The organism is Burkholderia sp. BCC1996, assembly GCF_905339955.1.
Taxonomy (GTDB): domain Bacteria; phylum Pseudomonadota; class Gammaproteobacteria; order Burkholderiales; family Burkholderiaceae; genus Burkholderia.
The window spans coordinates 57672-114809 of record NZ_CAJPHM010000013.1 but is presented as its reverse complement, the minus strand read 5'-3'; the positions used below and the strand labels follow the sequence as shown (position 1 = coordinate 114809).

The following is a 57138-nucleotide window of genomic DNA, read 5'->3' as shown; positions in this document are numbered from 1 at the left end:
AATGCCCATGCTGACCGCAAGCGCCTCTTCGTGATGGGCCTCAATCCACTGCACCCAGTCATTGATGTCGCTTGCCATCCAGCGGATTAACTCAAGCACTAGCCAGAGCGTGGCAAAACGCCACGACCAGGAGAAGAGAGGAATGCGCACCTTGCTCGCGGTGTACATACGGTAGATATGCCACACCATTTCAAGCAAGATCATAATCGTACCGGCGCGTTCCGCGACGCGATAAACCGTTGCACTCGGCCCGGCCAGCAGGTCCGCGGACGGTACGTTCGACGAAAGAACACCGGCAACGATCGCCAATGCGATGATCGCCGCGACCACTGAGACTATCGAATGCTCTCTCCAGTCGCATAGCCACTTTCTGACGGCACCGAGACGGACCCGATAGCGCGTCACCACATTTTGTAGAAGTACTTGAGGTTCGATTCTCATGAAGATCTGGTGCTCACGTTTTACTGGGATCGGCCGTTGCCTCACGACATCCCAGAAAGCAATCAATGACTATCCATCGACCAACAGGCACCGGGGGTCATGAGCGCTACGGCGCTGCACCAGTGAACCGACGCCAAACCAGAATTCCCTGCGCGGTTACGGCCACCGGAATCGACAGCATGAGGAGATAGAAAAGGACCGATCCGTAGACGTACCACATGAGGGCCATTACCAGTAGGGCGATTGCGACAACGAGACGCAGGACCTTGTCGACGCGTGACTCGTCGGTCAAAAGCAGTGCGATGTCGCCGATGGCCAAGAGAGCCAACGTGACGGTATAGATAATGTGGAAATTCACGACAGCCTCTTCGTCAAGAACTTATGGGTATCCGGTTTACGCGGTTGATGACTCGTTTTCATGCTGCTTTGCACCCCCACTTAACTCGATATTCAAAATGGAATCCGCCGCCGTCGTGGCTGACATATTTGCATTCAATGCCACGCTTTTCTGCCTGCTGGCTCGACAAGCTGGCGTGTGCGTAGCGGCCTAGAAGATCCACCCAGTCCTGTGGAAGAAGTCGTCTTACTTCAAGCTCAGTAAGCACGGATGCGCCTTGTGAAAAAAACGTTGCAGCGATGACGTCAGCAAATTCTTTGCTCATCGCTAAGCTGGCCTGAGCTGATTCAACTGGAGTCAAGCCTGGATATGACCAGAGATGGGGAACGAGCTTAGGTGCAGGCATCGCATAATTGAACTGGATGTTTTGTTGCATCGCATCACCTCAAATCAACCGCAAAATACGGATACCCGAACTTATTTGGTAAGGATGATGCTGATGATGCTGACGTCGTCAATATCAGCACCCAACTGGCGAGCCAACTGCATTTCCAATCCGCCAAGTCCAGCGGGTGTATCGTAGGTACCTGGCACGCACGACAAATTGACAGCCGCGATCGTAGCCGCCGACCCTCCCCTCACTTGCCGATTAACAGCAAAGGTCACGTGCGCCTTGCTCGGCCCTCGTGGGCAAACCTTGTTGACATCAACGCTCACAGTGAAGGCATGAGCAGGAGCGCTGATCAGCACGGTCGTGATTGCGATCAAACATGCGATAAAGCAAGCGACCGCTCGCACGCCGATGGGAGACGAGGCCGCTGAACGACCGCAAATTCGATGCATGAATGGCAGATGGTGTGTCATGGCGTGATAGTCGGGTGGGCCTGAACAAACGCGTATTTCACGCGAGGTATTCGCGCATTGCAGGGCACTTCGAGCACCTGTCGACGTTGAGGAACACATTGTGGCTTGGATGCCTGATTTGGGGCTGCCAGTCGTGCTCGCATTCGATATTGCTACCGCCGGTACCGAACGCCGACAGCAGAATCTTCAGGGCGATCGAGCTGAGCACGGGGATGAGGACGACAGCGGTCAACATCACTGCGCCCAGAAGAGTCGAATTTTCGGTCTGGAGATCCATGTCATCAGCTCCATTGTTCACTCTGGCTGGGAAATTCGAAGCGGCACCATTGCTCTAGAAAAGCACCTGCTGCCCGGCAGCTTCCAGCAACGCCTGCAGGTTCGGTTCCTGCATGCCCTTACTCATCAGCTTCCGGCCATCGGCGGGCCCTCCTGATGGTCCTTCTGACGCTCCACTGCCAGCAACATTCTGAGGACCTCGAGCGCTGCCCACATACACCGTTCCACCGCTCTTGAGGTGGGCAACCAGCGCCTCGATCGCATCGAGTGCGCTGGCAAAGGCCACTTGGTTACCCGGGACAAACCACCCGCTGTTGTGAGGAATCGCTTCGTTGTAGTGGCAGCCGAGCCGGCGTGCGAGCAAACCGTATGCAGCCTCGACATCATCCGGCACAACATGCGTGGGCGGGGCCGCCAGCGCTGGTTTGCGCTCGGGCACCGCGGCCGCGACGACAGGCGGAGGGGCCGGCGTAGGCGTTGAAGCAAGTGTCGCACCCGTCGTCTCGCCTTGGTTCGACTCAACATCCGGATCGGTACCCGAGCCGGTCGGCGGCTCAAATGCCATCAGCCGCTTCATGTCATCCGAACTCATGTAGCGCGTTCCGCTCGAATCTACGACAGCTCGCCACTGCGAGATCTTCTGCGTCATCACAAAGCCCGTGATCTCGTATCCACCGGGATGAAAGAGCCGCTGAGCGCGCGCCCGCACGTTGTCGGAGACAGCTTGCTGCGGAAAATCACTGCAAACGTCGGCGTCGGTTACTGCGTCATGGCTAGTCATGAGATGTTTCCTCCTCGCCGTGATTGAATCCTGCGGCCTCACCCTTTGCTTCGGTGAGGACCGCCTTCATGAGCTTGTGGGTGTTCGGTGCAGATTTCTGGCCCATCTCAGCCCGCAGGGACGTCATCAACTCCGGCCAATGCGCTACGAGCGCCGACCACTCGGGAGACACATCGACCATAAGCGGCACCTTGTCGTGCGAATCGGTGGCATCGAGAAATAGCATGCATCGACGAAGATCCGACGGGTCCCAGGGATTGGCGTTCTCGTGCGTCGCGCTCCGCGGCACTCCAAAAAACACTCTGCACATCACCTCGGATGAAAGGCCCCGTTCGCCCACGGCCAACCATTTCGCGACAGCGGCGTTCCCGGTCTGACGTGCCTGACTCGATTCGGCCTGACGGGCAGCCGAGATCGGCAGATCCATCGTCCGCAGGACTTCGAGATCGGCCGGTTCGCCAATCACAAACGTCGCGCCGATTCGCGTCGAGATATCAACATCGCACAAGGCCTTCTTGCTGAAGCCGCAGCTGATCATCTCGATGTCGCTGGCGGGCATCGCGCCGAAAATGATGCGGCAGCCCATCACGCTAATGACCATGAAGCCGCGCGCCCGTCCGACCTCGGCAATGGTCTCGGGCGACGGCCATTCGATGCGTGCGGCGCCGCCCTCCCGGCTGGGACGCATGGCGAATCTGGTGTTCGAACTCATGTGGTTCTCCATGAATGTGCGCTGAGATAGTCTTTATGAGGCGTGCTCCGAGGCCTACCTGTCACAGAACATCCAGATTCAAGTGAAATCCTTCGCAGTTCGTGAATCGTTCTGCCCCGCCACGCGGATAGTCGAAGACAATGTCGGTCCCGATCCAAGGACGCCCTTCCAGCTCGCAAGCGAGGCCCGTTGTGAACGATCCGCTGCATGGGTCGACGACAAGCTGACCGACGTCGCTCATGAAGCGCACGAGCTTGCGCGCGAGCGCAAGCGGCATCGGCGCGCCGTGGGGCACGAGGCCCAGTTCCCTTGCTCGCTGCTTATAGGCGCGCTGGTCCGCGCAATGGTTCGAGACCTGCAGCACGTTGCGTGGAATGCGCCCCGCTGTGGGATTGCCGAACGAACCTCGCCGGAGACGATAAGCACCGTCGCCATTCACACGCGCTTTTTGCACGCCCCCGCGTGCAATCAACTTCTTATGCGCCTCGGTGTGCGGTTCGAGCACGCGGCGGTTATCCGCAATGCACATGTGTGGATCGTTACAAAACCACAGGACGAATTCGTAGCCCCCATTCAACTGCATGCGTTGCTTGCTCGCGTACTGCACCGGGCCCGGCGGTTTGTTCGACGCCCAGATGAGGCGATCCATCAGGCTCAGACCGAATCGTTTGCACAATGTCAGCGTCAGTTCCTCGAGGTACGTCGACCGGGCGGGCGACTTCGACTCGAAGACGTCGTTGCCGATGACGATCGCAAGGTTCGCCCCCGGCGCCATGTGGCGCACAATCGGCTCGACGATCGGACACAGGAAATCGACGTAGTCCGTCGTCGACGGATTGCCGTACGCGCGCGGCTCGGCCAGCGCATACGGCGGAGAGAACAGCCCCAAGCAGATCGGCTCCCCATCCAGTCGCTCAAACACGTGCTTGGCGTCGCCCCAGATCGCGAGGCCCAGGTTCGTGCTGAATGCGAGGACCGCGACACCATCCTTCACCTTGCGCAAGCGCGTCCGCCCTGTCTCCGTCAATTCCCACACGCCACGTTCGCCGTCGACACGCTGAATCAAGCCGAGCCGGCGAAGAGTTTGGCAATGCCAACGAATTTTTCTTTTCACCACGCTGCGCTTGACACCAGCGCGTCCGACCGGGATTGTCTCGTTAAGCGTGGCCGCGTCGACACCCGCGCGACCTGCGGCGATCCGATACAGCTCATCGTTCGTGAGCCGTCCGGATGCGGGCTGTGCGAATGCTCCACCGACATGCTCGAAGAGATCGATCTGATTTTCGTTCGGTAAGAGCTTCACGATGCGCCCCCCTGACGCCATTGCAGATAGTGCTCGACGCGGAAAAATCCTGCCGCCGCGGCGTTGCGCTCGAGGCTCCACCATGTTTCCCCGGGCAACACCAACGCGCAATGTTCATTGTCGAGTCGATTCATCAGGTCGTCGTTTTCCCGTTCAGTGGCTCGCTGTTCTTCTTCCCACTCCTCGAGTGTGGGCATATCGTCATACTGTGAATCCGGAAAAGCACTTTGCTCGACACTTTGCTCCCACGGTTTGCTCGACCATAATTCCTTGATGTACTCTTCGTGCTCGTCCCAGAGCCACCCCCACGCCTGTTTCGGAATCTCGTCCGCTTCGACGCCGAGCAGACGGGCGATGCGAGCATATTCGTCGCGCTCATATTCCGCATGTTGCCTGGCGCACTCTTCTCGCTCGCCCATCTCAGAACGCCAGTTCTCGGCAAGGCGCTGCTGTGCCTCCCTCGCGCGCCGACGGACCTCCTCCCAATCCGGAGGGGGCGGGCATACACCCTTGTCGATGAGCCCGGCGTTGATGTATGCGATCAGGCTCGGATCTTCGGGCTGGACAGTCGCAGTGACTGTCGGATCTGCGGAAAGGTCCTCGATTGCGGCCGTCAGGCCACGCTTCTCGCGGCCCTTGTTCGCACGTTCGATCAGGTGTTGCTCGGACCAGATCCGACTGCGATCTCGCTGCCCCTCTCCTTCCATGCTGTAGGTGTATTTCTGCATGAAGAGGTGGAGGTAGCGCTGACGCTCCGACGCCATGCTGATGGAGATTTCGTGGTAGCGCTGATAGAAGGCCTCATCGTGTCCGCAATCGATACTGTCGCCCTGATGGGCGACCTCGTGCTCCGTCAGGCCAAACAGGTGGGCGGCTGTCTTGATCGGGTCCGCGCGCAGGCGCTTCACGACATCGACGTTGAACGCAATGTACGTTTCCCCATCGGTCCATGCTTGCATCGTGTTCGATTCACCAAGCAAAATGTGTTTGCGTGGCTCATCCCACGCAAGTCGGCGATGCCGCCCCCTGCGCATAACCCTGCCACCTGAACATAACCCTGCGTACTCCTGGATACACCAGCGCAACGCAGTCCACAAACGGCGCGTCTCACGATCGAGGGCATCCTTTTCCGTCACCATCACGGTGCGCTCGATATATGCTTCACGCAACGTGCCAAACTCAATGAATTCGGGAACGCTCGTCTCCTCGACCCGCCACATCCGAAATCGATATCGATCCTGTTGACTCAGGTCGGACCACCGCGCTTGCACGACCGGCAGGATACGATCGATCACGTCACGAAAGTCTTCAGTGTTATGGCAGCCAAACCGAGCAAGCGTGCACGGGTGCACGACCAGTGCGATCCCCTCGCGAGCGATCGCCTCGCCCTTGGGCACGTCGAAGGCGTTTTCCGCGACGGTCACGGTCGCCTTACCCTTGTAGTTTCGGCTCGCCGCACTCAAAAACGCGTACATGGAAAGTTGCCGCTTGCCCGGCAACACAGTTACGACATCTTCGCTCTCGAAGATCTTGAGGACATTCTCGTCGCCGGCCAACAAGTCATGCGCCGCCTTCTCGCGCCGGGCCTCGGTTTTTCGGTGTTCGCCAAGGCGAGCGGAAATTTCGCGCGCCATCGCACCGAACTGCTTGGCTATTGGCTTCCATATCTGACAGGTCTTGCGCAGGATCTCCGTACGCGAGACGTTCAGTGCGATCGCCTTCTTCGACACGATCAGGCCGCCTGCGCCCCACTGTTGCGCTGCATCGTGGCGCACAAGCACGCCCTGGTTGTAAATCGATACTGCGCCTTCAACCTTCACGCGATACCACGCATATTCATCCTCGTGATCCCACCTCTCCGCGCGCGGATCACGCGTGATGATTCGACCGTTAAGGTCAACCGCAACGGGCGTGTAACGCACGAGGTCGCGGATCTCCTGCGTCGCTGACAGCAGCTCGGTGTCGGTCAACTGCTCGTACCACTGCCCGACAATTTCGCATCCGAGCACGCGCACATCGTCACCTAGATCGTCGAGGTCATAGCCATATCCCATCGTGCGGGTATCGACGGTCATCTGCCAATCGCGCGAGCGCCAGACAGTGCTCGCGTGGGCCATGATCTGCCCGCGCCCGAGCCTGAAACGCCCGTAGGTCGCATCACCCTCCTCGTGCGGCGTGCCGAATCGGCCGAAGTAGCGCAACACATCTCCACGCGTCGCGAACCCCGCGCCGTCGTCGCGACATCTGAAGCCTTCCTTCGTCATCGAGAGGGTGACGGTCTTCGCGTTTGCGTCGACCGAGTTCATGATCAGCTCGATGACCGCCTTGCCGATCGATCCGGCCTGCGAATAAATAATGTGATGGATGATCGCCGGGTCAAGTTCGAAGGGCAGTCGCATGTAGCACCGGAATATTCGAAGTGGTTAGCCGTTCAGGTTGAACGGGATGGGGTTCACGTCATATCCAACGTACAGCGGATGTTTTGGAAATCCGTCTTTCGTCGTCACAAGGCACATCGGCTGGATACCGGCCGAGCGAAGCAGCCGAGTCACGTCGATGTCGCGACGCGAACCGGTCGGCAGCTTCGTGCCCCAGCCACAGATCACGGCTCCATCGGCCGCCTGGCGCGCGGCGTCGAGGATGTGGAAATCGTTATCCGCGCCAACCGGCTCCACGACCGTGGAGAGCACGGCCGGGTCAGTGGAGACCCACGCGTAGAGGTTGACGATAACGATGCCGCCGTACCCCCTCTGCGCCATGCGGCGCATACAGCGCGTGACGGTCGGATCCGGATCGCTCTCGTTCGCGATCGACGGATTGAGCATTACGAATACTGCGAGCGGCCGCGACGCGTCCCAGATTCGCCACAGTCGATAACGATATCGACGGCACGGCGAAAACACGGCGCCGAACTCGCCAAGCAGGCTGGTCGTCACGTCACGGCTTACCGTTGCGACGATGTCGCTACCAGACTCGAAACCAGCAATCTCGTTGTGCATGGCACCGGCGCAGGCAATGTATATACGCCATCATATTTACATTGCACGCTCGCACGCAACATTTCTGCCCACTATCTATCCAGCCAACGGGAGAATTTGTACGTGCAAACGGTAAAAATTCAGTTGAGGGCGGAAACATTGCGTTACAAAGAAATTCGCTCGTTCTAGCCGAAACGAGGATTTGCTCGTGCGAATTTCGAGGTCTCCAGATGCCAAGCATGGGAGATTTCGCGCTTAGGGGCCCCGTTTGCACGTGCAAACGTTAAGACGCCTCGATCAGGAGCGCGGAAACTCTATAACTGAGCTAACTGAGCGAACCGGGCGTCGAGAGGGGTGTAAGAGGGGTGCGAGGGGTGGGGAAGATGCAGGGGGTCAAGCACCCGTGTCAGGCGATAACTCGTGACACCGGTGCTTGACGTGGCGCGGCAGTGCGCCGGCGCTAGCTCAGACGGAACGGAAGGTCTTTCGGGACGCTGGTCGACGGCTCGACCTCGATTCCGGCCGTCGCCCCTAATTCAGAGGCGAAATCGACGTCGTATGACCCTCGCGGATCGCGCGCGACATTCTGCAGAATCTGCGAATAGCCCGACAGGATCATTAGCGCGCGCTGGTATTCGGGGGTCAGCGCCATCCGCGCTTGGCGCGCGCGACTCAGGCATGCCGAAAACTCGTTCGCGATGTCCCTGTTCAGCTTCGATGCCGCCGAATACGAATCGTAAGCGGCTCGCAGTTCCGGAGTTTTGAGCTTGTCAGCAGCGATACCATTCTGATCCAGGAAACGTTGCGCGGCAATCTGGTCAACACCGAACTGCTCGGCGATCGCAGGCACGAGTTGGTTGCGACAGTGCGCAATAACAGGGTCATTCTCGCGTGCATGCTCGATGAGCGCAGCAGTGCGCACCGCCAAGTAATCGTAGGCAAGCTGCTCCTTCTGCTGGAACAGTGCGATCTCGGCCGGTGCTTCGATCGACATCGACCACCAGTAAAGGTAGCCGCCCTTGGGATCGAAGTTCTTGAACTGGGTCGCGCCGATGGCCGCCGCCTCCTTGGCTCGTTGCACCGAGAAATCCGACGGTCCCTCGAATATTGCGATATAGCTTGAGCCGCTAGTGTCTTCCTGAATTGTTAACTTCACACCGTACAGCGTACCCAGGCGGCGCAAAAAACTTTGCAGCGCACTCCACACCGTATAGCCGAGATCCGCCGGATTTAATGCAGCCCATTCCAGGGCCTTGTTGAAGATCCGGTCGCTCCAGCGCGTCTGATCCATGGTGCCGGCACCGGCGCTATCCGGTAGCCGGGCAATCAAAGTGCGCTGGTCCCGGTAGTACGTCAGCCACGACTCACGGTGCGTCTCCAACACGGCGTGCACCACCGAGCCTAGGTCGATCGTTGCCTTTTTAAGTTCCATCATATTGTTTCAACCGGAAGAACGGCTCGCAAGAACCTTAGCTTCGCGCTCGTTCACCTCGGCCACTACGTCCATCCTGTAGCACATGGCACCCGATCGCCCGTTATCGTTTTGTCTGATCAGCCATCACGCAGGGCACTTGCGTCGCGAGACGCATCATGCCTCCCCTTGCCTGATGCCGACGTGAATCATAACGCTTCGACACCGTTAACGACTATTAATATTACATATTCTTTACATTTCTTCGGTACCTTCTAACCCGATTTTAGTTCATCTCCGGGCCATCCGGATCACCGTCTCGTAATATACCGGGTGAGGGACCACAAAACATCGCGCAACAAAAATACTCTACTCTCGGTTATATTTCACGCATTAGCGTCCGAGGGATTCGCCATGCGCAACGCATTTCCTTTGCCCCCCCTGAACTCGCCGTCAGTGTTCCGGCGCATCCGCTGGGCCACGATGCTGTGCGGACTCAGCGCAGGCCTCGGCTTGCTCTTGCTGGCCGGATCGCCAACCACTGCCTTTGCTGCCAGCTCACTCGACCCGTCGTCGATCATGAGTGCGACACCGTCAACGGACCAGTCGATCAAGATGCTGAACTATGTGTTCGGCAGCTTTTCGCAGAACCCCTTCACGCTGAGCGGATCGCCTACAACACTCCTCGGCAAGATCTTTCTGTACTTGAACACCTTCATCTTCTTCATGGCAGCGCTGTGGAGCACCTATACGATCACCGGTGGTGTCGTGGGGACTGCACATGAAGGCGAATTCCTCGGCAAACGCTACTCGACCGTCTGGTACCCGATCCGTCTGGTCTGGGGTGCCGCGACGCTCGTGCCGATCTTCGGGGGCTTCTCGCTGGGGCAGGCCATCTACATGTTCTTCGTCCTGCTTTCGATCGGCGCGGCCAACGGCATCACCTCCGTCGGCATCGATTCGATGAACGATTTCACATCGATGGTGAGTGCGCCGTCCAGCGTCCCGGCCAGTTCGAAACTCGACAGCGATCTGGCCGACGTCCTGTTTCGCAACTACGTTTGCGCAAATGCCATTGCATCCGAGTCGGGTTCGGCACCCATTCAGCCGGCGTCGCAGATGAAATCCATGCCGATCGGCAGTGGCGGATCGTCGTCCGCCTCGGCATCAGGCGGCCTGGTCAATACGATCGGACTCCAGCTCGGAACGGATTCGGATCCGACGATGTGCGGCACCGTCAGCGTATCGGCAAACAGCGGCCAAACTTCGTCCACGACGCTGGGCTTCTCAGTAAATTCTGTGAACTATCAAGGCATCACGAGCGCGCTGCATAGCGCTGTCCTGTCGGCTCACCAGACGGCACTGAACGCCCTTTCGCAAACCATCTCCCAAGCAGCCTCGACCTGGTACACACAGTTCGTGCAGAACAAGACGTCAGGTACCCAGATCACTCCGTACCCGACGGCGCAGCTCCAGCAAGCCCGTCAGGCATACAACACCACGGTGCAGCAAGCATTGACTCAAGCACTGCAGAGCTCGCAGACTCAAGCGTTCACATCGCAAGCCATCCAGAACATGAAGAGCACTGGCTGGGCCGGACTTGGATCGTGGTACGAAACGTTCGCCGAGGCCAATTCGGCCATGGCCGATGCCACCAAGGTTGAGTTCAGTGCAGCGGAACCGACTGCGCCGGATTCCGCCTGGGCGGACGCCGTCGCCGGAATCGAACGGGCCAAGACATCGCAACTCGGCGCGAGTGGCGGTGCCGGCAGCGACAAGGAACAAGGCGTCATGGCCAAGGTCATGAGCTACCTCACGGACAAGCTCTGTGGCGGGATGGCGTCTGGCACGTTCACCAACTCAACGGGCAATGTGTCTCTCGGGCAGTGTCTGCTTGGTGGGACCACCTCGCTGATCTTCCGCAATTCCGGCGGGAACCAGCTCGTCGACCCCATCATTGCCAGCAAGAACCTTGGCGACTACCTGATGGTGTCCGGCGAGATTCTGTGGGCCGTCGGCGAGATCGGCGCCACGCTGACGCAGTCCGGCGGCGACAATAGCGAAGGGTTCTTTACCAAAATGCTGAGCAACGCCCCGGTCGTGGGTACTGGCGTCAAGCTGGCGAGCCTGATCGGCGCGATTGGGGCAGCGGTCGCTCGCGTTGCCTTGACGCTGTCCGGACCGATCCTCGTGATCGGCATGGTGATGTCGATCTACATCCCGTTGATCCCGTTCATCACGTGGTTCTCGGGCTTGCTGACGTGGCTCGCGGTGATTGTGGAATCGATCATCGCGTCGCCGATCTGGTCGATGGCACACGCTGAGGGGGACGGTGAAGGGATGGGCCGACGCTCGGAGCACGGCTACCTGTTCCTGTTGAACGTGATGTTCCGCGCCCCACTGATGGTGGTAGCGTTCTTCGTGGCCGCGGCGTCGACCGTCATCATGGGCACCGTGCTGTTCATGTTCTTCGGGCCCGCTATCGCGAATGCCGCAGGTAATTCAGTCGTCGGCCTGCTCTCGATCATCGGCTATCTGATCATCCTGTGCGGGACGATGATCCTGATCGTTCAGACGAGCTTCAACCTGATCCACCTCATTCCCGACCAGGTGCTGGGCTGGATCGGTGGAAACCTCGGAGCGCACCTCGGTCGAGAACTCGAGGGTCGTACGCATACCGTGGTGGTCGCCGGCGTACGGTCGGTGCAGAGCGGTTTGATGAAGCCGGGAGGCCTTGGCAAGCTGAAGCCAGCTGCGCCGTCCGCTGCGCCCGCAGGCATCAAAACGGGTGCGGGAGAAAGTTAAAGGGCAAAGGGGATCAGGTTGCGACACCTGGTCCCCTTCAAACTCGTAGCTTGCCTGCCGAGACGACGTCTGCATCCGTGACGCTCTTCCGGCCCATCGTCACGAATTCCTTGACCCCAGCCCGGCCGATCGCAACGCGCAGATCCTTGTTCAGCAGCCGATTGCTCGGGTCGACACGCCGCAGTTCATTGAGCAGCGCGTCACGAATGGCGCTCTGCCGCGCTGCCTCGTCAGCCATCTCGAAACCCGAGACCCCTTCCTCGAACCGCTCGCGCTGTACGCGTGCATCCTGCCGTGCGGCCTCGGCATTCGCCGCACGGCGCGCGAGCACGCCGTCGGCCCAGGCGCCGCTTGCTTGCAGCAGGCCATCCCATTCCGATTGCAGTTGCGACATGATGCCCCCCCTCTGTGGTTGCGTTCCTGACTGGCCCTGATGCGAAACGGCACCCCAGTCATTTCGTAAGCGTATCGAAGTGGTGAGCGAAGGCACATCGAAAGCTTCGATCCTGATACCAGATTACCGAAGTCGGGCGGGGGCGTGCAACATGTCCAGCCAGCACGACAAACATGCTCCTTCCACAACCTTTTCATGTGGCAGGCAACCGGTCCATCATGCTAAGTTCCTGAAAATCGGACAAGAATTGAACAAACACCAAGTGCACCATGCGCCAAATCGCCCTCGATACCGAAACAACTGGCATGAATCCGGAGAGCGGCCACCGCGTCATTGAAATTACCCGCGTCGAATTGCTGAAGATGGGGGGACGCCACACGCTTGACTCGTTCTGCCACCGCGTCGGCGTCAATCGCTCACATCGCACGCTTTGCGGCGCGCGGTTCGATGCCGACATTTTGGCGGAGGCGTACCTGCCCATGACAAGGGTCCGGGAAACGGCATGAGCGACGTCCAGATCACCTTCGGGGCCTCACAATTGCCCGACATCTCGACATCCCCGGCTGCCTCCCAGATCCGCTCGCTAATCATCCTGTCGGTCGTCACTTGCGTTTACCTCGTCCTCGAGGTCGCATACAACGCAAGCGTCGTGCGCGTGCTGTCCTCCGTCTCGGCCGATAAGCCGACGATCGAGGGTATGGAGACGATCGGCAAGGTCATGGCGAGCATAGGCATCACGCTCTTTCTGAGCCGTCTGATTGGCCTTCGGCGCGCGCTGAGCTTCGTAGGCGTCGCCGGCTTCCTGTACTTGACGATCAGCGCCGCGGTGTCCTACTACCTGGACACCTTACCTGCCCAGGCGCGCATCGACGGACACTGGCTCGGCATATACCGTCTGGGCGTGATACACGGCGAGATCGCCGCGCCGGACATGCTCAATGCGAGGCGCGGCGCGCCTGGGGCAGGTCCGGCGCAATCCAGCTTGCCCAATTCACCGCTAACCACCGCGCAGCGCCTGGCGCTGGCCAACGTGGCGCTGCTGACCTTCCACGATCAGCCTTCGGTTACTGCCGATGCCCAGCGCTATTTGAAGGGTTCCGTAGCCACCGCAGCGGCGAGGTTTGACGCCCGGACTATCGATCGCATGCTCGATCGATTCTGGCCCGTCTATGCGCGCGCCTCGGCACAACTCAAGCCGGGCTACGCGATCGCGCAACGATTCTTCGGGCGCATGACGCCCCAAACCTACATCACGCGCCTAAAAGGCGGGCAGTACATCACGCCGGGCACGTCGGCGGCCTCGCGCCTGCGCGAATACTGCTCCATCCTGCTCTACGCTGGGGATCCAAATAACGGGCTCGGCCCCGTTAGCGCTTGCGACCTGCCTCCGTTCTTTTCACGCGCGGCTCTGTGCAATGAGATCGAGCACCGCATAGGCGCCGCCAAGAGTCAGGTGGTCAACTACTACTGGCCTTCGGCGGACGGGCCTGTCTCGGCGGTTTCGCACGATCTGTCGTCGACGGCCTTCGTCCCGCCGATCTCCATGACCCTGAGCCTCCTGTCGCTTACCTTCAGCCTGGCATCGTTGGCCGGCTACGCGGCCCTATTCATCGTCTATGTGTGCTGGCCGAGTGTGTCAGCACGCGCCCGCGCGAGCCTACAGTTTGGAGTCACGATGGTGGTGGCGGCCGCAATCGCCACCTGCATGAACGGCGGCAGCCCGTTCCCCGAAAGTAATCGATTCCATCAGGGCGAAATGGCCGCGCGCGACCACGGAATTGCCACGCGTGTCTGGGCTTTCGCACTGGACCGCGAATTGGCCGTGCTCCAGCGAGTCGAATCCGTCCCGCAGCTTGTTCAGCTCGCCGACAGCCTGCCAGCGGCCGGGCACTGGGTCAGCTGGGACCACTGGAAGGATCATTTCACGAAGCGGTAACTGCCACGCAATGAGGCTGCGCTATATGGGTTCTTGTATCGAGCGCAATATCCGGCAGCCTGGCAATGCAATCGGGTAAGCTGCTCATCCTGCGGCAGTGACCGGGTATTCATCCGGAAAGGGCTGATTGCGCTGAATTCGGGGAGAAACTGACTGTGATGCCCACCACTTCTATTGGGTCCGCGCCGGCGAAGTCGCGGGATGGGCGAGTTAAAGACGCAGTGTTCGCGCATAGCGCATCGGGCGTGCTTGTGCATGTTTCCGAGGTTCCACGCGGCAAGGCATGCAATTGCTATTGCGCAGCCTGCGGTTCGCTCGTGATCGCCAAAAAGGGAAATCAAACCGTATGGCACTTTGCGCACCTATCCAAGGCGGACTGCCTGCACGCAGCCGAGACCGCACTGCACAAGGCGGTCAAACAAGTCATCCTTGAAGGAGATTCGATTGGCCTCCCCGACCTAGCTATCGAAGCGCGAGCGAGCGTTGGCCGTCATGTTGGCCATGCAAAACGTTGGGTGAAGGGCCGTCCGATCCCTTATCTTGAGCCGAGACTCGAGGTTCGTATCGGTGAAATCGTGGCCGACGCAGTCATCACTGCTCAAGACCGCGAGTTAATCGTCGAGGTCGCTGTCACTCACAAAGTCGACGACGAGAAGCTCCGAAAATTTGCTCGCATGCAGACTCCAGCAATTGAACTGGAAGCCTGGAAGTTGGACCGCGCAGTGGACTGGTCCTCAATCCGGTTATTCGTTAGCAAGTCTGTCGAATCGCGAAAGTGGCTATTCAATCCCCGCCGCGAGCATCTTTTGAAAGAAGCACAAACCGAAGCTCAGGCGCAGGCCCAGGCTCTGGCGGACACCGCGCATATGCAGGACGCCAGGAAATATGTAGCGCTCCCCATGGCGGCGACTCGGGTCGCCGGCGATTGGCAGATCGCTGCGACGACAAAGTTGAAGCGGCTATGGCTGAAATACCGTAGTGACCGTCTACTCACGGTGACGCCCTCTTTCGCTGCAGCCGACATGATAATGCGCTGGGACGAGAGGGATGCGCATGACGGCGACGAGGAATCACACTTCGAGAGTCTGCTTACCGTGTTGGCGGCCACTGCACACATTACGTATCGGGACGAGAACGGCGTCGTTGCCGAATTTCGGCAAGACCATTAGTTGCTTTGAACCACAGGAGAGGGGGAAGTCATGGGATTCCTGAACTCACTTTTCGGTAGCAAAAAGACGGGGAAACAAGAAACACCGCAAATTCCCTCGATCGAGAACATGTCCCTCGAGCAAATCGTAGCCTTCACGCAAGAGCATCTCCGTACGCAAGGAATGTCGGCATCGTTGGGGATCGATCTCGTACAGAGGCTCTACACGATCGCGCTTTACGACCATCACATTGACTCCACGCAGAGGGAGCACGCGGCCCGAATGCTCGCGGCGTTGAAACAGGATCTTGAGTCTGCTCACGCGAACGACCCAAACTTTCTAGAGGCCTTTCACCGGGCAAACGAAATGATGGAACAAGACGCTAGATTCCGTGGAATCGGCTCACTCGCCTGGCTGATAGAGGAAGAGAACGTCTCGAATTCGGAGACGGTGCCTTTCATCATGCGTCCAGAACACGGACATCTGCTAGGTGACTTCCTGTCACTGCTACCTCCCGAAACAATCTCGCAAACCAGATTGCACCTCGTTCGGCAGTTGATACTTTCCCGTCGGTACAGTACTTGCACCAATGCCGTCTTGACCCTGCATGGCCTCGTTGCAAAAGGTGATAGCGCGACACTCGCAGTGTTCACCACCGCAGAACTTCTGGCTTTGCTTCGTGTACCCGATAGCTATGCGACCGGCCGTGACGTCTTGGTTCAACTGGGCCTGCTGCCAGTGGAAAGCAACGCACGTCCCTTCGTGACAAGTCTGGACCAGTCCTCCCTGATGTTCTTAATGGTGCGGATGTGCATCGACCGCGACAAGGAAGCGAAGGTCGACGCGCGACTGACCGCGCTACCGGAAGAACACAGGACACTGGTGCTTCTCGCTCTTGCCGTTCTTCGCATTCACCTGATTCGGCGTACGGTGCAGCAGGTGCATGGCGAGAATGCTGCTTCAGCCTTCCTCAGTATCTACTCCGAGGAGGTCGGAAACGTGATTGGACGATTCGAAGAAATTCTCGCAAAGCTGGAAACGTTACCCCCGGGAACCCCCATAGATTTCGCGCTTCTCGACCAATTCTTAGAGATGACGGGCGATTCGCCAAAATCGGAAGAAGAATTTGAGCGCAACCGGGAATGGATCGAGATGGCGACAGCCTGGTTGAACTACGAGCGTGTGTGCGTCCAAGAGTACGCGCGGTATTTGCTGCGATTGAATCCCGATGTCGCTCCGCCAGAAGTCCGGTCCGGTGCCGACGCAGCCATCGTCAAATTTGTCCTTGAAACCTATCTGAAGGAGGGCTCCAGAGCCGGTTTAGCCGAGCACATCAGGCCGGATCTGGAGGACTGGATCGGAGAGGCGACGTGATCTCTTGCCATCACCCAAACCCACACAACACGGCTCCGCGCCAGCGGCTATCCAACGATCGATCCAATGCGAGGGTGCCTGATGGATCCCATTCCTGATGGTGCGGCGAGGGGATGTGGTCCATACTCCCTCACTGGCATCGGCTGGTGATCATGGTAGGAGTCACACTTGGCCCGATGGGCAATCCCCTCAGGGCGAAGGCGATCTCCACCAGCAACATGGGGGGCGAGGTAACATGACGGAAATGATCACGGTCGCGATCGTCGCGGCAATCGGTGGGTATGCAGGGAGCGTCTATGCGTTCTCGCGAATTCATCCGCGCGCGCCGGACGCCACTGCGCAGGCGTATCGCGATCTGCTCGCCGCGCTCAGCGAGCTTCTGAGCACTTTTGTCGACATGAGTACTGCGCGAGCGGGTGGCCAGCAACCGACTGATGCAATGCGGCACGCTATGAATGATGCGGGAAAGCGCGTCAGCAGTATCAGCAACAGTGCCTCGTTTCTTCTCGCGGAGACCGACCTGGACCTGATTGATTCGATCTCCCAGATCTATACGATGGATCCGGACAAGCGCATCGAGCAGCTCGACAAGGTGATCAATGCGGTGCGGCAATCTGCGTACCAGACCTACCGTCGCCGGTCGTGATGGTCCAGCGCAAGGGGCTTGATTTCATCACGCCGCAGATGGATGCTCAGCCCAAATGACCGAGGCGCCCGATCACAATGCGCCGCACGATCCAGACGTTCAAAAGGAAATCGAGCGCCAGGCCGGCGAAGCCACCCAGACCCTTTCCTCCCGTAACGCTCTCGCTGATGCCCGCGCAGGCGAGCGGGAGCATGAAGCCGATGATTGCAACAGCGGCGGCCACGATGAGCCAGAAGATATCCTTCACCGCCTGGTTACTGCGCATGACGATCAGGGTAAGCACGCGAATCAACATGATTGCGCCGATGAGTGCCCCGAATAACGGAATCGTGAGCCCGGCCGCGGCAAGCACAATGGCCGCGAAAGTAGCCCGCCTTGCCTGCCCTTCTTCGGACAGGAGTTTTCCAGTGGCCTGATTCGATTCACTCACTCACCACCTCCCCCCGCCATGACCTGGAACTACTGCAGTTCGGCCCAGAGACTTCTCTCAGCCACGCGGCGCGTATGCGGCGTCGGGCGCAGTCTCTGACCAGTCAACTTCGTCTCCAGCTACACCAGCATCATCCCGATTTTCTTGCGGCGTGCTTCGTCGGTCGATAGTCTCCGCATGCTGGTGAGCAGCTCGGACATCACGATGTCGGTCCCTGACGATTGGGGCGTCACCACCTGCTTGTCGGCAGGCGTCGATTGAGAGTCCTGGCCGCCTTGATTCAAGGTGTTCGGCGAGTCGTTGCTTGATACGCTCATGATTTCCCTCTGATTCCAAAATCGACAGGGCATCCCAGCCCTTGAATTCCTGCGGATCGCCAAAACTACGGCGATCCACCACACGCAGTTCAACAGCATCGCCGAACTGGTCTCGTACGGCGGCCAACCCCGCAGGCAGGCCGCCCTGAATCCGGGCCATCGTGCCAATACTAGCACCCCGGCCCACTTCCTCGAAACGCTGCAGGGTGTTGTCGAGCGCCTGCTCAGGCGTCGGATGAACCGCCACGATCATAAGCCGGAAGCCGGCATCGAGGACCTGCCGCACTTTAGCCACGGCGTTCTCGGGATCCGACATTTGCCCTTCGTAGATAGCATGCGTTCCCGTCAGCATGCGGCCGTTCTCGAGCACAGACGATGTCTTTCCTGCGCCGGGCACGCCGGTCAGCAAGACGACAATATCCCGCCCTGGCTCCGGCGTCTCACTCAGGATCCGACGCAGCTGCTCGCTCGCCAGCACGGCTGCCGAGTTATGGATCGGCGAGTTGTAGATGTTCCGGGCCTCGTTGGATTCACGATACTGATCGAACGTTTCCTTGAACGTGTCCGCGCTGATGAAACGGCCGTTCAAAGACTGCGGCAAGGCCTTGAAGCGGTCGATGAATCGCTCCGGATCAGTCTCCACTGCTCGCGCGACCGCTTCCTGCACCTCGTTGCGTCCCGCCCCTTCGTAATTGTTCCGCCGAATCGCTTCGAGCACCGGGTGACTCCGCGAAACAACCTGCTCGATTCCTCGCTCGACGTCACGTACATTCCGCGTCCAAACAGGCAGCCTTTGCTGAATGGGATGTCCCTGTGGGCACTCCGCATCGAAATACAGCGGGCGGCCAAGCAGGCCGGCTCGCTCGACTTTGATCCAGTGCGCTTCGCGATTCCCCGAGGATAGATCTCCCCTGTCATCCGGAATCCATGCGTGGTGCTGGGCATCAATTCCCACGTCTCGAAGACGGGACACGACGTCGCGCGCAAAGGCCTCGGGACAGATCGCATTGATCTCCTGATCCCGTTCGACGTGCCCCTCTTCGACATACCGCCGAGAAACCTCACGGATGATAGTCGACACACGCTTGCGCTGTTCGCGCACCTCTCCATCTGTCATGGCCAATCGATCCTCCCTTTCCCCCTCACACTTTCGGAACAGGTGGCTCGATCTTGGGCGTCGACCGACGTTCGCCCTGAAACCCACCCAACATACAGAGTCGCGGGGATTGCATGCAACATCTCGTGTACGGCTGTACGTGCGGACTATGCGCGTGTCGAGAACGACTGCCCATCCGGCTGCTCGGCCTGGTCTGGCTCGAGCACCGGCACGCCGGCCGCTTCGGCCAGGAATTTCCACGTGCGGTGGAACGGGCTCGTCTGCTCATCGAAGCGGCTGTAGATCAACTCCTCCGTCCGGTAGTAGGTGCGTATGCGATCCGGATCTGCCTGGACCGCGTGCAGCAGTGTGTCCCGGCCTTCGCTCGTCAGGTAATGCCAGCCCTTGGCACCATCAAACCGATAGAACTCCGTATTCATCGGGCGACCGGTGCGTGGTGTGTTGTGCCCCTCGACCCAAAGCAAATCCGCCAAGTCCGGCGAGAATTCTCCATGGACGCGCTCGAGCGCGTGCGCAACCGCGGCGCTACGCGTCGCGTACAGCGACTCGATGAATTCCGGATCAATCGGATCCTTCGGATCCGGCCACGCCTTGGGGACGACGTTGATGCCCAGCCACACGAGATTGATGCCAGTCAGTTCGTCGAGCTGCTCCTCGCCCTTCCTAACAACCTCCTGAATGCGATCGATGTCGGTCCGATCGATTCCGTATTCAGGGCCGCGAGGTGCATCCGGCAGCGCGCCCGCAATCTGCTCGATCGCCTGGTACAGCGTCCATTTAGCCATGAGTGACCTCCCCGTCGTTAGCACGCGGATAGTTCATTGCAATCTGGTGCTGCACGCAAAGATGAAGCATCTCGCGAGTGTGAGTCGGCACCGTCGGCAACTCCTGGTTGGCGACCGTCAGGATGGCGGCTGCGGCCTCCAAGGCATCGTCAAGAGCGACTGAGACACGCTGAGGCGTCACGCCCCATGCCTCGAACTCGCTCGCATCGACAAAGAATGGCTCTTCGGGATTGTCACCGACGTCATCCGCAAGCCAGAAGCGCAGCGCTCCGACGTCCTCGCCGGCGATGTTCGAGTCACCCGACAGCATCTCCGGGAAATGCGTGACAAAGCGTGCCCAGAACGCGTCCGCCGCGTCGTGTGAGACGCGATCGAAGTCCAACCAAAGCCAATCGCGTTCGAAACGGTTCAATTGCGGCGGGTTAACGAGCTTCTCCGGGTAGCAACTGCTCATCGTCTTGCCATCGCCGTCGTACAGCGTCAGGATCGCGCGGTTGGACCCGTCGTTCACCAGGGCGTAGCGAACGGCGCCCGGGAAATCCCGCTCGATAACGGCGCCATCTTCGCGCAACGTCAGCCTGATGCCCACGATGCCTGAGTTGGTCGCGGTCGTCGTCGAGTCCTTGGAATGCTCCGTCATGGTCGGTCTCCTTTCTTTCAGCCAAGCATGCCAGGTGCGTCCCCTGACGAATCACCCGTTTCGCGCTCTTGGGATACCTCCACGGCAAATCCCCCGTCGAGCTGAGTCTCAGCAAACTGGATCAGTGCGTCGCGCGTGACCATGTCGCCGTGAGCTTCATGCGTCAGATCGAACACCCCCTCGACCACGAGGTGCGCTGTGCCCTCGCCCGGATCGACGTCCGCAAAGCGTGACAGGATCTGCTCATCGCTCGGTTCGTCGACTTGGAAAAACGCGACTGTCCGGGTGCCCGGCACCATCTCATGTCCGACCATGGCCACCCACAAGCGCGGCGCACCGTCGATATTTCGCGGTGGAATCAGGGCTGCGGGATGCAGGCCTGTGGTCAGCACTGCCTGTACCCTCTCCTGAATCGCGGCCCATGCACGCGACGAGAGATCGTCCGCGGAGACGTCATCTTCGTCGCTGGCGGATGTTTCAAGTCCATACTCGATGGCGCGCATGACCGAACCGGTCATCGCAGGTGATGTCTGTGCCTGCAGCGCCGCGGCCAGGCCAGCCTGGCGCTCGTGCAATTGCCGATTTTCCATCTGAAGCCGCATGATCAGTCCATCAGCCTCTTCAGCGATCGACGGCACGGCGGCGTCCCCGTCGAAAGTCGTGGAATCAGTCAGGCGTTCACGAATCGAAGCAATGTCGTCAGCGCTGACAGCAGGAACCTCAGGCAGAATGCGGCGCGGCAAATCCTCGCCGGAACGAGAAGATTGCGTCATGGCTTTCTCCTTCAATTCGCGTTGGGCGCTTCGCCCTCGGCCGGCTTGATGTCGACATACGTCAGCCAGCGCTCGGAGGACGGCATCTTCTCGAGGACCTCGAGAATCCTGGAATACCCACCCGATTCATGATCGATGTGTGTGCCATTGAGAATGGCAGCCTGCAGGTAAAGCAGATCCACCAGCACATCAGTGCCATAGTGATCGCCGATCTGACCGAAACCATCGAAGCTGTCGTACAGCTCGCTCGCGAATACACGAGCGGCTTCCGGGCCATCGGCACGCCGCGCTTCATTCTGGTCGCGTCTCGCCACTTCCGTTTCGACTTCCCGCGCGCCCTCGCGCGAGGCGTAGGCCAGCAGATCCACGGCCAGCCCTTTGCGAATTGCGTTGTGCAGTGCCACCTCGCCTTCCTTTAGCGCATCGCCGACAGGCTCGAAGACACGATCCAAGGCCGCATTCAGCATCACCAGCACTTGAGCATCGACATCCGTCAGGCCGTACTCGATCGGCGTGGCGCTGAATCGCCCGCAGGCGCTCATATACGGATCGACGATGACCGTGTCCTGCGACGTCACCGCGAATCGCACGGCGGCTTCAGCGTCTTCGACGATGTGGAGACGCGCAGCAAGGCCCGCCGACACTGGCGGCAGGTCCTGCGGCCCCCGGGGACTCTTCAGATCACGGAACGCCGCAACCACCGCTTCATCCGCCTTCAGACGATCATCAAACGTAACGAGATGATCGCGCACGATACCTTGCAACTTGTCGACGGCACCGACCAGTGCGTCCCGCCATCCGGGCAGTACGGACCGAATGAACGTGGCTGTCGACGGCATTGTCTCCAGGTAATGCCCGCTTCGGAAATTCTTGTTGTCGACCAGCAAATTTTCGAGCGTCAACTTCAGTCGCTCGAATTCACTGTCGATCGCTTCGGGGAGCGTAACCTCGCGACGCTCACGGTGTGTCGGGTCGGTGCTGTTGGCGCGCTCGCCGCTGATTTCGCTCATGGTGTACTCCTGGCGGATTGGGTGTCTGGCTGCGGGTCTTTAACCATCGCCCTTATGGCCGCGGTGCCGAGACCGCATCGTCGTCAGCCGAGTCGTCTGCGTCGCCAGATGCGTCCGGCCCCGCACGCCGGACCACACCGTTGATCTCAACCTGACGAATCCCTTCGAGACCATCGATCAATCCCGCTCGGATAATCTGGGACTCGCGCTCCCGCCCGACGATCGTTCCGTAGAGTTTGAAGGTCAGTGCATCCGCGATTCCCTTCAAATGGGCTTCTCGGAGCACCTCGGGCAACGGGATGACGCGCGAAAGTGGCGTTTCGGCGTGCGCTTGATGAAGCGCGTTTGGCGAGACCGTCACGAGTTCCTCGAGAGCGAATCTGTGCCGGACGACGAGGCGCGACGCACTCCGCAGCTCCACGTCGTCGCCGGGCGCCATGACGACGTTGGCGAAATCGCCGCGACCGCGGATCACCGAATTGAATTGGTCGGCCACTTCGGCCAAGCCAGACGCGACACGATGGCCATTGACCCAGATGGTGTTCGGCGCGTCCGGCGCGAACGAGAAGCGAGCCTTCGCATGCTCTGCTACCGCGTCGAGCTGCGCGTCCGTCATCGTGATACCGAGGATCAGTGCCGAGGCGCGCACGTGCCGCATGGCATTGTCACCGTCGATACGGTAGCCCAGCGCATCTGCGCGCTTGATGGCGTCCGACAAGACCTTGAAGCTGCGATGCGCTGTCACGGCGTCATGCACATCCCACCCGAACCTCCCACCGAGTTCATTCGCATACTGCATGGCCAGCGCGAAGGAACCATGCTGCCCAACCACGTATTCGATCTCTTCGCCCTCACCATCTTCAGCGAGTCGCTTTCCTCGTACCACGACCGTGAATGCATCGGGTTCACGCAAGGCATCCCACTCGCGAGCCGATTGAATCTCGACGGTCTCGAACCGATCGGGGCGCGCGCCTACGACTTCTTCGGCGAAACGCGAATCGAGGTTCGCCAGAAACGCGGCGCGTGACTGCAGTTCTTCAAGGGTTGGCATGGTCGTGTTTTCCTATGTGCAGGCGCGCTCAGGCGGATGTTGTCCGGACCGCCACCGGCGCAGGCTTAATGCTGCGCACGCGGGCCGTCACTCACGCTCCGATCGGCAGGCTCGGATTCAGCAGGTGAACTCGGGGCGTCGTCGAAGGCGCAGGTCTGCGCGATCTGATTCATGAGCGCCTGCCGCTCGCTGTTGCCGAATGACTGCAGGTAGGCTGCGTGACGCTCGGGCGTCCAGCTATCTGGCCGCCGACGGCCGGCATAGAAATCGACGGCGAAGCGCAGCTTCGCGCCAATGTCGGGAAATTCCTTTGACTCGCTCCAATTATGGAGGTCATGGCGATAGGCATAGGAGAGCCCGTTGGCCCATTCGACCACGACGTTGACCTTCTCGTAGCTGCCCGGCGCCGGGCCGCCGCGGCCCCCGATATAGGTCTCCCCCTGACGGGCCCACGTATACAGCACGTGATTCGCGCTTTTGAAGGAGCGCGACTCCCAACGACCAAGCATCTCTCCTTCTCGCTGAAGCAAAATCTTGACGACCGGTGAGACGTCGAGAGGGTTCGTTTCCCCTGCGCCGGCACCGGCGCCAGAACTGTCCGGCATTGCATTCGAATGGAGCGCGTGCATGGGGGGCCTCCGACGGCCATCCGGGAATTACGCAATATTAAATCACATAGTATTTTATATTGCACGAGAACGGTGAGCGCATGAACTTCTGGGCCCCTATCACGTGACAGTGACGCTTTGGATGGCCGCTGGCGCGCGGCTGTGTTGGGTGGACTGGGATGATGGAGAGGGGTTGCTAACCACCCTGCCCACGCCGAACGTCGAACGTACCAGTTGGCACTTGGAACAGCGCCTTCATCCTCTCTGTCACTGGGCTGCTCTCGGAAGCCGGCAACTGCTCGAGCAGGGCGCGCTCACGCGCAACGGCCGCCTGGTTCTGCGCGCACGCTGGAGTAGCTAAGGCATCCTCGGCGTGATTTCGTGTGGAACCGCCAGGCACCGCAGCGTTCGCCGGAAGCGCTGAAACGGCTGCGAGCACCGCACTGAGCAGCATCCTGCAGGCCAGATGCCTGCTGTTTGAAGCGACCGAACGAACCCATGCCCAGCAAGGGTTTCGCCCCTCACTATTCACAGAAAATGTGGATAACTTTTTCGTTGCGTCCGCCAAATGTACGCAGCAAAGCGCGCGCCTCATCCTTTGAGCAGAAATGGTTGGCACTTACGCCGCTCCCGCGATGGGACCGGGATCCGACACGGTGTTGCCGGCGGGCAACTTCGCCGGCCGCGGTTTTCCGCCCTTTAGCAGCCCGGGCTTTCTACCCGGTTTGCGTCGCGCGCCCGACCCGGGCAGCGCGCGCTCACGCGCTTGCGCACGTATTTCGCGCTGCTGTTCAAGCGGCATCAGGTCGAAGGTCATGCGCGCCTCCTTCCACTTATTGAACTTGTCGCGCGGCCATCGCAAGGATCGCCCGGCACGATAGGCCGGCGGCACAGAGGTTAGCCCGCTCAGGTAATCCGCCTCAGTCAACTCTTGGCGTCGATAGCGCCAGAGTGCGTTGCGTATCGAATAGGTTGACATGCCGAGGAACTCGGCAATCTCCTCGATCGTATAGTCGAGCACCGGACTCTTCTTACTCTTGGCCTTGGGCATCTCCGCCACTCCCGATTTGTGTGGTGCCGCTTGTTTGCACGCGTTATCTTCTCCGTCGAGATGTCAGTCCGACGGCATCAGCACGATCGTCCGCAGATTGGTCACGATCTGGTGCTTGGCCGGATCGACCCTCAACAGCGTCTCGCCCGACGGGAATTTCGCGCCAACGGAAATCGTCAGCCCGCTTTGCATTCTCACGGCCCCGCGCGACAGGTCGGCAACCTGTGCCTGCCGTTGAGAAACCGCCTCCACATGGGAAGAATCCGCGTCGCGTGTCGGTTGCGGAACCCGCGCGACAGTGGCTGCCGTCGGCGGTGTTGGCGCACGATCCCGCGCGCGTGCCGGTGCGTTCGCGTTCGCGTTCGCGGGATCGTGGCGAGTTTCGATCTCGCCTTCGGCCGTCGCCGAAACCGCTTCCCTGGTCACCGGCTTTGCAGTCGGCGCAAGCAATGGCCGCGCTTTCACAACACGCTGTTTGTCGGCCTTTTCAGCGGCCTCTACCGGCGCCACCGCCACCCGCCCCGACGCTACGGATTTTGGTCCGGAGACTGGAGCAACAACGGACGTGGCACGTGTGATAGCGAGTGCAACAGCCGGAGTAACAACACGTGCGACTGGGGTCGGGGCGATCACTACTCCCGTCAACGACGGTGCAACTGGCGGCGAGATATGCGCTTGAGCGGGCGGCATCGGCTGATCCGGCCGGGAGACAGGGGCAGGCGGCAATGGCGGCGTCACCGACGGCTTCACTGGTAACGATTTGAACGCCAAGCGCTGCGCGTCGAGCGCGGCGCGCTCGACATTCAGCTGTGCGCTGAGTGACATTTGAAGGGCAACCAGAGCACGATCATGCCGCGCGATCAGCGCTCGACCAAGGCCCAAACCCGCAAGGCCGAGTCCCACAACAAGCGCGAGTCCGCGCACGATGCGCGCGCGCGTCTGCCTCGCCGTGGGACGGAGGCGTCCGCCTCCGTTGCCTGCACGGTAGGCAGGCGAAGTAGATGCCGAGGGTACGGCAAAGTCGATGGCCATGGTCGCGCTAAGCCGGCATCGTCGTCAAAGGTCCGACTGCACGAACCCGTCGATTCGGGCACCCCGGCCTGAGGTAAAGGTTTCGCAGATCATCTGCCCGCAAACAACCCCGTTATCAGTGATCACCAGATCCCGCGCAATGATGGCCGGACGCTCACCGCCGGACATCTGGCCAATCTCGCCATCGACAATCAGACGACGCGCCGTAATGTTGCCTTTCACGACCCCGCCTCGCCCGACGATGAAAGTCCCGGCCACCTCGATATCGCCTTTCCATTCGCCATAGAACACCAGGCCGCCTTGGTCGATCTTCAGCGTTCCCATGCCGCGCATTCCCGCGGGGATGACCGCACGCACGCCTTCCTTGACGAGATCGAGCGCAACCTGTTCCTTGCCATCCGGATAGCCCTGTACCGCGGCCGCAGCCGACCGGGCTGGCGGTGCTGAGGTGGGGACTGCGGCGGGGGCGGCGGCACCCGCCGCTGATGCCGGTTGATAGGCGGCCGCTCGTGGTTGAGCGACCGTGTGACCTGCAGGCTGCGTCGCAGCAGCAACAGGACCTGTCGGTGATGATGGAACGAGGCGCTGGCGAGCCGCTGCGACCTTCGTCGCCCAGGTTGCGTCCGGATCCCGAGTGGCAAGCAACTCATGAGAGGAAGAAGCCAGGACCCCATGGGACATGCCGGCCCCGACGTCGTCGGGCGCCTTCGACTCGCCCGGCTGAGGAAACACACGATGCAACATCGACATGACGCGCGCGGGCTGTCGCGGCAACTCCTCGGAATCTTCCATGATCCCCGATCCCAAGTTCGAATGTTTCGCGCTCCCCAATCCGCTCATGACCTACCTCCAAATGAAGGCGACAACAGCCGCCCCGCTGCCGAAGCCTACGACGCCCCAAACCGCGTGCCGCAGCAGGCGAAGCAGACGCACGCGCCGCAACTCCTGCTTGGTCGTCCAGATCCGGCCATCGGACGCGAGTCGCCCCCGGACAATCGATGCGTCCGGCAAGGCCATGTCGACCGATGTCTGGTTCGCGGGCGCGACCCAGGCTTGCGCATCACCATGAATCAGCACGGCCATTTCTTCGGGGCTCATCGAAAATCTCGCGTAATCGCTGTCGTTCGCCTGTTCGACAAATAGGCAAGCACACTTGAACCGAATTCACCATGCATCATAACGCATCACAATGCATATGTTGCTCGCAATGTCTCATTACGTTGCATTTCACCCGACGTCAAACTGGCGTTCGTCCCGCGTCCCGATCGGCGTACGCTCACCCTCGCCAGAACCGCAGCGCCCCCTTCGAATTGAGCAGCCCTCCCGAATCGAGGTGCGTGAAATGCTTGGCCTGGTAGAAGCCCACACCGCCCCCGCCGAGCCACAGACCGAAGCGGGAGACCGCCTCAGCCGACACCCCTTCGATCCGGATATCGGCCGCCCGCCCATGGGTGTGAAAGCTGTTTCGCACCGCCCCCTCGGTACGCCGATTGATCTCGGGCGTGCGATAGCCGCTGTCAAGTATCAACGGACGCGGGATACCAAAGCCCTCCAGCCAACCTTGTGCACCCCTAAGGATGTCAAACAGGACGAGATCCATCTGTACGGCCTGCGTGACGGGATTGGCAGGCCGGTCACAGAAAAATCGGCACAACCTCACGTAGCCGTCAACGTGCAGCCGGCCGTCGTACCAGTAGACCTCCCGTATCGTCTCACCAGTGCGATTTCGCTCAAGGGTCAGTTCACGCGGCAGGCTCCAGAAATCCGTCGACTGCGTGCGACCGAGGCGCGCCGTAAGCAACACCGGCAACACCGCCCCCGCCTTCAGCAAGCGACGACGGCCGGCATCGACCGTCGCCTGAACATCCATGACTGCCGGATTTCCCAGTAACGCGGACAGCCTGTCCATCAAGCCGCCCCCGCCGTCCGCGATACCGAGAAGTCGAATGACACGGTGCTCGCGCCGGCGCCGGCCAGTCCTTGCAGACGCGCGGCACGACCAATGCCGAGCGTCTGGATCAGCATCAGGGGTTCCGACTCGGTTTCACGCGGGACGTCGTACGGATGCGCGATCGTGACGGCGAGGGCCGCTGCCTCGATCCAGCGGACCTGCTCATGCGCCTTGATCACGTCCAGATAGGCGTGCTCCGTCCGAGTGTGTGCACCGGCCGCATCGCCGCCGCTCCAGGTCCAGCGTGCCTCCGAATTCAGCGCACCGCGCACTGCCGCGCGCCACGCCTCACTGCCAAACAGCGGCAAGCAGCGAGCCTCGACGACGTCGCGATGCGCGAGTGCGTCCGCATGCATGCGACGCAGGTTTTGCCAGACCGTCGTAGCGTACGCGCGCCGCAGCGCGCGCCACGCCCGCAGAAAGCGACTGCACGGATCGACGTCAACGGACGCAGTATTCCCGATCATGTTCCGCGCTTCCTGACCGGCGGTCAGACACCGGGTCATCAGGTCGGAGCCGAACAAGACCTGCTGCAACCACGCCATTCCCTGGGAAATACTCTCCTGCCACACCTTGACGCGCGCCTCGCCGGCGGCCAGCAAGGCGGCATCATCGATCTCCACGCGAAAAACTGCATCAGTTCCGCGCGCCTCGACACTCAGCATCAGTCCATCCGCACGCAGGACCGATTCGGCGGCCGAGGCGTAACTCGCAGTCATCGCCTCGAGCCATGCCTCGACCCGAACTGCAGGATGGTCTGCGTCCTCGCCGGCGTCGCGCCATTCAGCCGTCGTGTAAGGCGCAAGGCCCGCACGCCAGCGCAAACGGGTTTCGTTTAGCGATTGCGTCGAGATGGTGTGGGTCATGATGTCTTCCTTCGTCGCTTGTCGTGAGTGCGAGTGGTTGCGAATGTTCGCGTGGTCTACCCGTGCTGAGCATCCTCGGTCAGCGGCCCATATCGATCGGCGGGCGCAACCATCGCCGCTTCTGCTCGGCCAGTTTCGCAAGCAGGCGCGCGAGTGAGCGGTCGAACGGGCCAGTCGCTTCCACGATCATCCACGTCAGCGTGACGACAGTGAGATACAGCAACCACAGCAGCCCAGCCGCCCGATGTGCCATCTCGTCGATCGACGCATGCGTCCAACCCATCAACTTGCAAGGCGCAGACGCACGCGGCAGTGCTCCAGCGCCGTCAGATGCAGCCGATTCGGATGCTGCATCCATGCAGGTATAGACGGACAGCGTTCCCGCCGGCGCGGGCCGTTGAGACGCATCCGCGGCAAGCTCAAGTACTTGAGTGGGAATCGTCTGAAACGAAAATCCGCTGTACACGGCCAATGCGAGGCAACAGACCACGCTCGGCACAACGAAGGCGACGATGAATACCCACTTCACCCAGAACTCGACGTGACATACGAATTGCCAGGCCAACCACACCTTCTCGCGTTGGTGACGAATGCGTGACCAGCGAGATCCTAGGCGAGACGCCCTGGATGCCTCACCAGATTGAGACGCTTGACGAACGTGCAAGCGCTTCAGGACCCATTCCTTGAACCGGGCGCGATCGATTATCATTTTCCTTCCTCGCATGTCCGCCTCACTCATCCCCGCATATCTTCAGCGAGGTCGGTGAACCACTTCATCACATCGTCCTCGGTCATCTTTTGCGATGCGTCGTCCTGCACGGCCGTCTGCGGTGGCGTTACCTGAATGGCAATCTCGGCCTCAAGTGTGGCCAACGACACATCCGGCTCTGCCTGGTTCATCAGGTCATCCAGACGACGGACACGATCCACAACCGCATCACTCATGCCGATCATGCGCCCCTGATCGTCGACCGGAATATCGACTTTGCCCTCGGCATTGACCGGAATCTCTATTGGTTCGCGACGCTCGGCCGGCACAGGACCCGGTACGGTCGGCAACGCCTTTGTCGCAGTTGCTGCAGTTGCTTTTTCGGCCTCGCCCTGCGTGCCGGCGCCTGCCGGCGCAGGCGCCGGGCCGAGCAGGCGCTTGAAGGCCCAGCCGAGTGCATCATTCCACTCGGGGCTCATCGATGTGCTGCCCGCGCTGGTCGTACTGCCAGCCGCATCGCGCAGCGGCGCCGGTGATGCTGGCTCGGCCGAATCAGTCACCGCCGCCGTGGGCGACGGGTTGACGAATGGCAGCCCGATTTCCGGGAGATCCATCTCCGGCAGACGCAACGGAGCGTGGCTGTGGCTTGCCACGCCGTCGATACTCGGTTCGGCAGTCGACTGCCTGGTGGACGGATCATCGGCGCTGCGTTTGCCCACCGCACCCGGGGCCGCTGGCGCAAACACAGGAGGCTGTGCCGCTGTCGTCGGACTCACGTCGAAAGCGCCGAAACCTGGAAATGGGTTGAATCCAGACGCTGGCTCGCTGGCGCCCCCCGCCGGTTCGAGGTCGAACCCGGCAATTCCCGATCCGCGCGACTCCCCGTCCTTGCTCGTCGGCGATTCTGTTGACGCGTCCTTTGCTGGGGAACTCGAGGACTCGGCCGCCTTGGGCTCTACCGCAACTGGCACAACATCCGGTAGATGGAACGGCAAGGCGGCGGACGGCGCATCTTCCGCTTCCAATCGAGCCTCCACCTTCGCCGCCCCGACATCCGGAGCCGATTCATCAACCGGTTCAGGCCCAGCGATGCGCGCCTCGGCTTCTTGCGTGGCGCGGCCGAACGGCAAGTCATCCCAGACCGCCGGTTGCTCGTCAGCCTTCGCGCCGATCTTTTCCGGCACGGCCGGCACACCCAGATTTAGCCCCGGCAGCAAGTCCAGACTGTCGAGCAAGCTGCCCGAACGCGGCGCAGCCGTCGCCGCGCCATGTGCGATCTCCTGCTCGAGAATATCGACAATCGGCTTTGCGTCCTTACGCTGAAACGGCAGGGCATCGCCGCCGGCCCCTACGCCCGTGGCGGCTTCGATTGGATCAACAACGCCGTCCACGATCCCGCCGGCGGTCTCCACAACGACGTCGGACTGGTCCTCAGGCTTTTCCGTGCCCGGATCGCGCGCGGACGCCTGTCGTTTCTTCATGATTTCCGCTCGCGCGACCATGTAGAGCACGATGCCGCGCTCTTCGGCCGACATGCCGGAAGGCAGCGTGTGGGCCACGTTGCCGAGGTGATTCAACAACGCGTCCGGCTGCGACGGATAGTCGACCGAGGTCTCGCCGCGCAACATGGCCATCAGCCGCTTGCCCTTCTCGACCGGGTCCGCCGCGACGTCGAGCGGATCGGAATAACGGTCGATAGCTTCTTGCGAAGGGGGGGGAACCTGAAGGAAACGATTGAGACGAAACGTCTTGTTCTTCGCGAGTGCATCCCCGATGTAGAGGCTTCTCAGATGGATACGCTCACCCGCCGAACTCAGGATACCTTCGCCAGCGGTCATGCGCTGCAGATCCTGCAGCTGTACCGGCTCGACGAACTCGATCGCGGCCTCTTCGGTTCGCTCCCATCCACCGCCCTTCTTCATGAATGAACGAACGACGGCAACTGGCACGCGGCCGAGCACTTCCTTCACCAGATTCCATGTCTTCTGCGCATCGTCGATGCGCATGAAGAACTTCGAGACCTGGTTACCCATCATCGCGCCGGCCTCCGCCGCGCGTGAACCTTCTGTTAGTTTTTCGAGATCCTGGGCAAGCGCAATCATCGAAAAACCCAAACTTCTGGCTTGCGCGAACATGACCGCGATGCCATCGGCAAAATAATACCCAAGCTCGTCCAGCGCAACGAGATAGGGGTATGGCGCGGCTGTTGCCTTGCTGTCGATCAATTCCTCCCGAGACCCTTCGATATCCGTGCCGAGATTGCGCGCCATCATCACGCGCAGGCAGGCGATCGCCAACTTGCCCAGGTTCTCAGCTTCCTGAGATGACTTTTCCAGCGGGGGGATCAGTGTCACCAGGATCCGGTCGTTCAGCACCACGTCGACCATGTCGATCTCGGGGTAGCGGTGCTTGAAAATGTGCCCGTAGGTATTGGCCAGCAGGCCCAGCGCAGGCTGCATCTGGTTCGCGCGGTAACCGTGCTGCTCGAAAGTCTGCGCGCCCTGATCGTTGCTGGCCGGCGGGCGTCCCATCTGCGGAGCAGCAGGCGCGGAGGGCGCGACCTTGTTGTACTTGCGCAGCAACTTGTCGACTGCATAGCCCGGCAGGCCAGACTCAAGATATGCCTTGATCCCGTCGAAGCCATACGGCCATGCACCCGTCTTCGGATCGCGGCGGTCGTAACCTTCGATATACAGTTGCTCGACCTTGTCGAGTGCGAGGTACTCTAGGAAGGTGTCGATCGACAATTCATAGCTGTCGTGGTCGCGCTTGTAGCACAGCGCGTTCACGATGGCTCGCCAGAAGGCAAGTGCTTTTTCCTGCCACTGCTTGCCTTCCCCCTCCACCTTCGGCATCAGGTTTGCGCCCATCTGGATGATGGTGTCGGCATCCGACGTGCGGAAAGGGTTTAGCGAATTGCTGCGCTTTCGGCGCGAATTCGCGACTTCCTGCGGCGTGCTGCCGCCAAGCAGGAAGTTCAGACACAGAAAGTTGTTCTCAACGCCGAACCGGCGAGCAAGCGTATTTGCGTCGGTCGCCAGTTTGTTATCGGCTTTGCCGTCCGCGATAAAGAACCCGGAGGACCAGCACAGCGCGTTGTAGCAGATCGACTTGAGCGTCTCACTCTTGCCACTGCCGGTTGCACCGAGTACGAGGACGTGCTTGCGCAGGTCGTCATCCGCCAGCCAGATCTCGCGACCCTTGGCCGCAATCGACGAGGACTCCTGATTCCCGAGCAACATGATCCCAGTCGCCTCGACCGGCTTGTTTTCCTTGTCCTTCAACCCGGGCACCATACGCTTGCCCTTGTTCGCCTTGTCCGGTGCGAAGGACCCAGCCGGATAACGCAGAGGCATCACGGCGCGCGTGCGACGATTGATGATGGTTGCCGTCAAGATCGTCACCGCGGTGAGCGGGGTCACGAGCGGCACGACGACGCTGATGAGGCAGGCCACTCCCACGAGGAATACGAAGTTTTCCCGGAATGCCAGCCATTCGGCCAGCTTGACCGTCCACGGGCGCACGTCAAGTATCCGACGTTCAGCCGGTATCTCATGCAGATCTCGTTCGACGACACGGGCTGGCATGGCTTAACGCTCCCGCGAATCCCGAGCTTCCATGCCCGCCGCGGCGGTGGCGCCGTGCCAACCTTGCTCCTCCAGGCAGACGATCGGCTCTAGCGCAAACGGCAACAATGCGAGGCCGGTATAGCGCACAGCCTCAGGATCAACACCGATGCGGCGACTCGCTGCGTGAATCATCTCGGTCAACTCAAGCCAGTCTCCGTGGGGAGCGGTTCGCAGGCCCACCGGTATTTCGCCTGTGTGGATCCACGATCGCACGGAATCCTTCAGTACCCGACCGTCGATCCGGACACCTTGGCACTCACGCAACCAGATGAAGGGAACCAAGATGGCCGAGAGCAAGTTCTCGACGCGCGCACGCGACTTCTCGACGTCCTCCGGCGTGAACACCGCGTTCTTGACCGAGGCCCCTTTCGCCAACGATGGCAAGGGGGCCATGTTCAAGCCAGGCTCGATCAGGCTGAAAAGCAGGCCCGCCAGTTCACGCGGATCGCACTCCGTGTCCAACGCTTGGCGTATGCGGTTCACGCTCCCGGGATTCGGGAGTCCATCTGCGAGACGCGGGGCATTGGCGGTCCGATAGGTCTTTGCAAACGCATCGAATTGCGCAACGTATTGAGAGTCAGCCTGACCGACCTCAACCTTCGGAGAGCTGCGGGACGTATCCATCTTTATGACGTTCTCAGTTGAACAGCGCGCGCAGCGAACCAGCGGTCGCCTCGCCAATGGCAATGCGACCGTTATCAGCCACAAAGGTGGGGGTGTACTGGAATCCCACGCTGCTGAAAAGCTTGGTGTTCTCGCTCACGAGTTGCTTTCCGCTGTCGCAGAGTGCGACCGGCGCCCCGCGCTCTCCCTGAGTCGGAGGCAAGCCTGCGGTCACCTGCTTCCAGGCGGCCGTCTTGTCCTTGGCGCACATGGCTGTCGCGGCCGAAATGTCGGAACCGGGCAGAAACGCCACAGGAATGACAACAGCCGTGACATCCGGCCCAAGCTGCTCGACAGCCTTCTCGACCACACGACAATGCGGGCAATTGGGATCGGAGAAAACGTAGAGCACACGCGCGTGGTCGCTGCCGGCGCCGACCTGGATGCCGTGCGTGACGCGATATTTCTTGAGAAGCGCCAGGCCCTCAGCATCCACCGTCATTTTTTCCATGGCCGCGACCGGATCGATCGGTGCCGCGGCCTGCGACGGTTGGGACGTAGTCGAGCCCGGACTGGAGCCGAGCCCGCCAATCGCCGCATACGACGAACTGTTTCCGGAACCTTGCTGATTCACGCTCGCCACCTGTGCGCCTATCGCCGGCATGGCCGGCGTGGCACTTGAGTGCTGCACGCCGATCGCGCCGACAACTACAAACGTCAGCGTGACGCCAGCAATGACACCCAAGACACCCCAGAAGCGTCCACCACGGTGCCGGCTCCCGGACACGTTGGGCGCGAATCGCTGCGCAACGCGCCGGGGTTCGGCCAAGTCAAGCATGATTCGGCCGACTGCGTCCTGTGCGGCCGATTCACTTTGCAGCGTCACGCGATGCATCTTGTCGGCGTGTTCCAGCACGATCGAATTGCGCGGCGAACCTTCGGGTGCACCCTCCGCGACATCGGTTTTCACATTGAGCGGGTCGCGTTGCACATCTGCAGGGATATGCCACAGCACGGGTCCAGCATCGGTGACCGGGAAGTAGATACTCAGTACTCCCGGTGCGACCGTGCATTGCACGGCCTGCGGGTCCACACGAAACGAATGAAACGGATTGCGCATCGCATCCTCTCCCATGTATCGGTCAATGCCCCGACGACTGGGGGCGGCCCTTATTGGCGCCCCTCGTCCAGAGCCTGTGCAAGTTCGCTCTTGAATTGTTGATCGCGGCGGTTCTCGGCCGCGACTTCCTGCGCCTTCATCGTGGTATCGAAGGCCGTATCCGGCGGAGGTGCCGCTCCAGGCACCTCGCCCGCCTCAACGTTGTAGGCCGGGTTGTGAATCTTCCAGAGGTCGGGGTTGTTCCAGATTCGGTCTTCCCCGTCTGGATCGCGTCGCCCGAGCCAACCCTCGAACTCGAGACGCAAACTCTCAATCGCGTCCTCGATGTAAGGCGCGCCTGGATCGAGTGGATTGCCGGACGGATCCGGCCCCTTCGGAATGCGGCCCTGCCGGTAGCAATCACGCTCGAATGCGTGAAGATTGAAGGCTGCAGCAGCCTCAGGATGCGGGACGAAACGGCGCACACAATCGAGCGCGAAGAATTTGTAGCGGTCCATCGGGCGCAGCCAGCGGAAATGCGAAGTGTTGACTTTTCCCCATCGCTTAGCACGCCTGAAAAGCTCGAAAAGATACGTGTTTTCGTAGTGGTGGACGCGAAACAGGGCATGCGCCTCGGGTTGCATGCGGTATTTCTGGAAGAGCGACGTCGCCAACGCCAGGTTGGCCGTCCCATGTGGCGTACCGAAGGCCGAGTAGTTCAGCGTATCGATTAGTTCGCGCGCTTCCTGGCGCCCGGCCTCACCGCCGAACGCGAACGCTGTGAGGATCGTGTAGATCGCCTTGCCGGCCGGCGTCATGCTGTCGGCAAAGCACACCGATTTCGGATCTCGGCCCTTGATCGCCTGTAGGTCCACGATACGCGGACCCAGCGTCTTCAGGTAATAGCGTCTCGCGCGCTCGGGCACCACGGCGTTGTCGCGCGCAAGGCGCTCTTCCTTGACGATCTCCTCGGGCCACATTGGTGACCGCCATTTCGGCTCGGTGCTGTTGACGAGATTCAGCTTCGCAACTGGCGCCACGCCGCTGAACGTCTTCATGATCTCGAGCATCAAGTCATCGCCCTTGAAGCGACGCTTGAAGTCAACACGTGGCCCGAAGCTGACAAGGCCCACGACAAGGAATGCCGGGAAGAACAACAGGATCGAATACGGACGGTAAGCCTCGGATGACAGACGCATCCACTGCACGAATGTCGTCTTGCTACCGGCCGCGTAGAACGCTGCGTATTCCGTCTCCAGCCGCGTGTTGTAGTCGCGCACGAGATCGAGCGGCGCCCAGTTCCAGAGGGCCCCCATATAGTGATAGAGGATGGTGCCGCCGTGCACGATCTGCAGCTCGTTGCCCGTCCACAACAGGAATACCATGCCCAGCAGGATCGCCAAGGCGGCGCCGACGAGCATCCACGGACTTTCACTCTGCTGGTTACCTTGTGCCATATCGAGTCCCGGCTACCGTCATGTAACGCACCTCAGAAGCGCCCAGTCTGGACAATGTTCGTATACGCGCGCCAGACTCGCGCAACGTAGTCCATCAGGTGAGACGGGGTACGCGAGTGGTATCGTCCTATGCCACACCAGACATCTCCCCCGCACGCATTGGTTTCCACCCGCACGATGTAGGCTGTCGCCCGAATGGCTTGGCACGGGTTATCGTGCACCGCCTCCGGCCGTACGCCGTATTCGCGCCACAACTTCGGCAACCACGCCCGGTCGTTGATCATCGTGATGCCGAGGTCAATCGATCCATTCCGATTCACGTGGCTCAAGGCACGGCCGCCACTCTCTACCTTGATAATTGCGAGCAGCATCTCGGGAGGTACCTGGTAGTCAGCCGCCGACTCCATGACACACGTGGCGGGCACAGTCGGCGGAAGATCTATCGCGAACGCCATGCGAACCACTCCTTAAACAGGTCCGGACGCGCGATGAAGTCACGCCAGGTGAGAATCCGGCGTTCGCGTATCTGGAAAAGATAAAAGGCGTTGCGCAGCGCGACGACCGCGAAAGTCACCGCGACCATGAGGTCCGTTGCTGAGAACAGCCAGCTACGCATCACAAAGGTCAGTGCTCCACCGATCAGGGATACGGCGGTCGCCACCACCGCTACACGGCGCACAAACTCGAAATACGCAGCGCGCTCCGCGAGCTTTTCCTCCGTGAGACCCAGTTCACGGCAATACCACGTGAAACGTTCGTCGACGGCCACTGGCTTGTCGGTGCGCTTCGCCAGATCGTCGGTTTCCCGGCGGCTCTCGCTGTTAGCGGCTGCCTGCCACCGCGTCAGCGCTCGGCCGATACGGCCCACGCTGTCCCAGGAACGCGCATAGGGCAGGAAGAGCATTCGCGCGGTGCCGCGGATGATGCCGCGCTTGCGCGGCGCCTCCGCTCCCGGATTCCGACGTGTCTGGTCATCCTTTGCGTCGTTCATCGCGTCCTCTCACTGTGCCCCGCCACCTTGCTGCCCGCCCTGCGCACCCGCATGTGTTCCGTTTCGCTCGGCCTGCAACGCCGCAATCAGGCGATCGAGTGCTTCCGGCTGAAACAGGTCGGCGACCTCTTTCGCTCGAGCGAGGTACTTCAGGCGATCCCTCAGTGCCGGCATGAATGCATCGATATATGCCGGGTCGAGCGCATTGATCGCCTCCGCCATTTCCAGCAATTCATTGCCCGACAGGTGTTCGCTCAGTTCTGCATCGATCTCCGTCAGGTAATCCTTGATCCTGGGCTTCGGAATTCGCGCGATCAGGCTCACCACGCCCGACACCATCTGGCCGCGCGTCGGCGCGAAGAGTCCTCGGACCTTTTCGTAGAGAAACAGGGCAAGACGCGTTCGGTACATGAACAAGCAATGTGTCGTGATGTCGGGGTTGGTAAGTCAGGTCGTGCGGCAACTCGCACACGTGCAACAGAACATAACACCAGCCATTTTTAGCCGCAATATATCATCATGCATTTTTTGTATTGCGCATCCCGGGATCGTGGTGCTGGAGGCCTCCGGCCCGACAAGACATCACTGCACCAGCCCGCAGCCGCGTTCCCGCGACCAAGTTCACCAATGCCTGCCGACATCGCGGGCAATCGCTCGATTTGCACGTGCAAACCTCCTCGACGCATATCTAGCCGCGAGCCAACCACACGCAACGCAATTATTTGTTATAGATATGTTGCATGCGTCTGTTTGCTTGAGCGACACTCCTCACTGCGCACGTGTTTGCACGTGCAAACGCACGGGATCCTGGTTGATTGATGATTTGCGCGCGCAAACGATCGGCGTCTTAGCGATGGTCAATAGCCGAAAACCGCGACTCAGCCGGATTCACCCAGCCATTACCAAGGGCCGACGCATGGAACCGAACCAGACGACCAATCAATCGACTGCCGTGACGATCACCCCGTCGATCACCGCGATGACGCCCGCTATCAGCTCGTCAACCACGCCAGCCGCCCCTCTCACCGTGGCGGAGGACACGCGAATCATTCTGGTGACGAGCCGCAAAGGCGGCACTGGCAAAACCACGCTTTCCATGCACGTCGCGGCAGGTCTGCATCGGCGCGGCAAGCGTGTGTTACTGGTCGACGCGGACCCACAGAGCAGCGCGACTCATTGGGCCGGCCAGCCCGAGAGTGACATCGAGTTCCCGACCATCAATCTGTCCGAGATGGGCGCAGGCATCGCCAAGGAAATCCGCAAGCACGTCAGGAATTACGAATACATCGTCATCGATGGTCGGCCTTCCATCGAACACGATGTGATCGGCGTACTTCTCCTGAGCGCCGACCTGGTCCTGATCCCGCTACGTGCGTCCGCGCTCGATTACCAGGCCACCCTGCAGATGCTCAAGTCTGTCGATGTCGCCCGCGCCATGAACGAAGACCTGAAAGCAGCTCTCGTGCTGAACCAGACCGAGGAACGGCGCATCCTCGCCCGCAGCGTTACTCAGGCGATCGTCGAGCAAGGAATTACTCTGCTCCAGACCCGGGTCGGTCCGCGCGAATGCTTTCCGCACGCATTTTCGTTCGGTTCGACCGTCTACCAGATGAACACGCGTCCCGCGCGTCTTGCTGCCGCAGAAATTGATGGCGTGGTCGACGAGATCACCTCAATGCTGTCCTGACCAAATCCCTTTCGTCAGCCCCACGCCAGACGGAGTCGCCATCATGAGCCATGACAGGAAGCTGTCCAAGATTCACGCTTCGCTCGCCCCGGCGGCCGCACCGCCTGCCGGCGAGAATCTCTCGGCGGTCTCTCGCCTGCAGCGACGCTTGCTGGTCGCTGAAAACGCCGGACGCGCCCTCGAGGAGCAAGGCGAAGGGACAACGTCGGACATGCCGGGCGCGCTCGACACCATCTCGGCGCCGTACCGGGCGTGGTGCGCGGCCAATCGCTACACGCCGGGCCAGGCCATCGACATTCCGCTTGAGTGCGTACGCGACAGCCGTTTCAATCCCCGCCACTTCTATCCGCACAAGCTGCTGGAGCCTCTGATTGCCAACATCGTGGCGATTGGCCAGCAGCAGCCGATCCATGTCGTGCCCGACTACGAGCACCCGGGCGACTTCATTCTGACCGATGGCGGGCGTCGCACGCGTTCGATGCGCGCGCTAAATCGCCCCACGATCCGCGCTCTGGTCGTCGACGTCGCTCTAGGATTGCACACCTACAAGCTCGGCTACGACTTGAACACCCAGCGGAACTCGCAGACTGTATGCGACAACGCGATCAAATGGCGGGCGCTGCTCGACGAAGGCATCTATCTGACTCAGAGGGATCTCGCGGCCGACCTCAAAGTCGACGTGGCCACGGTATCCATGACCCTCAAGATCGGCAACCTGCCCGAACCGATCATGGATGAGATGGTGTTGCACCCCGACACGTTCGGCCCGCGCATGGCCTTCGAGATCAACCGTTACTACGAGCTGAAGGGTCTGCCGAATACGCTGCGGATGCTGCGCAGGATCATCGACGACGGGATCGGCGTGCGCCAGGTCAAAGCGTTCGCCGACGCACCCCACACGGATGCGGAACAGCGTCTGGGGCAGACCGCGCAACGCAACAAGTCCTCGCGCTACAAACAGCGCATCGATGTGACCTTCGCCGACGGCTCGGCCGCAGGCCTGCTCAAGACCTACGGCAACGACCGGATCGATCTGGAATTGTCAGGGCTGCCGCTTGCCAAGCGCGACGAAATCGTGCGCCAAATCACGGCAATCCTCGAACCGCTGTCGACCCTCCAGCCGGAACCTGCACTGGGTGCGGCCGGGCCGGCGGGTGAAGTCGAACGCGTCGAACGCGACATCAGTGACGGCAACGACGGAACCGCCGGCGCTTGACCGTCGGCAATGAGCATCATTGGCTGGGCGTGCTACCCGGCAGCCCATCGGCTCCTCGAGCGCAAAACCCCAACGGAAGCGCAATTGCGCTGACAGGAAACGATCATGCGCATCTTTCTCGATACCGAATTCACGGACCTCTTGACCCCGGACCTGATCAGCATAGCGCTGGTCGCCGAGGACGGCCGCGAGTTCTATGGTGAGCGCAACGACTTCGACGCGCACACCTGCAGTGTCTTTACGCACGAGGTCGTGCTACCGCAACTCGGGCATCTCGGCCAAGCCTATTCGCGCGCCGGTCTCGCGGATGCTGTCCTCGTATGGCTGGACAAGTTTCCTTCCACCCAGGATTCGCCCGGACTTTTCTGCATGGATCACCCGATCGACTGGGGGATGCTGGTCGACCTGCTTGACGGAGCACCGCAGGGATGGCGCGGCGAAGTCACCCCAGGAGTCGACCAGGCGCGCCGGGAGTCGTATTTCAGAGCGCATGGCGGACGGCATCATGCACTGCACGACGCGCGCGCCCTGCGTTCGGCCGCCATCGAATCAAGCGCCCTCCACTTCTGTCGACCCTAACCACCGGCTTGATGGTGAGAATTTTCGGGATTCAATGGTGAGGCAATTCGGGAGAATGCCTGCTTGAGAACCCCAAAAACAAAGGTGTGAGCGCAATGTGTTTCACGCTCACCGCACGCATCGTGACAAAATACGCGGCGCTTGTATTTGCTTAGACGTCGCGAATTTTGGCGAGGCTCGTTGTTTTTTATGAGCGTCGCGTATTTTGTCGCGTCGCACTATAAAACACGTTGCACAAGCTTTTTTCTCTGTTTCATGCAAAAAAGCTTGCGCGCGATGTTTGTGTCAGTCACAATTGGTTCCAATTCATGTCGAGTGACGGAGTTGTATCGTGTCGAATACGCCCAAGCAATACAAAACGCTGGCTGTCGCCCAATTGCTGGGCATTTCGACGGACATTCTCCGTCGTGCCGTGGAAGAATCCGGCATTGAAATCGCCCGTCAAGAAACGGGCCCCAAGACCCGCCTGTTCTCGATCGACAAGATCTTTGACCTGGCGCACTACCGCGCCAAGCGCCGGAACAAGAACAAACTCGAACTCAGCAACAAGCAAGTCGTCGCCACCATCTACGCACCGAAGGGTGGCGTCGGAAAAACGACGCTTGCCGCGAACCTCGGCACGCAGTTCGCACTCATGGGCCTGCGCACCCTCATCATCGACATCGACTTCCAGGCCAACCTCACGCTCGCGTTCGGCTACGATCCCGAGCTGACAATGGAAGAAGCCGCGGCGCAGGGCGTCCCGCCGGAAAGCGTGGTTGAGCATCACTTCGGCAACGTAATTCCCGAGTACCCGATGACTCGCGTCGCTTTGCACGAGGTGATCAAGAAACCGTACGGCGAGTGCGGCCCGCACATCCTGCCGGCCGAACTTGAACTCGATCGCGTCGACGCCGTGCTTACCTATGAGTCGATCCAAGGTCGAAACTCCAGCCTGCCCATCGTGAAACTGATGGCCAATGGTCAGAGCGGCAAGGACTCGTACTTTGATATCTCGGGCTACGACGTCGTGCTGTTCGATGCGCCGCCGGCCAAGAACCGCCTGACGCAGGGCGCCCTGCTCGCCAGCGACTTCGTCATCTCACCTGTCTCGATGGAAAAGTTTTCGACCAAAGCGCTGTCCTACCTGTCGAGCGTGCTCACCCAAATGCAAGAGGATTTCAGCCGGAGTCCCGAGCTGATCATTGTGGGCAATTTCTTCGATGCGGCCCGGGTGCGAGTGCAGAACCAACTCACCACGATCAGCCAGACCTACAAGGACGCCTTGTTGGATCGAGCCATTCGCAAGAATGAGGACTTCCCGCGCGCGCTCGAAAGCGATTACGACCTTCCGCTCACACTCCACAAACCGAGCAGCCCGGCCACCGCCGACCTGCGCGAGTGTGCCGCGGCCCTGCTTCAACGCATGGGGGTGACAGATGGCCAGTAAAAAGTCCGTTTCCGAAGAAGCATTCCTCGCGCGCATGCGCGCGCAGACGGCCGGAGAACCCGGTCCCAATGGCGCTCCGGCCGCTGGCCAAAGTCACGGCATGAAGCTGAATCTGCCGCCGACAGGCGCGAAGCGCACGTCGCTCGAAGAGTTGCTGGAACGGGACGCGGCTCGGGATGGCGCTACGGCGACGCCCTTGAACGGCGACGCGAGCGAAATCAGCGTGCCAACTGGCACTGCCGGTCACGCGCCTGCAGATGCAGCAGATCTCGCGGATGCTGGAGACATTTTCGGCGATTTCGGTGGCCTCATCGACCTCGACCTGATCGAGGCACACCCCTGGAATGCACGCGTTCACCGGGATCCCGCCCGGATACGCGAGATCGCAAGCGACATCGCTGCGACTGGCCAGGAACGCGCCATGTCGATTACGCGCCACCCGACCAAGCCAGGGCACTTCTACATCATCGATGGCGAAACCCGGTATCACTCCCTGCGGCTGCTCAAGCGCACGCGCGGATGGGCCCGCGTCCAAGAGGTCGACCCTGACAACCCGCTCGAGTTCTACCGCGCTTCGTTCAAGCAGACAAACTCGACCGAGCAGATTTCGTCCATCGACCAGGGCATCAAATGGGGGCGACTCGTCGCCGGCCAATTCGCCTCGATTGAACAGATCGCCGAGGCCCTCGAGGTCCATTTCTCGACCGTGTCGCGGATGATCTCGTACAGCAAGTTCCCGGAACCGGTGCTGGAATTCATGCACCGGCACAACGAGAAATTCACCTACTCGGTCGCGGCCGTGATGACGCCGATCATCGACCAGAGGGTGAGTGTCGATGAGATGCTGAGCTTGTGCCAGAAAATCGTCGATGAGGACATCAGCCGCCGCGGTATCGAAGCGTTGCTGAAGTCGACCGGCGCGACTGACGATGGGGCAAAACAGACACGCAAAGTCGCCGTGATAACTCGTCCGGTCAAGGTCGGCCGCCAGCCACTTGGCGGCTTCCGATCTTATGAGAACGGTGCGCTCGAGTTCAAGCTCAAGAGCACAACCGGTCTTGCCCAGCACACGGTCGACGCCCTGTCGGACATTCTCGCGACGACGTCGGACATCCTGTCAGAGACCGGCGGCAACCCGGATCCCTCGCAGGCCAACCTGGTCGACGAGCTGATCGCGCGTCTCCAGGCGATGAAATCTGGCGCACAAAGCTAAGGTACCGGCCTATCGTGTCTGATCGAACCCCATTTACAGACCAGCACAACACGCAACGCGCCGACCTTGTTTGCGCGTCTGCTTGTGTGCCGGATCGCGATCGTCGACAGCATATCGTGACACGCAGGGCAATCGACATGAAGTCGATCATGATCCTTACTGTCACGCGATCACATGCGCAAGTCCGTGCGGACAATCAATTGCAAAGTCGTCTGCGCGACTCGCGTTTCACGTGTCTCACCCCGCCAAAGTTTATTTGCACCGGTGCAAACGGCCACGAGGTCGGTTATCGCGCAGCGCTGTCGCGCGACCACTTTACGCGCTCGCGCGCTGCCTTTGCCCATCAGCGCTCGATGATCGGTCAAGCGCGAAGGACGGCTGCCTCGTTTGCACCGGTGCAAATGAATTCCACCAGCCCGGACGCGCACGCGCACCAACAGCTCAGGACGTTCATCACCAAGCCGTTTGCACCGGTGCAAACGGTGGCGAATGACGATGAAGTTGCATTTGCACCGGTGCAAATGAATTCCACCAGCCCGGACGCGCACGCACACCGACAGCGCAGGACGTTCATCACCAAGCCGTTTGCACCGGTGCAAACGGTGGCGAATGGCGACGAAGTTGCATTTGCACCGGTGCAAATGAATTCCACCGGCCCAGACGTATCCGCCATTTGCACCGGTGCAAATGGCGCACGTCTCCACTTTGGTCGAAATCGCCGGGAATCCGGAAATCCAGGCATCTGGGGCGCATGGCGCGCTTCCGATCCGCGATCCGCGAGACACACGACCAAATCGACAAACACCCAACGACCGGCAGGACAGGGTGGAAAAGGAAAGGGGCTGACAAGATCAGCCCCTTTCCTTTTTGTGATGTCGTCGACTTCAGGAGCCCCGACATGACCTATTGACGAACCAAAAACAAAAGCCAGGTATTGGCGTACCTGGCTTTCGTAGAGCGTTACAGTGACCGGAGAGGTCCCAGGGTTGGCGCCCTGACTTGCTGCAACTCCTTACATCGGCAAGTTTAGGAATCTCCCCGTTCCCTGTCAACGCTTTCCCTAAAAAATTTGAGCGAGAAAGCGTTTATGGGACAGTTCCAGACTGCTACCAGGGAGACGGCTTGCCTGATGGATTGGCATGCCAATTCGAGCACTCCCACTCCCGGACATATCACTCCGGCTGATTCTTTTCCGTCCAGTTTTTCGAGCACGACGGATCACTCAATCTGCAAGACGACGAACCTCGGCGTCGACGCCCTCATCGGCAACGCCGATGCTCAGCCTGACGCCACTCATCCGGCTTTCGATCTGCCTCTCGATCTGTCAGCCAAGCTGACCACGCTCACGGCCTCGCGCGCGACGCAACATCCCTCGGACGCGTCGCATCGCGATAGCGAAGATGCTGACCCGCAAACTCGGATGGCCCCCCTCAGTCCGTTGCCCGGGAAAATCGCGAATGCGCTCGTCGTGGTCTACGAAGGACTTCGTGAATTCAATCTCGTCGAGAACAACCGAAAAGTTCTCGCATGTTTGATTCGATTCGGTGTGAATCTGAATCGTCCGGAAGCCGTCATCTTCATCAAGAAATCCACGATCGCGTCGAAGTTGAACGTGAACGAAGTAACGGTGTATCGGAGCCTCAATGCGCTCGAACAAGCTGGACTGATCGAGCGTGATCCCCAAAAGCGGACGGCCGCCCACCTACAAACAATCGGCTACATCCGACTCACTAAGCTGGCGCTGTCCACGCTCGGCCTGTCGCGCACGTCGAGCCTCTCAGCAAGGCCAGTCACGGACAAGGCCGACGCCGCCCAGACCGAGCAGGCCACGAAATCGGAGCAGGGCCACCAAGCCTCCACCGGACTTGCACCGGTGCAAGACGTAAACAGCGCTTCCTCTCAGTCTTTTTCAAAGAATCATCCGCTTCGCAGCCCGTTTGAAAAAATCGGGGACAAAACCGTTCCCGCTGACCTCGCGTGGCTGCACCACGACAACCAGCTCGCGCTGAGCGGCCTGTTTAAGCTCATGCGCACGGCCCGGGAGAAAGGTGCTCGGCTTTCCGACGTTGTTCGGCATGCAGCTGAGGCTCTGCGGAAGCTGCGTGGTCGCGAGCTTTACGCCTACCTGGCTACGCTCATCAGCCTCCCGATCGACCACGCCACCAAGGCACGTGATAGCCGTGAAGTAGAACAACGCGAGCAAGAGCGGGTTCATATTCGCGACGAACACAATCGGGTCGCTGACGCACTGCAAGCGCTTGCTGGCCGCGGCTATTTGGCCCCGGACGGCCGCGTCTGGACCGTCGAATCCGGCGCGTTCTTCGTGACAGACCGCGGCCGACCGATGGGATCGATACCCTTGGCCGCCGCCTATCCTGTCGCCATCGATGCAGCTCGGGGGATCCTCGACGGGACGTGGCCACGGATGGGCAGCGCCGGCGCGGAGGCGAAACGTGGCATGACGACAGCGACGAACAGCGGCGCCATGAACACCACCACCAGCATTTGCACCGGTGCAAATGAAACCCCTGCGAACGAGAATTGTGCGAAGGAGAGCCGACGCGAAGGCAAATCCGCCAACGACGATCGCAATGACTGCACCGAGATCTCAAGCACGCCAAGCGAGGTCCCAACCGATCGTCAGCACAGCACCGAGATCAGCGCCAGGCAAGCCTCGATCTGGCAGGCGCTTGGCGAATGCGTACGCCACGCTCGCCGGCGGCCCGCGCTGGGCTGATGCGTGCTTGACGGAGATGCGACTGAATGCGACGTCGGGAAAGCGCTTGCGCGAACCGTGTTCGCCGGTCCGCGCGCATTGACCGATGCAGCGCGAAGCCGAGCGATAGGGGAGGGGGAATCTGGCCTTGATGTCGACGGCAACGCGAGGGGACATTTCGATTCCATCGCGCCCCAAATAATGCCGCGGCTACCCAGCGTGAATACGCAAGGGTTGTCGACGGTCGTCGATTAGACGATCGACGGGATTATCGAGATAGCCGACAATTGAAATCGACTCATTTTCGTTTGCACCTGTGGCGCGACAATCTGGATGAGAGACGCGCGACAAACAAGATGAGAATGTCGCGGCGACATTGATGATGCCGATGTTGATTGACGCTGGCAAGCGTGGCGCGTCAATCAGCGCGTCAGTCGCCAGGCTGGCTGTCCTCCTGTCGCGACGACACTCCGACGTTGTGAGGCGTTGCGAAGCTTGCTGGGCGCCCGGGGCCCTGCTGCTTGCGCTGCAGTGCGGTGCGTCGGCGATAACTCTCGACGTTGAGCTCGAAGATGGTCGAGTGATGGACCAAGCGATCGACGGCAGCCAGTGTCATGGCCGGGTCGGGGAAGACCTTGTTCCATTCGCCGAACGGCTGGTTGGCAGTTATGAGAAGGGACCGCCTCTCATACCGGGCGCTGATGAGCTCGAACAGCACCGAGGTCTCGGCCTGATCCTTGGTGACGTACGCCAGATCATCGAGAATCAGCAGGTCGAAACGATCCAGCCGGTTGATTGCTGCTTCGAGAGCCAGTTCGCGGCGCGCGACCTGTAATCGCTGAACAAGGTCGGAGGTGCGGGCGAACATGACCTTCCAGCCCTTCTCGACCAGGCTTAGGCCGATGGCCGACGATAAGTGCGACTTTCCACCGCCGGGAGGTCCCATAAGAATCAGATTGGCGCCGCCGCGCAGCCAGCCGTCTCCGGCGCATAAGGCCGAGACCTGTGCCCGTGGCACCATCGGAACGGCGTCGAAGTCGAAGTTCTCCAGTGTCTTGCCAGGCAACAGCCTGGCCTCCGTGAGATGGCGTTCGATGCGGCGTCGGTCACGCTCGGCAATCTCATGCTCAGCGAGTGCCATCAGCAGGCGCGCAGCAGGCCAGCCTTCCTTGTCGGAGCGCTCGGCGAAGGCTGCCCAGATATGTTTGATGGCGGGTAGCCGCAACTCGCCAAGCAGCAGTGATACGCGGGTAGCGTCGAAGTCGATGCTCATGCCCAGACCTCCGTATCGCAGTTGAGCAGTGCCTCGTAATCGCTCAACGAAGCCAGTTGCACGTGCACCAGCGGCAGGCTCGCCGGATTGGGCGCGAAGCGCGAGCGCAGGACTTCCAGATCAGGCAACTGGTCCTCGGCGAGTAACTGCTCGAGCACCTGCGCCAGTTGCGCCTCGCAGGCGCGCTCGTGGGCAAGGCTTAACAGTTCGACCATGGTCTTGCATGCTGCTCGCGGCGACAGTTGTTCGCACAGGCGATCGAAGGTCAACCGGTAGGCCTCACGCGGGAATAGCTGGTCGCGATAGACAAGGTTCAGCAGTGCCATGGGCTTACGGCGCAGTGCGTGGATGATGTGCCGGTAGTCGATGACGTGACCGTGCTTGCCATTGGCGCCGGCTCGGCCGCGCTGAAGCGTCATCAGGGCCGTGCCGCCAAGAAACAGTTCCAGCCGGTCGTCGTAAAGACGCACGCGCAGCCGGTGCCCGACCAGCCGCGACGGAACGGTATAGAACACCTTGCGCAACGTGAAGCCGCCGGTGGAAGTGACGTACACGCGCGTTTCCTCGTAGTCGCTGGTGCGCGCGTCTGGCAACAGCTGCAGGGACGGCCGCTCGGCTTCAATGCGTTTGCGGTTACGTGCGTTCTGCCGGCTGACGATCTCATCGATGAATCGACGGTAGGTCAAGAGATCGGCGAAGTCGGTGCTGCCACGAAGCAGCAGCGCGTCACGGATTGCGCTCTTGAGATGCCCATGTGGACTCTCGATCGCACCGTTCTCGTGAGCCACACCGCGGTTGTTCCGGGTGGGCTGCATGCCGTAGTGGGCACACAACGCTTCATAGCGCGACGTCAGATCGTCGCGCGCCTCACGATCGAGGTTGCGGAATGCCGCCGACAGGCTGTCGCTGCGGTGCTCATGGGGTGCGCCGCCCAGCGCCCACAGCGCGTTCTGCAGGCCCTCTGCCAACGCGACGTAACTCTCGCCGCCGAGGATGACGTGAGCGTGCTCGAAGCCGGAACAGGCGAGCCGGAAGTGATACAGGCGATGGTCCAGCGCGACACCGGCCACGGTGACGCCCAGACTGTGCATGTCGGTGAAATCGGATAACCCGAGACGGCCGGGCTCATGCACCTGGCGGAAAACGATGTCGCGATCCACGCCGTGCAGGGCGCGCCAGGCACGTATGCGTCGCTCGAGTGTGCGGCGAACGGTGCGCGACAGATCTGGATGACGCCGGAGCATCTCCTCCAGTACCGCCACGGGCCGGATACCAGGCGCGGCCTTAAGCAGCGGTACGATCTCAGTGTCGAAGATCGCGGCCAGCGGATCCGGTCGCCGGCGCTCCCGGGGCTCCTTCTTCTGCGACGGCAGCCGCAGGTCCTGCTCAAGGCGATAGGCCGTTGCAGTGCTGAATCCGGCGCGTGCGGCCGCGATCGACGGTCCGTCCTTACGTCTGTACTTCATATAAAGCCTCATCTGGTGGTCGTTGACGTGTCGTCCGGGCACGGCGGCCTCCCATCACATGGAAGGCTCGTTCATACCCGATCCACCACGACCACCGACGAAGCCCGACCTCGAAGAGGGGCAACCCGGCGCAGCTGGGGCGGCAGCGGTTCCGGGCTACGCCCGTCTCCGCTGCCGCCCCAGCCAGATTCTCATCCTGATTGACGCGCTGTTCTCATCTTGAATGACGCGCAGCATGCACCGGTATCCGATGGCACTACTCTGCGACCCGCCGACCGACCCTGACGCATCTTGGGCGTATGCAGCACTCGGCCGAGCACTCTACATCGCTTGCGAGTTCGAGAGCGACTGCCGATCGCTCGCATGGGTCTTCAAAGTGAGAGAGCCGCAGCCGACTGACCAGTCAGATGATCAGTTCCTCGAAGCCGTGGGGAAAGTGGTTCTCGGCCGGCTCCTCGACTTGAACAAACTCATCGCGCGGCGCGCAAAGCTGCCCGAGGACTACGCGGCAATGCTGCATGCTGCACGAGATGCTCGGAACTATGTGGCGCATGAAGCCGTGGATGATCTGAATCGCTTAACCAAAGTGCCAAACGGTATTGCCCGATGGCGCGAGGTCATGGCCGCTAAACTGCAAGACATTGCGCTTGGGCAAGTGATCGTCACGGTGCTCATCTCGCATAACTCTGCTGAGGGAACGCCGACTGCAGAGGCCATCGATGCCTACCCCAGGAAGATCGAGGCGTGGGCACTAGGCGGTGACCTCTGACTTTGATTTCCACAGCGTGTGAAACATTCGGGAAAATATCCGCGATCCCGCCATATCCGCGAAAAGCCTTATATGGCAAGGCATACAGAGAATTCATATCCATTGATAAGCGGAATGTTTCACGGAATTCCGGGCGAAATGAGGCCCAAACCTCAGGAAAACGGACCATCACATGGGCTCGGTAGAGATTTGGCCAATCAGTCTCGTAAGTGTGTCAATTGATACGGTAAATGTTGTATTGAATACGTACTGTTTGATACACGCATCGCTCAGATCAGCCACCGGAGGCAGGCGCCAAGGTAGCCAATGCCCGGCTCAGACGGCCCACCTCGTCCTCGTCGGACTCGGTCGATGCCGTATCCGACTCGATGCCGCGCAGCATTGCCTCCAGCGAATCGAGCATGGCGATGTCGGCCGGAGAGGGCAGCGGGGTGATTGGCAAAGCGCCTGCTCTTGCTTGTCCTGCACCTGCATCCACTGGAGCTTCGGGATGCGACTCAACTTGCGACTCGAGCAGCGACTCCAGCAGCTTCAGCAACGGATGGACGGTGGATGGCCAGCCCTCCGGATCGTCGCCGTAGCATCGCTGCAGGTGTGCAACGAGTACCGGCACGACATCAACTGCCCGCTGCGGCTGGCGAGCGCATGCTTCGGCCAGCCGAGCATACGGTTCAGCTAGATTCGCTTCTGGCAATCTCGCGCTGCTCGCAGTCATGCCGGGAGTTCGGCGGCTCGGTGCGAGCCAGTGTGCGCGCTTACTCGACATTGCGTTACTGGGCTCGTCGCGGCCTTCGCCCGCCGTACGATAGGCATCCACGCCGGCGAGGCGGTGCAGATCCGTGAGCACGATGCGCCTCAGATCTGAGCCCTTGGGCATCAGCATGGCGAGTTGTTTTCCTTCGGCCAGGAATGCGGCGCGAATGTCCGGCGCCGTGAGATCCCGGGTTCCGCACTGCTGATATGCCTGCTCGATCAGGAATTCGGCGAGCGCGCGGCGCGGCATCGAACGCCACAGTGCCTCGCCGTCGCGCTTGATTACGTCGTCCGGATCCATGCCGTCTGGCAGACGCACGAAGAAATATCTCGTGCTCTGTCGATCGAGACGCGCCTGGCCGCTACCACTGTCTACCATCGGCAGGCAGATCTCGAGCGCCGCGCGCGCTGCCTTGTCGCCCGCCGCGTCACCATCGAATACGAAGACGATATCGTCGGCGATGCGCCGCAGCTGCTCGACATGCGAGATCTGGACTGCGGTGCCCATCGTGGCCACTGCCTCGGGAATACCGCCCTGCGACAGTGCGACCACATCCATGTAGCCCTCGACGACGTAGACCGCGGTCCGCGCACGTGCGAGGCTGGGCGTCGACCCGGATGAGCCTGTTGGCCCTCGCCGGCGGGCACGGATCGCCATCGCGGCTTCGTACAGCCCGAAAAGTACGCGGCTCTTATGAAAGAGCGCGGTTTCCGGGCTGTTCAGGTACTTCGGTGATCGATGACCCGACTCGCCATCTATCGAATCCTGCGTGCGAATCAAGCGCGCGCCGAATGCGATCACGCGTCCACGCAGGTCGCGTACCGGGAACATCAGGCGATCTCGGAAACGGTCGTAGCGTCGTGTACCCGTTCTCCCCTCGAGTGGGGCGGCGGAACTGTTGATGCTCGCCTTGTCGATGACGAGCCCCGCGTCGGCCAGGGCCGCCGACCGCATGTAGTCGGGCACGATCTCCTCGAGACCCTGCCATTCGGCGGGTGCATAGCCCATCCGAAAACGCTTCGCTGTTTTCCCAGTCAGGCCGCGGCCGCGCGCATACGCGATTGCCTCGGGAGACTCGCGCAACGCACGCTCGTAGAACTGCGCTGCGACCTCCATGATCGCGTAGGCATTGTCGGCGCGAGCGCCATCCAGCTCGATCTCGGGCTCGCTCGATTTGGGTCTCGGGGCCAATGGCGCGGCAGGCGTCGGAACGCTCGAACCCAATGCTTTGGATGGTGGAACGGGCCCGGTTGAAGTGTTGGGTGAGATGCCCGACAGTGTTGTCGGCAATGCGATGCCGGCGTGTTGCGCAAGAATTTCCACGGCCTCACGAAACCCATAGCCGCCGTAGTCGACCAGCCACGCGAATGCGTCGCCGCGCGCGCCGCACCCGAAGCAGTAGTAGACGCCTTCGGCGCCATTTACGGAGAACGACGGGTGTTTTTCCCCGTGAAATGGGCACAAGCCTACGTATTCTTTGCCCGCCTTCTTCAGCGCGACCGTCTGGCCGACCAGGCCAACAAGATCGGTGGCCTCGGCCACACGCCGGAGAAAATGTTCCGGATAGCGCTGGTTTGGGTGGATGCTTGGGCTCGCGGCTGCCGTCGAGCCTGATCTGACAGTCCTCGTCTCGTGGACTGCCGAGCGAGGTGGATAGGAGGGGGGCGTGCTACGCATGGCGATTCGATCGTTGGATCGTGGTAGCGCGCCCTGAATCAGCGAAAGCTCGAGAGACCGAGGGCGGGAGCGAACAAGCGCGCCGTCAGTGCGGCGCCAGCGCGTGGTATGCCGTTTCCTGCGCCGCTTCGCCGTGTCCCTCCGTGCTCAACGGATCGCGGCGCATCACCTGCGCGGCCTTCACTCGCTCGAGATAGTCCTCGAACTCATCCGGACGCAGGCCGTACTTGCCGAGATTCTCGTGCGACAGGTCTCCGAGCGCGCGCTCGACAGCTGCATATGCGTAGTTGCGATAGGCCCCAAGCGCTTCGAGGGCATACGTGCGGCCGACCCGCACGATATCGGCCACCGCCTTGGCGATCGTCGCTTGGGCGTGGCGTGGCACGCTCAGGTAGTAGCGCGTACCCTTCAGTGCCCCTTCCGACTGGATGATGTTCATCTTCTTCAGGTGGTCGAGGTACCGCCACAAGGTCGAACTGTCGCGGCCAGCCAGTTCCTGCACATTGGCCGCGAGGTCGCTGCGCTTCGCCCCCGGGTTCATATCGAGGTACTCCGTGATCGCCTCGACCGGGATGTACTTGATGAAGTCCTTGTTGATGGCCGAATCCTTCGTGGTTGCCATGACACTCGCCCTGGATGGTCAGTTGAACATTCCTGCAACAAAGCAAGGATCTGCAAAATAAGCCGCACCGGCAAATTCAATATGTTTGGTCGAATCCCCGTTGTCCGATAAACGTTCACCGAGACTCCCACGACACTTTAGCACTATTACGTGGCACGACGCGAGCCGAATTCGCAACAAAACGTACCGGCTGGGAATAAATCACAATATGATGCGCAACTCAGCAAGCACTTCACTCGAATTCCCTCTCCGAAAGGCTCCCGCCCCGTCTTTGTGCGCTCCGTATTCACATTTTTTATCGTATGACTCTTGATGATGTGTTGCGTGCGCATTACGTGTTGAGATATGTTGCATAAACGGGGCCCGGTAAATCCATCCACTCCCGGGAGCGGTCCCAACCCGTTGTCGCCCCGTCGCGCTGTGTATCCGACTACCCGCTATCTCAAACACCAGGAGTTCGCACCATGTCCTACGCCGACAACAAGCTCGACATCAATCTCCAGCAGGAAAACATCATCTCCGTCATCAGCAAGTCCTCCGAGGTCCAGGGTGTCCACAAGAACAACGCCGGCGAGGGCGTCCTGATCGAAGGCATCTACGACGGGACCATCGACGTCGGTGACGGAACGGTCGCTGTCGCGGCCGGCGCCACGCTGATCGTGCGCGGCTACATCCGTGCCGGCAAGCTGATCAGCGACGGCACGATCATCGAAAACGACGATTCGCGGGGCAAGAACAAGGTCGATATCGAGAGCCTGCTGATCTTGGGCCCGAAGTCGGTCACCTCCGTCGGCTGCGAATATGGCGACCTCGAAGTCATGCGCGGCGCGCGTCTCATGGCCGCGGTCACCTGCCGCGAAGCGGCACGCGCAGTTGCCGCAGTTGAGCGTGATGGCGCGCGCGTCGGTTCCGAAGGCGAGCCGCCGGCGGCCGCGTCGTCGTTGACTTCCTCCCACTCGCCTGCGCTTCCCTCGGTGTCCTCCTCGCTGGCGAGCGCGCCGGCCTACAGCGGCGCGCGTCTCACGCCGGCGTCGGGTTTTGGCACGGGCAGCAACGGCTCCGGCAACGCCACCAGCAGCACCGAGAAGGATGACGAGACCGACAGCGCCGCGGCCTGAACAGCGACCTCAGGTTTATCGCTCAATCTCAACTCGTCCTGACCGAAGGAGTCGTCCATGCTCTTCGATAGCGGGTCTCTCAGCAGCCGGTCCGTGAGCAACCTGCCGGGGCTCTTGAGCCTTGCGTGGCTGCACGAACCCGGCGGGGCGCCGGGCATGGTGTGCTTTGCCGTCGGTCTCGCCAGCGGTGCTTTGGTTATTGCCCTGGCGATCCTGGTCGTTCGCGCGGCGCTACGGCGGCCGACCTATATGACTCGAGACTTGCGCAAACGCCATCTGCGCTACCTGAACAGCGTGCGCAAGGAGTTGGTCGAGTTTCAGGTCTTCCTGGAGCAGGCCGATCAGACTCGTCATCCGGTCTATCGGTCTGTCGAGGAAATTATCCAGCATGTCGGCGAGATGACGCACTTCGCGTCTATCGCCGCTGCGCGCGCAGATGAGGCAAGGCCCGATCTGCCCCACATTGCGCGTGAGCATCTTGAGGGCCTGATGCGCGCACGCACGTTTCAACCGGTCACGGTATCGCATCAGGTTTCCTCGAGCTTGCCGCAGGACTCGCCCGACCAGGCGTATTCGGGACGAGCACCCTTGGACCTGTCGCCGCATCAGTCCGATTCCATCCACGAAGGCACCATCTCGCTAGACCAGGGCTCGGCTGCTGATGAAAACGGTCGATCCGCATCGGCCGCGCATGTCTGGAAGATGCGAGGCAATGCGCGTCTCAGTGGTAGCTGAAACAACGTCGGGAGACAAAGCAAGTCAGCCCGATCAGGCGGAGCCTCTAGGTGGTCATCCACGAAAATTACTCCGGGTGGCCGAGGAGGCGACTGGACCACCCTCGAGCCAACACCGGAGCACCATGAGCGATTCTCAGCAACCGCAACGTCTTGATCTCGACGGGCTGATTCAGCGCATCAGCCCGGTGCTGGCCGAGGTCTATGTGACGCTCACTGGGCAAGAGCGCTGGCCGGACGATCCAGCCGGTACGAAGTCGCCCTTAGATCGCATGCTTGAAGCGGTGCTCGATGCCGCCCGCGTTGCGCGCCTTGAGCGCGACATCGTGCGCACGCTGACGAACAGCGATCGCGAGCGAATCGCGAACCGGAAAGAGCAAATGGGTGCGTGCCGCGGCCTCGAAGTCGCAGGTGTCGAGATCGGTGTCGACTGCCTCGTCAAGGTTCGATCCCTGCTCACGCGTCTGGGTGTCGCGACGAGCGAATCGATCGAAGGCTTCGGAGCGGAACTCGAGAAACATCTGTATGCGCTGGTGCGTGCTGCGCATGCGTCATTGGACAGCGCCGCAGACAAATCAACAGGAGCGTCATGATGCATGGCCTCATGGACTACTTCTGGCTTTTTGCTTCCACCTTGTGGATCTGCGAGACGTGCATCTACACGCGCGGCAAGCGTTCCCTCCTATGGGGACTGCGGCGTGGGAAAAGCGGCCATCAGGAAGAGACTGAGCCGCTGTTCACGCCCACGGACACCATGGTCGAGTCCGGGGCGATCGCGCTCAACCGTTATCGCCAGCACACCCACCACACTGGAGATACCGCAGCGGGCCGCGACGATGTCCGGCATCTTCACGACGAGGTGCGCATCGTGCTCGACGCGGCAAGCCGGTCCCTCGTGGCCGGCACGCAGCCCGGGGCCGCGAAATGATCGCGTTGCTGTTGATCGAAGCGGTCCACATCCCATAAATGGCAACCAAACCCGGGTAACAGCGAGCCTACAACGGAGCCCATCATGCCGATTACCTTCAACCGAAATTTTTTGGTCGCCGACGACCTCGGCCGCCGGCGCCTGCCCGCTGAGCAGCTGGCGACCTTCACCTACACGATCGACGACGTGCGTTATCGCTTTGTCGTAACGCGCCTCGCGCGCCAGGCGCCCGCCGTCACGCATCGTGAGAGTGGCAAGTCTCTGGCAGGCATCGCGCCGCGCACCGTCAATGCAGCACTGGGCGACTACGTGGTTGCGGGGCGAAGCGTGGTCGCACGAATCGTGAAAGAGAAGGGGGCCGCTCGCTTGCGCGAGGTGCTCGATGCCGCGCTCGCAGCATCGGCAGCTCCTGTCCGGTCAGCAACGGTTGCGCCAGCATCCATCTGCTAACAGAAGAGCTGAACCCCCACGTTTGCCAAGGGCGCGACAGTAATTCAAGGCCGGCTTCCCGCCGGCCTTATTCATTCTGGCATGGTCCATAAAATCAGGATCGCGGCGGCGCATCAGATAATCTTCATGGAGGTCATGTTGCATGCCCCCCGTCAATCTTGAGAAGATAAGCCAACGGTGCGAAAACGCATCATCTTCGATGGGGGCCCTCAGGGTGGACATTATGCAAAACCAGAATGCAAAGCAATCCCGTTGGTTGTTGGCACTTGCCGCGGCAGCTGCGGCGATCGCTCTCGCTGCGTGCGGCGGTGGTGGTGACGGCAGTGCGTCCACCAGTTCCTCGTCGGGTTCCACGACACCATCGGCCGGCGCGCCGACTGGCGCTTCGTCGACCACGCCGACGACACCGACCACGGTGACTGGTACGTTGCCCTCGCCGCAGTATGCAAACACGAGCGCGCAACTCGCATCTCTCAACCTGCTGAATCAGTATCGGACGCAATGCGGCTTTCCTGCTCTGCAGGAGAACACGGTTCTCGACACGGCGGCACAGAATCATGCGAAGTACGAAGGGCTCAACGGTGCGCTGTCGGACGACGAGGTTGCCGGAAGCGCGGGCTTTACCGGTGTCACGTACCTGGACCGTGCCGTCGCCGTCGGTTTTCCGTCTTCGGCAAAGGGCTGGGGGGTTGGTGCTGGGTTTGCGACGCTGACGAGCGGTTTCACGCCGGCACAGGCCGGGCAACAATTCGTCTATTCGTTGATTGCCGGGGTATACCATTCGGGTGCCGTCATGTACCCGGTGAATACGGTAGGTATCGGTGAGTTCGAGACGCAGACGAATTCGAACGGAACCGCGTTCACGAATGCTTGGGGCTCCATGAGCCTGCTGAGCACGCAGACGCAGCCGATTTCCAATGGGCCAATTACTTTCCCCTGCCAAGGGGTGAGTGGAGTCCCCTACAAGTCGGTCGGAGAAACG

General features: G+C 60.7%; 58 protein-coding genes (2 of these 58 running past the window's edge). 20 read left to right on the top strand and 38 right to left on the bottom strand.

What is annotated here, in order from left to right; genetic code table 11:
• The 11 genes from U4Z64_RS20165 to U4Z64_RS20115 form a co-directional block, all read right to left on the bottom strand.
• A protein-coding gene (locus tag U4Z64_RS20165; protein ID WP_321820822.1) for a hypothetical protein crosses the window boundary here: on the bottom strand, window positions 1-507 show its beginning. 699 nt of this gene lie to the left of the window's left edge; 507 of the gene's 1206 nt are visible here — the first part of the coding sequence; it begins with the start codon at window positions 505-507; its stop codon lies off the left edge, out of view.
• Between the two features lie 40 nt (window positions 508-547).
• On the bottom strand, window positions 548-799 hold the full coding sequence (locus U4Z64_RS20160; protein WP_321820821.1) for a hypothetical protein: 252 nt from the start codon (window positions 797-799) through the stop codon (window positions 548-550).
• Between the two features lie 58 nt (window positions 800-857).
• On the bottom strand, window positions 858-1214 hold the full coding sequence (locus tag U4Z64_RS20155; protein ID WP_321820820.1) for a hypothetical protein: 357 nt from the start codon (window positions 1212-1214) through the stop codon (window positions 858-860).
• A gap of 41 nt (window positions 1215-1255) precedes the next feature.
• Window positions 1256-1642, bottom strand: a complete 387-nt coding sequence (locus U4Z64_RS20150) for a hypothetical protein (protein WP_321820819.1) — start codon at window positions 1640-1642, stop codon at window positions 1256-1258.
• A gap of 37 nt (window positions 1643-1679) precedes the next feature.
• Window positions 1680-1919: a hypothetical protein gene (locus U4Z64_RS20145; protein ID WP_321820818.1), complete on the bottom strand. Its 240-nt coding sequence runs from the start codon at window positions 1917-1919 to the stop codon at window positions 1680-1682.
• Window positions 1920-1973: 54 nt separating this feature from the next.
• Window positions 1974-2699 carry a hypothetical protein gene (locus U4Z64_RS20140; protein WP_321820817.1) on the bottom strand — a complete coding sequence of 242 codons (726 nt, stop codon included), beginning with the start codon at window positions 2697-2699 and terminating at the stop codon, window positions 1974-1976.
• Window positions 2692-3411, bottom strand: coding sequence for a hypothetical protein (locus tag U4Z64_RS20135; RefSeq protein WP_321820816.1), 720 nt, complete (start codon window positions 3409-3411; stop codon window positions 2692-2694). Before U4Z64_RS20135 ends, U4Z64_RS20140 begins: the two co-directional genes overlap by 8 nt.
• 61 nt (window positions 3412-3472) lie before the next feature.
• Complete coding sequence (locus U4Z64_RS20130; protein WP_321820815.1) at window positions 3473-4714, bottom strand: DNA methyltransferase; 1242 nt, start codon at window positions 4712-4714, stop codon at window positions 3473-3475.
• Entirely contained in the window at window positions 4711-7113 is a 2403-nt protein-coding gene (locus tag U4Z64_RS20125; protein WP_321820814.1) for an ATP-binding protein, read from the bottom strand. Before U4Z64_RS20125 ends, U4Z64_RS20130 begins: the two co-directional genes overlap by 4 nt.
• 24 nt (window positions 7114-7137) lie before the next feature.
• A complete protein-coding gene (locus U4Z64_RS20120) occupies window positions 7138-7713 on the bottom strand; it encodes a DUF1643 domain-containing protein (RefSeq protein ID WP_321820813.1) in 576 nt (191 codons plus the stop codon).
• Window positions 7714-8152: 439 nt separating this feature from the next.
• Window positions 8153-9127 carry a hypothetical protein gene (locus U4Z64_RS20115; protein WP_321820812.1) on the bottom strand — a complete coding sequence of 325 codons (975 nt, stop codon included), beginning with the start codon at window positions 9125-9127 and terminating at the stop codon, window positions 8153-8155.
• 390 nt (window positions 9128-9517) lie between these two features.
• Between U4Z64_RS20115 and U4Z64_RS20110 the strand changes: the two genes are divergently transcribed.
• Window positions 9518-11908 carry a DotA/TraY family protein gene (locus U4Z64_RS20110; RefSeq protein ID WP_321820811.1) on the top strand — a complete coding sequence of 797 codons (2391 nt, stop codon included), beginning with the start codon at window positions 9518-9520 and terminating at the stop codon, window positions 11906-11908.
• 37 nt (window positions 11909-11945) lie between these two features.
• Here U4Z64_RS20110 and U4Z64_RS20105 read toward each other — a convergent pair whose 3' ends face one another.
• Complete coding sequence (locus tag U4Z64_RS20105) at window positions 11946-12302, bottom strand: hypothetical protein (RefSeq protein ID WP_321820810.1); 357 nt, start codon at window positions 12300-12302, stop codon at window positions 11946-11948.
• A gap of 269 nt (window positions 12303-12571) precedes the next feature.
• On the opposite strand from U4Z64_RS20105, the gene U4Z64_RS20100 reads away from it, so the two are divergent.
• From U4Z64_RS20100 to U4Z64_RS20080, 5 genes are all read left to right on the top strand, one after another.
• Window positions 12572-12808, top strand: coding sequence for a hypothetical protein (locus U4Z64_RS20100; protein WP_321820809.1), 237 nt, complete (start codon window positions 12572-12574; stop codon window positions 12806-12808).
• The gene (locus U4Z64_RS20095) at window positions 12805-14238 is read left to right on the top strand and encodes a hypothetical protein (RefSeq protein WP_321820808.1); all 1434 of its coding nucleotides are present in this window, start codon (window positions 12805-12807) and stop codon (window positions 14236-14238) included. Before U4Z64_RS20100 ends, U4Z64_RS20095 begins: the two co-directional genes overlap by 4 nt.
• 158 nt (window positions 14239-14396) lie before the next feature.
• Window positions 14397-15407, top strand: a complete 1011-nt coding sequence (locus U4Z64_RS20090) for a competence protein CoiA family protein (protein WP_321820807.1) — start codon at window positions 14397-14399, stop codon at window positions 15405-15407.
• 30 nt (window positions 15408-15437) lie between these two features.
• On the top strand, window positions 15438-16760 hold the full coding sequence (locus U4Z64_RS20085) for a hypothetical protein (RefSeq protein WP_321820806.1): 1323 nt from the start codon (window positions 15438-15440) through the stop codon (window positions 16758-16760).
• Window positions 16761-16995: 235 nt separating this feature from the next.
• Window positions 16996-17406 (top strand): hypothetical protein, encoded by a 411-nt coding sequence (locus U4Z64_RS20080; RefSeq protein ID WP_321820805.1) that lies wholly within the window; start codon window positions 16996-16998, stop codon window positions 17404-17406.
• 46 nt (window positions 17407-17452) lie between these two features.
• Here U4Z64_RS20080 and U4Z64_RS20075 read toward each other — a convergent pair whose 3' ends face one another.
• From U4Z64_RS20075 to U4Z64_RS19975, 22 genes are all read right to left on the bottom strand, one after another.
• Window positions 17453-17836: a hypothetical protein gene (locus tag U4Z64_RS20075; RefSeq protein WP_321820804.1), complete on the bottom strand. Its 384-nt coding sequence runs from the start codon at window positions 17834-17836 to the stop codon at window positions 17453-17455.
• 57 nt (window positions 17837-17893) lie between these two features.
• Window positions 17894-19270 (bottom strand): zeta toxin family protein, encoded by a 1377-nt coding sequence (locus tag U4Z64_RS20070; RefSeq protein ID WP_321820803.1) that lies wholly within the window; start codon window positions 19268-19270, stop codon window positions 17894-17896.
• Window positions 19271-19416: 146 nt separating this feature from the next.
• Window positions 19417-20055: a hypothetical protein gene (locus U4Z64_RS20065; protein ID WP_321820802.1), complete on the bottom strand. Its 639-nt coding sequence runs from the start codon at window positions 20053-20055 to the stop codon at window positions 19417-19419.
• Window positions 20048-20695 (bottom strand): hypothetical protein, encoded by a 648-nt coding sequence (locus tag U4Z64_RS20060; protein ID WP_321820801.1) that lies wholly within the window; start codon window positions 20693-20695, stop codon window positions 20048-20050. The genes U4Z64_RS20065 and U4Z64_RS20060 overlap by 8 nt, the downstream gene beginning before the upstream one ends.
• 17 nt (window positions 20696-20712) lie before the next feature.
• Window positions 20713-21468, bottom strand: coding sequence for a hypothetical protein (locus U4Z64_RS20055; protein WP_321820800.1), 756 nt, complete (start codon window positions 21466-21468; stop codon window positions 20713-20715).
• A gap of 11 nt (window positions 21469-21479) precedes the next feature.
• On the bottom strand, window positions 21480-22478 hold the full coding sequence (locus U4Z64_RS20050; RefSeq protein WP_321820799.1) for a hypothetical protein: 999 nt from the start codon (window positions 22476-22478) through the stop codon (window positions 21480-21482).
• A gap of 52 nt (window positions 22479-22530) precedes the next feature.
• Window positions 22531-23529 (bottom strand): hypothetical protein, encoded by a 999-nt coding sequence (locus U4Z64_RS20045; protein ID WP_321820798.1) that lies wholly within the window; start codon window positions 23527-23529, stop codon window positions 22531-22533.
• 65 nt (window positions 23530-23594) lie between these two features.
• Window positions 23595-24158: a hypothetical protein gene (locus U4Z64_RS20040; protein WP_321820797.1), complete on the bottom strand. Its 564-nt coding sequence runs from the start codon at window positions 24156-24158 to the stop codon at window positions 23595-23597.
• A gap of 598 nt (window positions 24159-24756) precedes the next feature.
• Window positions 24757-25188: a helix-turn-helix domain-containing protein gene (locus U4Z64_RS20035; RefSeq protein WP_321820796.1), complete on the bottom strand. Its 432-nt coding sequence runs from the start codon at window positions 25186-25188 to the stop codon at window positions 24757-24759.
• A 63-nt stretch (window positions 25189-25251) separates the two neighbouring features.
• Window positions 25252-26013 (bottom strand): hypothetical protein, encoded by a 762-nt coding sequence (locus tag U4Z64_RS20030; RefSeq protein WP_321820795.1) that lies wholly within the window; start codon window positions 26011-26013, stop codon window positions 25252-25254.
• A 231-nt stretch (window positions 26014-26244) separates the two neighbouring features.
• A complete protein-coding gene (locus U4Z64_RS20025; protein ID WP_321820794.1) occupies window positions 26245-27012 on the bottom strand; it encodes a polymer-forming cytoskeletal protein in 768 nt (255 codons plus the stop codon).
• 51 nt (window positions 27013-27063) lie between these two features.
• A complete protein-coding gene (locus U4Z64_RS20020; RefSeq protein ID WP_321820793.1) occupies window positions 27064-27318 on the bottom strand; it encodes a hypothetical protein in 255 nt (84 codons plus the stop codon).
• Window positions 27319-27496: 178 nt separating this feature from the next.
• Window positions 27497-28129 carry a YcbK family protein gene (locus tag U4Z64_RS20015; RefSeq protein WP_321820792.1) on the bottom strand — a complete coding sequence of 211 codons (633 nt, stop codon included), beginning with the start codon at window positions 28127-28129 and terminating at the stop codon, window positions 27497-27499.
• Complete coding sequence (locus U4Z64_RS20010) at window positions 28129-29037, bottom strand: hypothetical protein (protein WP_321820791.1); 909 nt, start codon at window positions 29035-29037, stop codon at window positions 28129-28131. Before U4Z64_RS20010 ends, U4Z64_RS20015 begins: the two co-directional genes overlap by 1 nt.
• Before the next feature lie 79 nt (window positions 29038-29116).
• A complete protein-coding gene (locus U4Z64_RS20005; protein ID WP_321820790.1) occupies window positions 29117-29566 on the bottom strand; it encodes a hypothetical protein in 450 nt (149 codons plus the stop codon).
• Between the two features lie 206 nt (window positions 29567-29772).
• The gene (locus U4Z64_RS20000; RefSeq protein ID WP_321820789.1) at window positions 29773-33333 is read right to left on the bottom strand and encodes a hypothetical protein; all 3561 of its coding nucleotides are present in this window, start codon (window positions 33331-33333) and stop codon (window positions 29773-29775) included.
• A gap of 3 nt (window positions 33334-33336) precedes the next feature.
• Window positions 33337-33999, bottom strand: coding sequence for a hypothetical protein (locus U4Z64_RS19995; protein WP_321820788.1), 663 nt, complete (start codon window positions 33997-33999; stop codon window positions 33337-33339).
• A gap of 13 nt (window positions 34000-34012) precedes the next feature.
• The gene (locus U4Z64_RS19990; RefSeq protein ID WP_321820787.1) at window positions 34013-35098 is read right to left on the bottom strand and encodes a DsbC family protein; all 1086 of its coding nucleotides are present in this window, start codon (window positions 35096-35098) and stop codon (window positions 34013-34015) included.
• 50 nt (window positions 35099-35148) lie between these two features.
• Window positions 35149-36534, bottom strand: a complete 1386-nt coding sequence (locus U4Z64_RS19985) for a hypothetical protein (RefSeq protein ID WP_321820786.1) — start codon at window positions 36532-36534, stop codon at window positions 35149-35151.
• 32 nt (window positions 36535-36566) lie between these two features.
• Window positions 36567-36941 carry a lytic transglycosylase domain-containing protein gene (locus tag U4Z64_RS37640; protein ID WP_415750587.1) on the bottom strand — a complete coding sequence of 125 codons (375 nt, stop codon included), beginning with the start codon at window positions 36939-36941 and terminating at the stop codon, window positions 36567-36569.
• A 32-nt stretch (window positions 36942-36973) separates the two neighbouring features.
• A complete protein-coding gene (locus tag U4Z64_RS19980) occupies window positions 36974-37525 on the bottom strand; it encodes a hypothetical protein (protein WP_321820785.1) in 552 nt (183 codons plus the stop codon).
• A gap of 9 nt (window positions 37526-37534) precedes the next feature.
• Window positions 37535-37942, bottom strand: coding sequence for a hypothetical protein (locus U4Z64_RS19975; protein ID WP_321820784.1), 408 nt, complete (start codon window positions 37940-37942; stop codon window positions 37535-37537).
• A gap of 499 nt (window positions 37943-38441) precedes the next feature.
• On the opposite strand from U4Z64_RS19975, the gene parA reads away from it, so the two are divergent.
• From parA to U4Z64_RS19940, 7 genes are all read left to right on the top strand, one after another.
• Window positions 38442-39212, top strand: a complete 771-nt coding sequence (parA, locus tag U4Z64_RS19970) for a ParA family partition ATPase (RefSeq protein ID WP_321820783.1) — start codon at window positions 38442-38444, stop codon at window positions 39210-39212.
• Window positions 39213-39255: 43 nt separating this feature from the next.
• A complete protein-coding gene (locus tag U4Z64_RS19965) occupies window positions 39256-40428 on the top strand; it encodes a ParB/RepB/Spo0J family partition protein (protein WP_321820782.1) in 1173 nt (390 codons plus the stop codon).
• Window positions 40429-40533: 105 nt separating this feature from the next.
• On the top strand, window positions 40534-41007 hold the full coding sequence (locus U4Z64_RS19960; protein WP_321820781.1) for a 3'-5' exoribonuclease: 474 nt from the start codon (window positions 40534-40536) through the stop codon (window positions 41005-41007).
• Window positions 41008-41338: 331 nt separating this feature from the next.
• On the top strand, window positions 41339-42436 hold the full coding sequence (locus U4Z64_RS19955; RefSeq protein ID WP_321820780.1) for a ParA family protein: 1098 nt from the start codon (window positions 41339-41341) through the stop codon (window positions 42434-42436).
• Window positions 42426-43649, top strand: a complete 1224-nt coding sequence (locus tag U4Z64_RS19950) for a ParB/RepB/Spo0J family partition protein (RefSeq protein WP_321820779.1) — start codon at window positions 42426-42428, stop codon at window positions 43647-43649. Before U4Z64_RS19955 ends, U4Z64_RS19950 begins: the two co-directional genes overlap by 11 nt.
• A gap of 137 nt (window positions 43650-43786) precedes the next feature.
• Window positions 43787-44551, top strand: a complete 765-nt coding sequence (locus tag U4Z64_RS19945; protein ID WP_321820778.1) for a hypothetical protein — start codon at window positions 43787-43789, stop codon at window positions 44549-44551.
• A 185-nt stretch (window positions 44552-44736) separates the two neighbouring features.
• Window positions 44737-46386: a hypothetical protein gene (locus tag U4Z64_RS19940; RefSeq protein ID WP_321820777.1), complete on the top strand. Its 1650-nt coding sequence runs from the start codon at window positions 44737-44739 to the stop codon at window positions 46384-46386.
• Between the two features lie 409 nt (window positions 46387-46795).
• Here the strand turns inward: U4Z64_RS19940 and istB are convergent, their stop codons facing one another.
• Window positions 46796-47638: an IS21-like element helper ATPase IstB gene (gene istB / locus U4Z64_RS19935; protein ID WP_321820776.1), complete on the bottom strand. Its 843-nt coding sequence runs from the start codon at window positions 47636-47638 to the stop codon at window positions 46796-46798.
• Window positions 47635-49116 carry an IS21 family transposase gene (istA, locus tag U4Z64_RS19930; RefSeq protein ID WP_321820934.1) on the bottom strand — a complete coding sequence of 494 codons (1482 nt, stop codon included), beginning with the start codon at window positions 49114-49116 and terminating at the stop codon, window positions 47635-47637. The genes istB and istA overlap by 4 nt, the downstream gene beginning before the upstream one ends.
• A 211-nt stretch (window positions 49117-49327) precedes the next feature.
• On the opposite strand from istA, the gene U4Z64_RS19925 reads away from it, so the two are divergent.
• Window positions 49328-49873 (top strand): hypothetical protein, encoded by a 546-nt coding sequence (locus tag U4Z64_RS19925; RefSeq protein WP_321820775.1) that lies wholly within the window; start codon window positions 49328-49330, stop codon window positions 49871-49873.
• A gap of 274 nt (window positions 49874-50147) precedes the next feature.
• On the opposite strand, the gene U4Z64_RS19920 is transcribed toward U4Z64_RS19925, so the two are convergent.
• Both U4Z64_RS19920 and U4Z64_RS19915 read right to left on the bottom strand, forming a co-directional pair.
• A complete protein-coding gene (locus tag U4Z64_RS19920; protein ID WP_321820774.1) occupies window positions 50148-52304 on the bottom strand; it encodes a DNA primase in 2157 nt (718 codons plus the stop codon).
• 85 nt (window positions 52305-52389) lie between these two features.
• Window positions 52390-52926: a hypothetical protein gene (locus U4Z64_RS19915; RefSeq protein ID WP_321820773.1), complete on the bottom strand. Its 537-nt coding sequence runs from the start codon at window positions 52924-52926 to the stop codon at window positions 52390-52392.
• A gap of 464 nt (window positions 52927-53390) precedes the next feature.
• Here U4Z64_RS19915 and U4Z64_RS19910 point away from each other — a divergent pair, with 464 nt between their 5' ends.
• The 6 genes from U4Z64_RS19910 to U4Z64_RS19885 all read left to right on the top strand — a co-directional run.
• Window positions 53391-54044, top strand: a complete 654-nt coding sequence (locus tag U4Z64_RS19910; protein WP_321820772.1) for a hypothetical protein — start codon at window positions 53391-53393, stop codon at window positions 54042-54044.
• A gap of 93 nt (window positions 54045-54137) precedes the next feature.
• Window positions 54138-54779, top strand: coding sequence for a hypothetical protein (locus tag U4Z64_RS19905; protein WP_321820771.1), 642 nt, complete (start codon window positions 54138-54140; stop codon window positions 54777-54779).
• Window positions 54780-54903: 124 nt separating this feature from the next.
• Window positions 54904-55371, top strand: a complete 468-nt coding sequence (locus U4Z64_RS19900; protein WP_321820770.1) for a hypothetical protein — start codon at window positions 54904-54906, stop codon at window positions 55369-55371.
• On the top strand, window positions 55368-55706 hold the full coding sequence (locus U4Z64_RS19895; protein WP_321820769.1) for a hypothetical protein: 339 nt from the start codon (window positions 55368-55370) through the stop codon (window positions 55704-55706). Before U4Z64_RS19900 ends, U4Z64_RS19895 begins: the two co-directional genes overlap by 4 nt.
• An 84-nt stretch (window positions 55707-55790) precedes the next feature.
• A complete protein-coding gene (locus tag U4Z64_RS19890) occupies window positions 55791-56156 on the top strand; it encodes a hypothetical protein (protein ID WP_321820768.1) in 366 nt (121 codons plus the stop codon).
• 223 nt (window positions 56157-56379) lie between these two features.
• On the top strand, window positions 56380-57138 hold the 5' portion of the coding sequence (locus U4Z64_RS19885; protein WP_321820933.1) for a CAP domain-containing protein. Its footprint extends 303 nt past the window's final position; only the first 759 of its 1062 coding nucleotides appear in the window; its start codon is at window positions 56380-56382; the stop codon falls past the right edge of the window.

What these genes read in the sequence shown, in the direction of transcription:
- U4Z64_RS20155 (WP_321820820.1), bottom strand. Translation starts at nt 1,214, where the DNA reads ATGCAACAAAACATCCAGTTCAATTATGCGATGCCTGCACCTAAGCTC.
- U4Z64_RS20150 (WP_321820819.1), bottom strand. Translation starts at nt 1,642, where the DNA reads ATGACACACCATCTGCCATTCATGCATCGAATTTGCGGTCGTTCAGCG.
- U4Z64_RS20145 (WP_321820818.1), bottom strand. Translation starts at nt 1,919, where the DNA reads ATGGATCTCCAGACCGAAAATTCGACTCTTCTGGGCGCAGTGATGTTG.
- U4Z64_RS20140 (WP_321820817.1), bottom strand. Translation starts at nt 2,699, where the DNA reads ATGACTAGCCATGACGCAGTAACCGACGCCGACGTTTGCAGTGATTTT.
- U4Z64_RS20135 (WP_321820816.1), bottom strand. Translation starts at nt 3,411, where the DNA reads ATGAGTTCGAACACCAGATTCGCCATGCGTCCCAGCCGGGAGGGCGGC.
- U4Z64_RS20125 (WP_321820814.1), bottom strand. Translation starts at nt 7,113, where the DNA reads ATGCGACTGCCCTTCGAACTTGACCCGGCGATCATCCATCACATTATT.
- U4Z64_RS20120 (WP_321820813.1), bottom strand. Translation starts at nt 7,713, where the DNA reads ATGCACAACGAGATTGCTGGTTTCGAGTCTGGTAGCGACATCGTCGCA.
- U4Z64_RS20115 (WP_321820812.1), bottom strand. Translation starts at nt 9,127, where the DNA reads ATGATGGAACTTAAAAAGGCAACGATCGACCTAGGCTCGGTGGTGCAC.
- U4Z64_RS20110 (WP_321820811.1), top strand. Translation starts at nt 9,518, where the DNA reads ATGCGCAACGCATTTCCTTTGCCCCCCCTGAACTCGCCGTCAGTGTTC.
- U4Z64_RS20105 (WP_321820810.1), bottom strand. Translation starts at nt 12,302, where the DNA reads ATGTCGCAACTGCAATCGGAATGGGATGGCCTGCTGCAAGCAAGCGGC.
- U4Z64_RS20100 (WP_321820809.1), top strand. Translation starts at nt 12,572, where the DNA reads ATGCGCCAAATCGCCCTCGATACCGAAACAACTGGCATGAATCCGGAG.
- U4Z64_RS20095 (WP_321820808.1), top strand. Translation starts at nt 12,805, where the DNA reads ATGAGCGACGTCCAGATCACCTTCGGGGCCTCACAATTGCCCGACATC.
- U4Z64_RS20090 (WP_321820807.1), top strand. Translation starts at nt 14,397, where the DNA reads ATGCCCACCACTTCTATTGGGTCCGCGCCGGCGAAGTCGCGGGATGGG.
- U4Z64_RS20085 (WP_321820806.1), top strand. Translation starts at nt 15,438, where the DNA reads ATGGGATTCCTGAACTCACTTTTCGGTAGCAAAAAGACGGGGAAACAA.
- U4Z64_RS20080 (WP_321820805.1), top strand. Translation starts at nt 16,996, where the DNA reads ATGACGGAAATGATCACGGTCGCGATCGTCGCGGCAATCGGTGGGTAT.
- U4Z64_RS20070 (WP_321820803.1), bottom strand. Translation starts at nt 19,270, where the DNA reads ATGACAGATGGAGAGGTGCGCGAACAGCGCAAGCGTGTGTCGACTATC.
- U4Z64_RS20065 (WP_321820802.1), bottom strand. Translation starts at nt 20,055, where the DNA reads ATGGCTAAATGGACGCTGTACCAGGCGATCGAGCAGATTGCGGGCGCG.
- U4Z64_RS20060 (WP_321820801.1), bottom strand. Translation starts at nt 20,695, where the DNA reads ATGACGGAGCATTCCAAGGACTCGACGACGACCGCGACCAACTCAGGC.
- U4Z64_RS20055 (WP_321820800.1), bottom strand. Translation starts at nt 21,468, where the DNA reads ATGACGCAATCTTCTCGTTCCGGCGAGGATTTGCCGCGCCGCATTCTG.
- U4Z64_RS20050 (WP_321820799.1), bottom strand. Translation starts at nt 22,478, where the DNA reads ATGAGCGAAATCAGCGGCGAGCGCGCCAACAGCACCGACCCGACACAC.
- U4Z64_RS20045 (WP_321820798.1), bottom strand. Translation starts at nt 23,529, where the DNA reads ATGCCAACCCTTGAAGAACTGCAGTCACGCGCCGCGTTTCTGGCGAAC.
- U4Z64_RS20040 (WP_321820797.1), bottom strand. Translation starts at nt 24,158, where the DNA reads ATGCACGCGCTCCATTCGAATGCAATGCCGGACAGTTCTGGCGCCGGT.
- U4Z64_RS20035 (WP_321820796.1), bottom strand. Translation starts at nt 25,188, where the DNA reads ATGCCCAAGGCCAAGAGTAAGAAGAGTCCGGTGCTCGACTATACGATC.
- U4Z64_RS20030 (WP_321820795.1), bottom strand. Translation starts at nt 26,013, where the DNA reads ATGTCACTCAGCGCACAGCTGAATGTCGAGCGCGCCGCGCTCGACGCG.
- U4Z64_RS20025 (WP_321820794.1), bottom strand. Translation starts at nt 27,012, where the DNA reads ATGGAAGATTCCGAGGAGTTGCCGCGACAGCCCGCGCGCGTCATGTCG.
- U4Z64_RS20020 (WP_321820793.1), bottom strand. Translation starts at nt 27,318, where the DNA reads ATGAGCCCCGAAGAAATGGCCGTGCTGATTCATGGTGATGCGCAAGCC.
- U4Z64_RS20015 (WP_321820792.1), bottom strand. Translation starts at nt 28,129, where the DNA reads ATGGACAGGCTGTCCGCGTTACTGGGAAATCCGGCAGTCATGGATGTT.
- U4Z64_RS20010 (WP_321820791.1), bottom strand. Translation starts at nt 29,037, where the DNA reads ATGACCCACACCATCTCGACGCAATCGCTAAACGAAACCCGTTTGCGC.
- U4Z64_RS20000 (WP_321820789.1), bottom strand. Translation starts at nt 33,333, where the DNA reads ATGCCAGCCCGTGTCGTCGAACGAGATCTGCATGAGATACCGGCTGAA.
- U4Z64_RS19995 (WP_321820788.1), bottom strand. Translation starts at nt 33,999, where the DNA reads ATGGATACGTCCCGCAGCTCTCCGAAGGTTGAGGTCGGTCAGGCTGAC.
- U4Z64_RS19990 (WP_321820787.1), bottom strand. Translation starts at nt 35,098, where the DNA reads ATGCGCAATCCGTTTCATTCGTTTCGTGTGGACCCGCAGGCCGTGCAA.
- U4Z64_RS19985 (WP_321820786.1), bottom strand. Translation starts at nt 36,534, where the DNA reads ATGGCACAAGGTAACCAGCAGAGTGAAAGTCCGTGGATGCTCGTCGGC.
- U4Z64_RS37640 (WP_415750587.1), bottom strand. Translation starts at nt 36,941, where the DNA reads ATGGAGTCGGCGGCTGACTACCAGGTACCTCCCGAGATGCTGCTCGCA.
- U4Z64_RS19980 (WP_321820785.1), bottom strand. Translation starts at nt 37,525, where the DNA reads ATGAACGACGCAAAGGATGACCAGACACGTCGGAATCCGGGAGCGGAG.
- parA (WP_321820783.1), top strand. Translation starts at nt 38,442, where the DNA reads ATGGAACCGAACCAGACGACCAATCAATCGACTGCCGTGACGATCACC.
- U4Z64_RS19965 (WP_321820782.1), top strand. Translation starts at nt 39,256, where the DNA reads ATGAGCCATGACAGGAAGCTGTCCAAGATTCACGCTTCGCTCGCCCCG.
- U4Z64_RS19960 (WP_321820781.1), top strand. Translation starts at nt 40,534, where the DNA reads ATGCGCATCTTTCTCGATACCGAATTCACGGACCTCTTGACCCCGGAC.
- U4Z64_RS19950 (WP_321820779.1), top strand. Translation starts at nt 42,426, where the DNA reads ATGGCCAGTAAAAAGTCCGTTTCCGAAGAAGCATTCCTCGCGCGCATG.
- U4Z64_RS19945 (WP_321820778.1), top strand. Translation starts at nt 43,787, where the DNA reads ATGAAGTCGATCATGATCCTTACTGTCACGCGATCACATGCGCAAGTC.
- U4Z64_RS19940 (WP_321820777.1), top strand. Translation starts at nt 44,737, where the DNA reads ATGGGACAGTTCCAGACTGCTACCAGGGAGACGGCTTGCCTGATGGAT.
- istB (WP_321820776.1), bottom strand. Translation starts at nt 47,638, where the DNA reads ATGAGCATCGACTTCGACGCTACCCGCGTATCACTGCTGCTTGGCGAG.
- istA (WP_321820934.1), bottom strand. Translation starts at nt 49,116, where the DNA reads ATGAGGCTTTATATGAAGTACAGACGTAAGGACGGACCGTCGATCGCG.
- U4Z64_RS19925 (WP_321820775.1), top strand. Translation starts at nt 49,328, where the DNA reads ATGACGCGCAGCATGCACCGGTATCCGATGGCACTACTCTGCGACCCG.
- U4Z64_RS19920 (WP_321820774.1), bottom strand. Translation starts at nt 52,304, where the DNA reads ATGCGTAGCACGCCCCCCTCCTATCCACCTCGCTCGGCAGTCCACGAG.
- U4Z64_RS19915 (WP_321820773.1), bottom strand. Translation starts at nt 52,926, where the DNA reads ATGGCAACCACGAAGGATTCGGCCATCAACAAGGACTTCATCAAGTAC.
- U4Z64_RS19910 (WP_321820772.1), top strand. Translation starts at nt 53,391, where the DNA reads ATGTCCTACGCCGACAACAAGCTCGACATCAATCTCCAGCAGGAAAAC.
- U4Z64_RS19900 (WP_321820770.1), top strand. Translation starts at nt 54,904, where the DNA reads ATGAGCGATTCTCAGCAACCGCAACGTCTTGATCTCGACGGGCTGATT.
- U4Z64_RS19895 (WP_321820769.1), top strand. Translation starts at nt 55,368, where the DNA reads ATGATGCATGGCCTCATGGACTACTTCTGGCTTTTTGCTTCCACCTTG.
- U4Z64_RS19890 (WP_321820768.1), top strand. Translation starts at nt 55,791, where the DNA reads ATGCCGATTACCTTCAACCGAAATTTTTTGGTCGCCGACGACCTCGGC.